We start from the raw sequence: 56963 nt of genomic DNA on the forward strand, positions 1-56963 counted from the left end.
TTTCCCCTTCCCCCCCCCCCTCCCCCCCCCCCTTCCCCCCCCCCCCTCTTTCCCCCCCCCCCCCCCCCCCCCCCCCCCCCCCCCCCCCCCCGCCGAGGCTGGATGGTGCCGGCGAGGCTGGAGGGGAGGCTAGATGGCTTCCTTGCGGGTCAGGAAGTTGAACGAGATCCAGCCCGGCAGCACCGGCAGCCAGAAGGTCATCAGGCGGAACAGCAGCACCGCCGAGATCGCGACCTCCTTCTCCAGCCCCGCCGCGATCAGCCCGAGGGTCAGCGTGGTCTCCACCGCGCCCATACCGCCCGGCGTCGGCGCCGCCGACCCCAGCGCGTTGCCCGCCAGGAACACCACCGCGATGCTCGCGTAGCTGATGGCCTCGCCGCCCCCGAACGCGCGGATCGACGCGTCCAGGCACATCACGAAGCAGCCCGTCAGCAGCAGCATCCCGCCGATGCCGGTCAGCAGCTTCTTCGGCCGCTGGAGCACGTCCAGCATGCGCGGCACCACGCCCGCGAACAGGGCCCGTACCCGCGTCACGATGAACTTCCGCATGAACGGGACCGCCGTCACCACCAGCACCAGCACCGCCACCGTCAGCAGCCCCGCGATCACCGCCCGGGACGGGGTCATCTCCGGGGTCTTCTCGGTGCCGGTCAGGTAACCGAAGGACAGCAGCAGCAGGATGTGGCTGCCCAGCCCGAAGAGCTGCGAGGCGCCCACGCTGGCGACCGCGAGCCCCGGCCGGACACCCGCCCGCTGCAAGAACCGGGTGTTCAGCGCGACACCGCCCACCGCCGCCGGCGCGACCAGCTTCACGAACGACCCGGCCACCTGCGCGACCACGGTCCGCAGGAACGGCACCCGCTCCGGTACGAAGCCCAGCAGGCTCATCGCCGCCGCGACGTACGACAGCGCCGAGAAGGCGAGGGCCGCCCCGACCCAGCCCCACTGCGCCTCGCCGATGATGGTCCCGAAGTCCACGTGGGCGAGCTGCGTGAGCAGGAAGTACGCACCGAACGCACCCGCGATGAACGACACCAGCGTCCGCGGCCGGATCCGCTCCAGCCGGGCCGGCTCCACCGGCGCCTGCGGGCGGATCAGCAGCACCTGCTGGCGGATCTGGCTCAGCAGATCCTCCTCGCGCGCCCCGTCCAGCGCGTCGTCCAGGGCCTTCTTCTCGGCCTTCCGGTCGGCGGCGGCCGAGGCGGAGACCGGGGTGGCGGAGGTCGCGGACTCCGCCTCGCGCGCCGCCTTCGCCGCCCGCGAGGACTCCAGTACGGCTTCCCGCTGCCGCTCGGCCCGCTCCCGGGCCAGCTTGCGCAGCGTCGCCCGGGTGGAACGGCTCAGTGCGATCGGCTGGAGCAGCGGCAGGCAGTCCGCCACCGAGTCAGGGCCGAGCACCGACACCGCCGAGGCCACCGCCCGCTCAGCGCCGACCCGCAGGCCGAGCGTGGTCAGCAACTGTGCGATGTCCATGCGCAGCACCAGGTCGCCGGCCGCGATCTCGCCGCCCCGCAGGTCGGTGAGGATGACATTGCCGGAACGATCCACCACGAGGGCGTCCCCGGTGAGCCTGCGGTGCGCGATCCGTCGCGATTGCAGGGCCCGTACCTGCTCCCACGCGTTGCGGCTCAGCTCGTCGGTGATCTCCTCGTCGGAGAGCGCGTCCAGGGTCCGGCCGCCCAGGTGCTCGTAGACGAGCATCACGGCGTCCGGACCGAGCTCGGAGGTGGCGATCAGCTTCGGCGCGTTGGCCCCGGCCGCGATCGCCGCGTACGCGAGGAGGGCTTCCTGCTCCAGCGCCTGGCGCAGCGACTGCAGGCTGCGCCGGGTCGTGATGCCGCGCAGGGTGAGCCGGCGCCAGACCCGGTAGAAGAAGCCCTGCGCCTGCTGCTCGCGGTCGACGACGGTGACGTCGAGCGGCGGCCCGTCCTCCAGGGTGACGTGGTAGCGGCGGCCCCGGTCGCTCACCTCGGGGGCCTCGGGGCCCTCGGCGGTCTCGGCGCGCATCGCGCTGACCGGCTGGAAGCCGACCCGGCGCAGTCCGGCGAGGAGGTTCTGCCCGGTGGGGCGCACGTTGGGCGAGCCGACCGCGTACAGGGTGCCGTACGCGACGCTCCAGCCGATCAGCACGGTGAGGATGATCGAAAAGGGGGTGGTGTACCCGTTGACCAGCATGGTGAGGGCGTTGAGCAGCAGGACCACCCACAGCGCGACGCGCCAGTGGGGCCTGCGGGTCATGCCGACCGCGGTCATGTACGCGATGACGGGCGCGAGGTAGCCGTGCACCGGGTCGGTGAGGGCCCCGCCGCCCGCCGAACGGGTGAGCGCGTCCTGGATGGTGTCGGGGGCGGCCTGGGAGACCCACAGGTCGGTGGCGAGGGTGACCCCGTGGGCGAGGACGGCGGCGAGCACGCCGTCGGCGATGCGCAGCCCGTCGCGTTTGATCAGCCGCTCGATGGCGAAGGCGACGGGGAGCAGCAGCACCGCGATGCTGGACACGAGCGCGGCGACCGTGATCAGCAGGACCGGGGCCTGGCCGGTGCCCTTGTTGATGTCCTCCTCCAGGCCGACCGTGGTGCCGTGGGCGAAGGCGGCGATGCCGAGCAGGACGGCGATGCCGAGGATGCCGACGAGGAGGCGTACGAGGTCGGAGGGCCGGTGCACGCGGGCGGCGAGCAGCGGTTCGTCGACCTCGACCGGGTCGGTGGCCGAGGGGGTGTGGCCGTGCGGGCTGCCCTCCGCGTCGCTGCCGGTGCCGGTGCCGGTGTTGCCGGGGGTGCCGTCGTCGGGGCGCCGGGTCTGCGGGGGCGTCTCCGGGCGGGGGGCGGGGCGCGGGGTGGGGCCGTCGTCTGGGCGTGCGTCGTCGTCCGCCGCCGCGCCGTCCGGAGGGCTCACACCCTGCTCCTTCGTCGTCACTTCCGTCTCTTCTTGATCACGTATCACCAGTCACCGCCCGGAAGATGGTGGCACGGACCGACGGGCCATCGGGGCAGCAGGGTGCGCGCCGGTCCGGAACCACAACTTCCGCCGGCGCGCGGCCGACGTACTGCACCATGTGCCGAATGAGCGAAGAGCTGCCCGCGTACGCGGAGCGCGTGCTGGAGGTGGTCGAGCGTATTCCGCCCGGCCGGGTGATGACGTACGGGGACGTCGCCGAGTGGCTCGGCGAGGGCGGACCGCGTCAAGTCGGGCGTGTCATGGCCCTGTACGGGGGAGCCGTGCCCTGGTGGCGCGTGGTGCGGGCGGACGGCGTACCGCTGCCCGGCAGCGAGCGGCGCGCCCTGGAGCACTACCGGGCCGAGGCCACGCCGCTGCGCACGACGGCCGGCGGGGGCGGCGAGCCGCGGCTGGACATGCGTCGGGCGCGCTGGGACGGGGACCCCGGACAGGACGGCAGGCGCGACGAGGCTCACACCTGACAGCTTCGGCCATGCGCGGCTTGGACGGGCGATCGAGCGACCGTACGAAGGCCCGTACGGGGTACCCGGGGGGACTGCGCGGCGCCGCCCGGTTGCCGTAGCGTTGCCTCTTCGGCTGCCGGGCGGGCCGTCACGGCAGCACCGGCACACCACGCAGGACACGCAGACCACGCAGGACACGCACGCCACGTCGAACACGCACGCCACGCAGAACACGCACGCCACGCAGAACACGCAGACCTCGCACATGTCGCGGACCCCGCGATACCCGTAGACCCACCAGGACCGGCACCTCACGTGATCACCTCTTCCTCCGACCGCACCGAACGGCGGCGTACGCGGACCCCCGACGCGTACCGCCTCCTGCGCACCGGGCCGGAACGGGTGGATCCCCCTGTGCTGGACGCAGCGCAGCGGGCGGTGGTTGACCACCCCGGCGGACCGCTGCTGGTCCTGGCGGGACCGGGCACCGGGAAGACCACCACACTGATCGAGGCCGTCACCGCCCGGGTGGAAGCGGGGACGGACCCCGCCCGCATCCTCATCCTCACCTTCAGCCGCAAGGCGGCGGTGGAACTGCGCGATCGGACCGCCCTGCGGCTGGGCGGTGCGCGGGCTCCGCAGGCCACCACCTTCCACTCCTTCTGTTACGGCCTGGTCCGCGCCCACCAGGACACCGACCTCTTCGCCGACCCGCTGCGGCTGCTGTCCGGCCCCGAACAGGACGTGATGGTCCGCACCCTCCTGGAGGGCCAGCGCCGGATCCGTTCCATCCGGTGGCCGGACGACCTGCGGGCCGCGCTGACCACGCGCGGGTTCGCGGACGAGGTCCGGGCGGTGCTCGCCCGCGCCCGTGAGCTGGGCCTGGGCCCCTCCGCCCTCTCCTCCTTCGCCGACCGGATCGGCCGCCCGGACTGGAAGGCGGCCGCGGCCTTCCTCTCCGAGTACCTGGACGTCCTGGACATGCAGGGCACGCTGGACTACGCGGAACTCCTGCACCGCGCGGTGCTCCTGGCGGAACGCACGCCGTCCCTCGCCTCCGCCTACGACGCGATCTTCGTGGACGAGTACCAGGACACGGACGCCTCGCAGCTGCGGCTGCTGCGGGCGCTGACCGGCCGGGGCGGCACGCTGGTCGCCTTCGGCGACCCGGACCAGTCGATCTACGCCTTCCGCGGCGCCGACATCAACAACATCCTGGACTTCGAGTCCGCCTTCCCGGGCGCGTCCGTCAAGGCCCTGACCGTCGGCCGGCGCTCCGGCGCGGCCCTGCTGACGGCCACCCGCCTCCTCACCACCCGGATGCCGGTCCCGCGCCTGCCCGCGGCGGCGGTACGCGCCCACCGCGCGCTCCAGCCGACCCGGGAGGGCGGCCGGGTGGAGGTCTTCACGTACCCGACGGCCGGCGCCGAGCTGGACAACATCGCGGACATCCTGCGCCGGGCACACCTGGAGGACGGCGTGCCCTGGCAGGACATGGCCGTCCTGGTCCGCGCCGGCGGCCGCACCCTCCCGGCGATGCGCCGCGCCCTGATCTCGGCGGGAGTCCCGGCCGAGACGGACGGCACGGACATCCCCCTGCGCCACGAACCGGCCGTCGCCCCCCTCCTGACGGCCCTCCGCCTGACGGCCACCTCGGCCGCGGCCGCCGCGTCCGAAGCCGCCCTCCCGGACGCCACCTCCCCCGCCCCGCCCGCCGCCACCACCCCGCCCCCGCCCGCCACCGCGGCCGAGCCGCGCCCGGGGCGGAGCCCCGCCGACCCCGCCGACGCGGCTGACTCCGCCGACCGCGCCTTGCCCGCCACCGCGGGCGAGGCGGGGTCCTCGGGGCCGGGTCCCGAGAACGCCGCCGACGCCGCCGGAGGCGTAGAGGACGCCCTCACCCTCCTCGCCTCGCCCCTCGGCGGGATGGACGCCGCCGACCTGCGGCGCCTCGGCCGGGCCCTGCGCGACGAGGAGCGCGCCGCGGGCGTCAAGGTGCCCGCGCCCTCCGACGTCCTGCTCGCCCGCGCCCTCGCCGAGCCGGAGCGGCTCACCGCCCACGACCCCGCCTACGCCCGCGGAGCGCAGCGCCTCGGCCTGCTCCTGCGCAAGGCCCGCGAGCTGCTCCAGGGCGGCGGCACCGCCGAGGAGGCCCTGTGGATCCTCTGGGACGGCACCCCCTGGCCGCAGCGGCTGGAGCGCAGCGCCCGCCGTGGCGGCGCGGCCGGCCGTAACGCCGACCGTGACCTCGACGCCGTCTGCGCCCTCTTCGACACCGCAGCCCGCGCCGAGGAACGCACCGGCGGCCGCGGCGCGCTCAACTTCCTCGAACAACTGGAAGCGGAGGACATCGCCGCCGACACGTTGACGACCCGCGCCGTCCGCTCCGACGCCGTCCGGCTGATGACCGCCCACCGCTCCAAGGGCCTGGAGTGGTCCCTGGTCGTCGTCGCCGGCGTCCAGGAGGGCCTGTGGCCCGACCTCCGCCGCCGCGGCTCCCTCCTGGAGGCCGACCGCATCGGCCGCGACGGCCTCGCCGAGCCCCTCACCCCCGGCGCCCTGCTCGCCGAGGAACGCCGGCTCTTCTACGTCGCCGCCACCCGCGCCCGTGACCGGCTCGTCGTGACCGCCGTCAAGGCCCCCGCCGACGACGGCGATCAGCCCTCCCGCTTCCTCACCGAGCTCGGCGTGCCCCCGCGCGACATCACCGGCCGCCCCCGCCGCCCCCTCGCCGTCCCGGCGCTCGTCGCCGAGCTGCGCGCCACCACCGTCGACCCCGACGCCTCGCCCGCCCTGCGCGACGCGGCCGCCCGACGCCTCGCCCGCCTCGCCGCGCTCACCGACGACGAGGACCGCCCCCTGGTCCCCGCCGCGCACCCGCAGCGCTGGTGGGGCCTGTACGAGCCCACCCGCAGCAGCGTTCCGCTCCGCGACCGGGACCGGCCCGTCGCCCTCTCCGGCAGCGCGCTGGAACAGCTCGCCAACACCTGCTCCCTCCAGTGGTTCCTCGGCCGCGAGGTCAAGGCAGACACCCCCTCCACCGCCGCCCAGGGCTTCGGCAACGTGGTCCACGTCCTCGCCGACGAGGTCGCCTCCGGCCGCACCCCCGCCGACCTGGCCGTCCTCATGGAACGCCTCGACTCGGTGTGGGACGCCCTCGCCTTCGACGCGCCCTGGAAGTCCCGCCAGGAGAAGGACAACGCCCGCGCCGCCCTCGAACGCTTCCTGCGCTGGCACACCACCGACCGCGGGGGCCGGGCGGCCGTGGCCACGGAGCACGAGTTCGACGTCACGCTCGAAGCGGGCGACGTCGCCGTCCGCATCCGGGGATCCATGGACCGGGTCGAATCGGACCCGCAGGGGCGCGCGTACGTCGTCGACTTCAAGACCGGCAGGTCCGCTCCGACGAAGGACGAGGTCGCCCGCCACCCCCAGCTCGCCGTCTACCAGCTCGCCGTGCGCGAGGGCGCCGTGGACGAGGTCTTCGACGGCCTGCGGCCCGAGCCCGGCGGCGCCGAGCTCGTCCAGCTCCGCCAGGGCGCGCCCAAGAAGGAGGGCGGTGACGAGGTGCCGAGGATCCAGGCCCAGCAGCCGCTCGACGGGGAGTGGGTCGGCGACCTGCTCGCGACCGCCGCCGGCCGGGTGCTGGACGAGCGGTTCGCGCCCGCCGCGGGCAAGCACTGCGACCACTGTTCCTTCCGCAGCTCGTGCAGCGTCCGCCCGGAAGGCCGCCAGACGGTCGAGTGAGCGGGGATGTCGGTCCGGGCGGCTAGCCTTTTCGGGTGCCCGCGCGTCCGTCCGTCCTCACCGATCCCGAGCAGCTCAAAGAGCTCCTCGGGATCCCTTTCACGCCCGAGCAGATGGCCTGCGTCACCGCCCCGCCCGCCCCGCAGGTCGTCGTCGCCGGCGCGGGTTCCGGCAAGACCACCGTCATGGCCGCCCGCGTGGTCTGGCTGGTGGGCACCGGCGCGGTCGCGCCCGAGCAGGTCCTCGGCCTGACCTTCACCAACAAGGCCGCCGGTGAACTGTCCGAGCGCGTACGCAAGGCCCTCGCGCGGGCCGGCATCACCGACCCGGACCCCTCCCCGGCCGAGGCCGGGGCGGCCGGCGGCGAGCCCCGCATCTCGACGTACCACGCCTTCGCCGGCCAGCTCCTGAAGGACCACGGCCTGCGCATCGGCCTGGAGCCCAGCTCCCGCCTCCTCGCCGACGCCACCCGCTTCCAGCTCGCCGCGAAGGTGCTGCGCGAGGCGCCCGGCCCGTACCCCGCGCTCACCAAGTCCGTCCCCGACCTGGTCGGTGACCTCCTCGCGCTCGACGCCGAGCTCTCCGAGCACTTGGTCGAGCCGGAGCGCCTGCGGATCCACGACACCGAGCTGCTGGATGTGCTCGCCGACACCAAGCTCACCAACGAAGACCTGCGCAAGGTCCCGGAGGCCGTCCGCGGCCGCCTCGAACTGCTGGAACTGGTCAGCCGCTACCGCGCCGCCAAACGCTCCCGCGACCTCTTCGACTTCAGCGACCAGATAGCCCTCTCCGCGCACCTCGCCACCACCCGGCCCGAGGTGGGGGCGCTGCTGCGCGAGGAGTACCGGGTGGTCCTGCTCGACGAGTACCAGGACACCTCCGTCGCGCAGCGGATGCTGCTCTCCGGCCTCTTCGGCGCGGGCTCCGGCCACGCCGTCACCGCCGTCGGCGACCCCTGCCAGGCGATCTACGGCTGGCGCGGGGCCTCCGTGGCCAACCTCGACGACTTCCCCGAGCACTTCCCGCACGCCGACGGGAGCCCCGCCACCCGGCTCTCCCTCAGCGAGAACCGGCGCAGCGGCGGCCGCCTGCTGGACCTGGCCAACGGGCTCGCCGCCCCGCTGCGCGCCCTGCACGAGGGCGTGGAGGCGCTGCGCCCCGCGCCGGGGGCCGAGGGCGCGGGCCAGGTCCGCTGCGCCCTGCTGGAGACCCACGCGCAGGAGCTCGACTGGCTCGCCGACTCCGTCGCCCATCTGGTCCGCACCGGGACGGAGCCGCGCGAGATCGCCGTACTGTGCCGGTCCGCGGGGGACTTCGCGCAGATCCAGGCCGTGCTGGTGGACCGGGACGTGCCGGTGGAGGTCGTCGGCCTCTCCGGGCTGCTGCACCTGCCGGAGGTCGCGGACCTCGTGGCCGTCTGCGAGGTCCTCCAGGACCCCGGCGCCAACGCCTCCCTCGTCCGGCTGCTCATCGGCCCGCGCTGGCGGATCGGCGCCCGCGACCTGGCGCTGCTGGGCCGCCGGGCGCGGCTCATGGTGGGGCGGTCGGCGCCGTCCGGCGCGGACCCGGACGAACGGCTGGCGGCGGCCGTGGAGGGCGTGGACCCGGCGGAGATCGTGTCGCTGGCAGACGCCCTGGAGACCTTCCTCGACGGCGCGGGCCAGGCGCCGGACGACCTCCCCTTCTCGGCGGAGGCCCGGATCCGCTTCGCCCACCTCGCGCAGGAGCTGCGCGACCTGCGGCGCTCCCTCGCCGACCCGCTGATGGACGTACTGCACCGGGTGCTGTCCGCCACCGGCCTGGAAGTGGAACTGTCCGCATCCCCGCACGCGCTGGCGGCCCGCCGGCGCGAGACGCTGTCGAACTTCATGGACGTGGCGGCCGGTTTCGCCGCCCTGGACGGCGAGGCGTCCCTGCTGGCGTTCCTGGCCTTCCTGCGTACGGCCGCCCAGTACGAGAAGGGCCTCGACCACGCCCTGCCGGGCGGGGAGAACACGGTCAAGGTGCTCACCGCCCACAAGTCCAAGGGCCTGGAGTGGGACGTGGTGGTCGTCCCGGACCTGTGCGCGGGCTCCTTCCCGAAGGAGAAGGCACCGGAGGCCTGGACCTCGTACGCGAAGGTCCTGCCGTACGCGCTGCGCGGCGACGCCCCCACCCTGCCCGGCGACCCGGCCTGGACCTCGGCGGGCCTGAGGTCCTTCAAGGCCGCCCTCAAGCACCACAAGTCGGTGGAGGAGCTCCGCCTCGGCTACGTGACCTTCACCCGCCCGCGCTCCCTCCTGCTGGCCTCGGGCCACTGGTGGGGCCCGACCCAGAAGAAGCGCCGCGGCCCGTCGCCGTTCCTGCAGGCCCTGTACGAGCACTGCGCGGCCGGTTTCGGGGAGATCGAGGCCTGGGCGGACGAGCCCGACCCCGCCGCCGAGAATCCGGCCCTGTCCGACGGCTCCACCCCCGACCACTCCTGGCCCCTGCCGCTCGACCCGCACTCCCTCACCCTCCGCCGCGCGGCGGCCGCCCTGGTGGAGTCCTACCTCGCGACCCCGCCCCCGGCCCCGCCCCAGGACGACCCCTACCTCTGGCCCCCGCACTGCGAAGAGCCGTCCGAAGCCGACGCCGCCCCCTGGCCGGAGCCCGACCCCTGGACCGCTGCCGACGCAGCCGACCCCGAGGCCGCGGCCCCGACCCGTGCCCCGGGCGGCCCCCCACACACCGACCTCTGGCCGGAGGCCGACCTCTCGGCGCCCGCTGGCGCAGCGAGGCCCAGCCGCCCGCACGCGGCGGAGCCGCACCCCGACGCCGACACAACCGGCCCTGCGGCCGAGGGCCCGACCCCGGCCGGGGGCCGGGGCAGCGCCCCGCACGCGGCGGAGCCGCACCCTGACCTGTGGCCGGAGGCCGAGGGCTGGGCCCCGCACGCGGCGGAGCCGCATGCCGACCTGTGGCCGGAGGCCGGGGCCGCAGGGCCGGCCCCCGTCGGGGTCCGGGGCAGCGCCCCGGTTTCGGGAAGGGGCGGGGCGGGGGAAGGAACCGGCCCGGCCGACCCCGCCGACCCGCACGGTGACGACCTCTGGCCGGAGGCCGACCTCTGGGCTGCTGCCGACGGCAGGCCCGAAGCCCGCACCCGCGACGGCGACGCCCGGCTCACGCCGGAAGAGGCACGGGCCGTCGCCTCCTGGGACCGGGACCTCGACGCCCTCGAGGGCGAGCTCCGCCGTGCCCGCGCGGCCGTCCGCGACGTCGAGCTGCCCGCCGCCCTCACCGCCAGCCAGCTGCTCCGGCTCGCCGCCGACGAGCAGGGCTTCGTACGCGACCTCGCCCGCCCCATGCCCAAGCCCCCCCAGCCCGCCGCCCGCCAGGGCACCCGCTTCCACGCCTGGGTCGAGTCCCGCTTCGACGAGCTCCCGCTCCCCTTCCTCGACGTCCTCGACCCCGTCACCGACCTCCCCGGCGCCGGCTCCGGCCAGGAGATCGCCGACGAGGCCGACCTCGACTCCCTCAAGGCCGCCTTCGAGCGCAGCCCGTACGCCGACCGGCCCCCCCACCGCATGGAGGCCCCGGTCCAGCTCACCCTCGCCGGCCGCGTCATCCGCGGCCGGATCGACGCCGTCTACAAGACCACCACGGACGAGAACGGCGACTCGTACGACTCGTACGAGATCGTCGACTGGAAGACCGGCCGGACCACCGAGGCCGACCCCCTCCAGCTCGCCGTCTACCGGCTGGCCTGGGCGGAAGCCACCGGCACCCCGCTCGCCCGGGTCACCGCCGCCTTCCTGCACGTCCGCAGCGGCCGCGTGATCCGCCCCCGCAACCTCCCCGACCGGGCCCGCCTTGAGCGGATCCTCCAAGGCGAATCGGCCCCGGACGGTGACCATCAGGTGGACAGCTAGGCTCGGGGGCATGAGCGACACCCCGCCGGACAGCGTCGTCCGCACGTACATCGACACCCACCGCGCCGCCTTCCTCGACGACCTCGCCGAGTGGCTCCGCATTCCCTCCGTCTCGGCCCAGCCCGAGCACGCGGGCGACGTACGCCGCAGCGCCGAATGGCTCACCGCGAAGCTCAAGGAGACCGGCTTCCCGGTCGCCGAGGTCTGGGAGACGCACGGCGCCCCCGCCGTCTTCGCGCACTGGCCGAGCGAGGACCCGTACGCCCCCACCGTCCTCGTGTACGGGCACCACGACGTGCAGCCCGCCGCCCTCGCCGACGGCTGGCACACCGACCCGTTCGAGCCGGTGATCCGCGACGGCCGGATGTACGGGCGCGGCGCCGCCGACGACAAGGGGCAGGTGTTCTTCCACACCCTCGGCGTACGGGCCCACCTGGCCGCCACCGGCGCCGCCGCCCCCGCCGTGAACCTCAAGCTCCTCGTCGAGGGCGAGGAGGAGTCCGGCTCCCCGAACTTCCGCGCGCTCGTGGAGGCCCGCGCCGCCGAGCTCGCCGCCGACGTCGTGATCGTCTCCGACACCGGGATGTGGTCCGAGACCACGCCCACCGTCTGCACCGGCATGCGCGGCGTCGCCGACTGCGAGATCGACTTCCACGGCCCGGACCAGGACATCCACTCCGGCGCCTTCGGCGGGGCCGTGCCCAATCCGGTCGCCGTCGCCGCCCGCCTGGTCGCCGCCCTGCACGACGACGAGGGGCGGGTCACGATCCCCGGCTTCTACGACAACATCGCCGAGCTCACCGAGGCGGAGCGCGCGCTCATCGCCGAGCTGCCCTTCGACGAGGACGAGTGGCTGCGTACGGCCAAGTCCCACGCGGCCTCCGGCGAGGCCGGGTATTCCACCCTGGAGCGCGTCTGGGCCCGCCCGACGGCCGAGGTCAACGGCATCGGCGGCGGCTACCAGGGCCCCGGCGGCAAGACCATCGTGCCCGCCTCCGCCCACCTGAAGCTGTCGTTCCGCCTGGTGTCGGGGCAGGACCCGTACGAGGTCGAAGCCGCCGTCAGGGACTGGGTCGCGGCTCGGATCCCGGAGGGGATCCGCCACTCCATCATCTTCGGCGCACCGACCCGCCCGTGCCTGACCCCGCTGGACCACCCGGCCCTGCAGTCCGTCGTACGGGCGATGGGCCGCGCCTTCGGCCAGAAGATCCGCTTCACCCGTGAGGGCGGCTCCGGACCCGCGGCGGACCTCCAGGACGTCCTGGACGCGCCCGTCCTCTTCCTCGGCATCTCGGTACCGTCCGACGGCTGGCACTCGCCGAACGAGAAGGTCGAGCTGGACCTCCTGCTCAAGGGCGTCGAGACGACGGCCTACCTCTGGGGAGACCTGGCCGCCGCCCACCGCACGACCGCCTGACCGCCTGACCGCCAAACCGCCTGACCGCCAGACCGCCTGACCCGACGCACGCACCTGTCGAACCGAGCCTGCCTGTCCCACCCCCGGGGGAGTTGGAAGTACCTGTGAGCATCCATACCGAGCGCCCTCTCTCGCTCGCCGCGCCCAGCGGAATCGACCGTGCAGCGCACCACCGCCTCGACGAGGCCTGGCTCGCCGCCGCCTGGAGCCACCCGACGACCCGCGTCTTCGTCGTCTCCGGCGGCCAGGTCCTGATCGACGACACCCCCGACGGCGGCACCGGCATCGTGATGACTCCGGCCTTCGAGGCCCCGGTCACCGAGACCCACCGCTACTTCCTGGGCACCGACGAGGACGGCGTACGGTACTTCGCGCTCCAGAAGGACGCGCTGCCCGGCCGGATGGACCAGTCGGCCCGCCCGGCCGGCCTGCGCGAGGCCGGACTGCTGCTCTCCCAGCGCGACGCCGGGCTGATGGTGCACGCGGTGGCGCTGGAGAACTGGCAGCGGATGCACCGCTTCTGCTCCCGCTGCGGCGAGCGCACGGTGGTCGCCGCCGCCGGGCACATCCGCCGCTGCCCGGGCTGTGGCGCCGAGCACTACCCGCGCACCGACCCGGCCGTGATCATGCTGGTCACGGACGAGCAGGACCGCGCGCTGCTGGGCCGCCAGGTGCACTGGCCGGAGGGCCGCTTCTCGACCCTCGCCGGGTTCGTGGAGCCGGGCGAGTCGATCGAGCAGTCCGTCGTGCGCGAGGTCTGGGAGGAGGCGGGCGTCAGGGTCGGCGAGGTCGAGTACGTGGCCAGCCAGCCGTGGCCCTTCCCGTACAGCCTGATGCTGGGCTTCACGGCCCGGGCCACCACGTCCGAGATCACGGTGGACGGCGAGGAGATCCAGGAGGCCCGCTGGTTCTCGCGCGAGGAGCTGCGCGCGGCGTTCGAGACGGGCGAGGTGCTGCCGCCGTCGGGGATCTCCATCGCCGCCCGGCTGGTCGAGCGCTGGTACGGCGAGCCGCTGCCGAAGTCGGCGGCGTAACGTTCGTCACACCGGAAAGGCCCCCGCCGAGGCGGGGGCCTTTCCGGTGCTCGACCGGTGCTCGCCCGGCGTTCGCCCGGTGCTCGGTCGTCGGGCTCGCTCAGACGGCGAGGGCCTGCTTGACCTGGGCCAGGCTCGGGTTCGTCATGACCGACTCGCTGCCGCCGACGGACTTCACGAGCACGGTGGGAACGGTCTGGTTGCCGCCGTTGGCCTTCTCCACGAACGCCGCGGACTCCGGGTCGAGCTCGATGTTGATCTCGTTGTACGCGATGCCTTCCCGGTCCAGCTGGGTCTTCAGCCGACGGCAGTAGCCGCACCAGGTCGTGCTGTACATCGTGACGGTGCCCGTGTCCTGCATGCTGCGCTCTCCTTCGTGAAGGCTCGGTGGTCCGAGTACTCGAACGTACGCGACCCCACGGCCATTCCCGTCCCGTACGGGCGTCTGCGCGCAGCCGGTGTGACTGATACGACGGATACGTGCGGCCTGTGGACGGTTTTCCCGCCCGCCCCACGAGACCTGGCAGCATGGCGGGGTGACAGCAGCAACGCACTCCCCATCCTTCTCCGCCGCCGACTCGGCCGACGCGGTGCTCCTGGGCCTGGACCCGGAGCAGCGCGAGGTCGCGACGACCCTGCGGGGGCCGGTGTGCGTGCTGGCGGGTGCCGGTACCGGCAAGACCCGCGCGATCACCCACCGCATCGCCTACGGCGTCCAGTCCGGCCAGCTCATGCCGGCCAGTGTGCTGGCCGTCACCTTCACCAACCGCGCCGCCGGAGAGATGCGCGGCCGCCTGCGCACCCTGGGCGCGGGCGGTGTCCAGGCGCGGACCTTCCACTCCGCCGCGCTGCGCCAGCTCCAGTACTTCTGGCCCAAGGCGGTCGGCGGGGACGTGCCCCGGCTGCTGGAGCGCAAGATCCAGCTCGTCGCCGAGGCCGGCGCGCGCTGCCGCATCCGCCTCGACCGGGGCGAGCTGCGCGATGTCACCGGCGAGATCGAGTGGGCCAAGGTCACCCAGACGGTGCCCGCCGACTATCCGGCGGCCGCCCTCAAGTCGGGCCGCGAGGCACCCCGGGACATGGCCGAGATCGCCCAGATCTACGGGACGTACGAGCAGCTCAAGCGCGACCGCGGCATGATCGACTTCGAGGACGTGCTGCTCCTGACCGTCGGCATCCTCCAGGACCGGCACGACATCGCCGAGCAGATCCGCGCCCAGTACCAGCACTTCGTGGTCGACGAGTACCAGGACGTCAGCCCCCTGCAGCAGCGGCTGCTGGACCTGTGGCTCGGCGAGCGCGACAGCCTCTGCGTCGTCGGCGACGCCAGCCAGACCATCTACTCCTTCACCGGCGCCACCCCCGACCACCTGCTCAACTTCCGCACCCGCTACCCGCAGGCCACCGTGGTCAAGCTGGTCCGCGACTACCGCTCCACGCCCCAGGTGGTCCACCTCGCCAACGGGCTCCTGAACCAGGCCAAGGGACGGGCCGCCGAGCACCGCCTGGAGCTGATCTCCCAGCGCGAGGCCGGCCCCGACCCCGTCTACGCCGAGTACCCGGACGAGCCCGCCGAGGCCGAGGGCGTCGCACGCCGGATCCGGGACCTGATCGCGGCGGGCGTCCCGGCCGGCGAGATCGCCGTGCTCTACCGCATCAACGCCCAGTCCGAGGTCTACGAGCAGGCCCTCGCCGACGCCGGGGTCCCCTACCAGCTGCGCGGAGCCGAGCGGTTCTTCGAGCGCCAAGAGGTCCAGAAGGCGACGCTCGCGCTGCGCGGAGCCGCCCGGTCCGGGGGGAACGACCCGCTGCTCGACGATGTCGTGGAGCTCGGCTCCCAGGTCCGGGCGGTGCTCAGCTCCACCGGCTGGACCACCGAGCCGCCCGCCGGCTCCGGCGCCGTGCGCGACCAGTGGGAATCGCTGGCCGCGCTGGTCCGGCTCGCCGAGGACTTCGCCCGGGCCCGGCCCGGAGCCACCCTGGCGGACCTCACGATCGAGCTGGAGGAGCGCAAGGCGGCCCAGCACGCGCCGACCGTCCAGGGCGTCACCCTGGCCTCGCTCCACGCGGCGAAGGGCCTGGAGTGGGACGCCGTGTTCCTCGTCGGCCTCACCGACGGCATGATGCCGATCACCTACGCCAAGACCGATGAGCAGGTCGAGGAGGAACGGCGGCTGCTCTACGTCGGGGTCACCCGGGCGCGGTTGCACCTGAACCTCTCCTGGGCTCTCTCCCGCGCCCCCGGCGGCCGGGCCTCCCGGCGCCCCAGCCGCTTCCTGAACGGCCTGCGGCCGGGCTCCGGCGTCCCGGGCAGCGGGCCGGGCTCCGCGGCCGACAGGGGGACGCGCAAGCGCGGGCGCCGCGGTCCGGCGCTGTGCCGGGTCTGCGGCAAGACCCTGACCGAGGCGGGCGAGCTGAAGCTGATGCGCTGTGAGGGCTGCCCGTCCGACATGGACGAAGGTCTCTACGAGCGGCTGCGGGAGTGGCGCGCGGCCCGGTCGCAGGAGCAGGGACTGCCCGCATACTGCGTCTTCACGGACAAGACGCTGATGGCGATCGCGGAGGCCGCTCCCGCCGAGGCGGGGGAGCTCTCGATGATCTCCGGAGTGGGCGGCCGCAAGCTCGAGCGGTACGGAGCCGATGTCCTGGCCATCTGCGCAGGTCAGGAGCCCGGGGTCGAGGATTCTGACGACGCGTAGAAACTCGTCGGAAAAATAGTTTGCACATGCCCAGCGAAGACCCATAGGTTCTTAGCAACGGAAACGGTGGCTTCTCCGAAGCCCTGGATCCGTGCTGTACTTATCCGAATACGCATGGGACAGGCCTTCGGGCCGAGTCCCCGAGACGCCGAGAGGAGGCGAGACCAGTGACCAGCTTCATGACCTTCACCAAAATGACCGATCGCTCGGTCGACGCTTCCTGCCTGCTCGGTTCCGTCTCCCTCCTGGGTACCGGTGTGTCCGCGATTTCCGCCGACCGCCCCGCCCTGCTGGCGACCCTTCCGGTCAGCGAGCGCAACGAGCGACCGACCCAGGCACCGGTGGCAGTACTGGCAGCAGAAGCTCGGGCGCATGGCGCCTATGGCTCCGCGGCCGCAGCCGGTGCCGCCAGGGCCGGATTCAAGCACCAGACGAAGCAGACGAAGCAGCAGCACCACCTGATGTGGGCCTTCCGTGGGCTCGAACCCTGGAGTGATCCAGCCTGATCGCATGATCAGGCCGGCGCCTTCAGGGCCGCGGAACCCCACCCGGGATCCGCGGCCCTTCTGTTTGTCCCCGAACGGGGACGACGGAGCGAAGGGGCCTCGGGACTGGCAGAACCAGTCGGTGTGTAAACGCAGCCCAGCCGAAGCCGGCCGACCGGCCGGAACGACTAGCCGACCAAGACGAGGAAGAAACCACCGTGCAACTCGAAGCGCACGCCCCGTCCGTACCGCAGAGCCACACGATCTCCCCGCCCGCAGTCCCGGAGGACCACACCTTGACCCCGCTCACCGCGCTGACCGCGCTCGACGACGCCATCGAGAACCTCGGCGTTCCCGTCCCGTGCCGCACCTTCGACCCCGAGGTCTTCTTCGCCGAGTCCCCGGCCGACGTCGAGTACGCCAAGTCGCTCTGCCGCACCTGCCCGCTGGTCGAGGCCTGCCTCGCCGGGGCGATCGAGCGCCGCGAGCCCTGGGGTGTCTGGGGTGGCGAGCTCTTCGTCCAGGGTGTCGTCGTCGCCCGCAAGCGGCCGCGTGGCCGTCCGCGCAAGAACCCGGTTGTCGCGGCATGACCGCCATCGGAACCATCGACCGCCCCCTGACGCACGACCCCTTGAAGCAGGCCCTCATGACCGCCCACACCACGAGCGAGCAGCCCCACGGCGCCGCCCACGCAGACTTCATCACCGCCGGCGCGATCACCTCGCGTCAGAACAGGACCCGCGAAATGCAACTCATCCAAGAAGCCCTGGCTCGTGCCCATATGGACGAGCGCATGCGTGAGGTGGACGCCGAGCGTCACGCCGTGCGCCTGGTCGCCGCCCGCCGCATGCAGCGGCGAGCCGAGCGCGTCTCCATGCGCGCCCGCCGCGCGCTGGCCATGGCCGTCATGCACTAATCGCTCTCGGAGCCAGAAGAGACAACAGGCGTCGGCCCCCACCACCCGGACACCGGGCGGTGGGGGCCGACGCCTGTCCGCGCTGCGCCACCTCTGTCCGCGCTGCGCCACCTCCCGGCACGCCCGCTCCGGGCACGCGCTCTAGGGTGCTGCGCATGCAGCGTGATACGAGGAGCGAGCCGCTCGCGGTGAGGCCGGTCGAGCTCGCGCACAACCCGTTCAATCCGCGTGACGAGCTCGGTGACATCGAGGAGATGGCCGGGTCACTGAGGACCAAGGGGCAGATCCACCCCGTCACCGTGGTCCGGCGTGCGGCGTTCCTCGCCGTTCACGCCGGGCAGGAACGCGGGCTCGGCAAGGCCGCGTACGTCGTCGTCGACGGGAACCGCAGGCTCGCCGCGGCGCGTGTGGCCGGGCTCGACGAGCTCCGGATCGACGTCCGCGACGAACTGGCCCTGAGCGCCGAGGACATCCTGGAGTCAGCGCTGATTACCAGCATCCACCGGGCGGACCTCGGCCCGCTGGAGGAGGCCACCGCGATCCGGCAACTGGTCCGGGCCCACGGGTCCCAGAAGGAGGTCGCCGACCGGCTCGGCAAGTCCCAGGCTTGGGTCTCGCAACGGCTCGCCCTGCTCAAGCTCGCCGACGACCTCAAGGACAAGGTCCGCAGCGGCGAGCTGCCGGTGAAGGAGGCCCGCCGCATCGGCGGCCTGCCGCCGGAGCAGCAGCGGGCGGAGGCGCAGAAGGTGATGAACCGCACCAAGTCCCCGCGCAGGGCGCCGAATTCGACCGGACCCGACGTGGCCGAGCCGGTTAACCCGGTTAAGCCGGCCGATCCGGTGGATGCGTTCGCCGAGTACGTCGAGCGCACGGTCGACTTCGCCTACGGGATGCGGGACATCGCCGCCGCCTACCGCCAGGCCGCCACCGCCGACCAGGCCGCGGCGGACCGCCTGGTGGCGCGCCTGCGGGAACGCCTGGACCGGGTCACACGACACCTCGCGCCGGCGCCCCCGCGCTGGCTGCCCGATCCGCTCTCCCGGTGGGGCGCCACTCTGTACGCCTTCGCCGGTGCGGTGCTCTGGGAGACCGTCAGCTACGCGGCGCACCACGTCGACGTGACGATCACCCTGGTCTGAGCCGGACCCGCCCGAAGGGGAACGGGCCTTTCCGTCGGTGCGTTGCGCGGGGCTGTCCACCCCGGACGGGGATATCGTCTGGAGGTGGACCAGCCGACTCCCCACCCCGTCCCGTCGGAATCCGAGGCCCAGCCCGTCGTCTGCGCGCGCTGCGGCACACGGTCCCCCAACGGCGCCCCGCCCACCTGGACCTGTTCCGTGGAGAACGGGACCAGACAGTACTTCTGCGTCGACTGCGCGCGCGCCAACCTCCGCGCGATCGAAGGCAGGCTCGACTCCTCCTGGTGGTGACCCCCTTACGGAGTCACTCTGCGGACGCGAACCCGGGCAGCCAGGCGTCCAGTTCGTCCCGCAGGCGCACCGTCGCGCCCAGCTGGCACAGCACCCCGATCGTGCTCAGCGTCACCCGGTGGATCAGCAGGTACGAAGGCGGCAGATTGATCTGTCGGCCCAACTGGTGTGCGGGGGAGCGGGGATCGGCGATCCGCGCCGCCTGGCCGCGCAGCCACGGCCGGGTGAAGGTGAACTCCTCGGCCTCGGCGGGCTCGATGATCGGCTTGAGGTAGTCCAGCACCGCGTCGGGGTCCAGTTCGATGGACTCCTTCACGAACCCCTCGGCGCACAGGTGCCCGTAGACGCCCTCGGCGTCACCGTCCAGCGTCATCCGCAGCGACCTGCCGATGGGCTTGGGCCAGCCACCCGGCAGCCGGTCGACCGTGCCGAAGTCCAGGACGCCCAGCCGCATCCGGCCGTCCGCCCCCTGTATCAGCCGGAAGTTGCCCGGGTGCGGATCCGCGTGCAGCAGACCGGTGCGCGCGGGACCGGAGAAGAGGAACCGGGCCAGCAGCTGCCCGGCGCGGTCGCGCTCCTCCTGGGTGCCGTCGGCTATCACCTCCGACAGCGGGGTCCCCTCCATCCACTCGGTCACCAGCACCTGGTCGCCCTGGTGCACGACATCCGGCACCACCACGTCCGGGTCGCCCTCGAAGGCGTCCGCATGCGTCCGCTGGGCCTCGGCCTCCAGCTCGTAGTCGAGCTCCTCCGAGACCCGGTCGCGCAACTCCTTGATCAGCGGCTTGATCTCCATGCCGGGGATCAGCGGGCCCAGCAGCCCCGCGAACCGGCCCAGCTGCTTCAGGTCCGACAGCAGCGCCTCACCGGCCCCCGGGTACTGGACCTTGACCGCCACCTGCCGGCCGTCGTGCCACACCGCCCGGTGCACCTGCCCGATCGAGGCCGCCGCGGCCGGCTTGTCCTCGAACTCCTCGAACAGCTCCCGCCAGTCCGCGCCGAGACGCTCCGCCAGCACCTGGTGCACGGTCGCCGCGGGCAGGGGCGGGGCGGCCTCCTGGAGCTTGGTCAACGCGGCCCGATAGGGCCCCGCGACCTCCTCCGGCAGGGCCGACTCGAAGACCGACAGGGCCTGCCCGAACTTCATGGCACCGCCCTTCAGCTCTCCGAGCGTGCGGAACAACTGCTCGGCGGTGCGCTGCTGGAGCTCGCGCGCCACGATCTCCGCCGACCTGCCGCCGATCCGCTTGCCCAGCCCCCAGGTGGCCCGACCCGCGATGCCGAGCGGCAGCGCGGCCAGCTTGACGGTACGGGTGACCGCCTTCCGGGGAAGATCAGACATGAGCCCCTCCAATTCCCAGACACCTGCGCCGCAAGCGGCGGATTCAGGAAAGCCCCTCTGGCTCAACAGACCACCCGCATCCTGTCATGGCCCTCCCGGCCGGTCCCCTCCCGCGTCTCCCCTTCCGGCAGGTCCCACGTGCTGGAGCGGCTCCGGGCGCTCCGCGCTCGCGCCGCAGGGGCAGTCCGGGTGGGGGCGGACCGGGGTGGGCTGCCAGTGGAGGGCGGGCAGGGCCGCCTCCCAGCGGGAGGCGGTGGAGGCGGGCAGTTGCCCGTCGAGGAAGGAGAGCGCGTGGGCCGCGGCCAGGCCGGCCACCGCCGTGGACAGGCCCAGGTCGCAAGCGGCGCTCGCGCGGCGGCGGTGGATCGAGCGCCACTGCACCAGCATCCTCGGCCAGGCCGCGTCCCGGTCCACGCGGTCGCGCTCCATGCACCCCGCGCACGCCGTCACGCCCGGCAGCACCAGCGGCCCCACCAGCCCCGTCCCCTCCAGCACCCCCGCGTACAGGTGCGGTACGCCCGTGGCCACCCAGTCGGCCGCGGTGTCCGGATCAGGGGCCCAGGCGTGCAGCCCGTCCCGGGGCGCGACCACCACCAGCGCCAGCCCCGCTTCCCGGCCCTCGCCCTCCCCGGCCCGCGAGGCGCGCCCAGGGGCCGACTCGCGCACCAGCTTCCCCGCGGCCTCGGCCCGCAGCCGGCCCACGCTGCCGGGACCCAGCCCGCCCGGCGCCACGTCCGCCGGCTCCACCCGCCCCCCGTCGAGCACTTCGACCCGGCCGACGCCGGCTCCCGACAGGACCGCGGCGATCACCGAGCCCACCCGGCCGCTCCCGCGCACCCGCACCCGTATCGCCCGGCGCGCGGCAGCCGCCCGTAAGTCCCCGCCCGGCTCCCGGTGGACCAGGGACAGCGACCCCAGATCGGGCCCCAGCCGCTCCAGGACCTCCGGATGCCTGCGCACGGCCTGGGCCCGGGCGCCGCCCGCCGTGGCGTCATCCAGCAGACCGGCCCCCGCCAGCTGCCTGACCAGTTCGTCGGCCCGGCCGTCCGGCAGACCCATCCCCGCGGCTTCGGCCCGCAGCAGTTCCATCCCGCGCGTCCCATCGATCCGGTCGATGAGCGACCCCGTCGCCGTGTCCACGGGCCCGAGCACCACCGCATGGGCGGGTGTCACCCCGAACTGCACCGTCTGCAGATCCCGCCAGGCCCGCGCCAGCGCAGGCTTCACCTTCGGATACATGTCCGATCCCCCTCGATTTCCCGTGCGGACTCGCGCCGCCCGCCGCCTGATCTCCCGCTCCTCCGCAACACTGCCCGTCCGCCCCCACCCGTGCAGGAATTTGTCCACAGGCAAGGCGTATTAGGCATATGAGATGAAGGGAAATGCCGTTCCGGATATCGGCTGCGCATCGCTCGCGTTCGAACCATGGACGGACGGGACTTCGGCCACCGCTACCGGGTACCGTCGTGGCGTGTCCGCCGACCCCCCGCAGCGCGCCGTCGAAGTCCGCCGGAGCGCGCGCCGCCGCAGGACCGTATCCGCCTACCGCGAGGGTGACCGTACGGTCGTCCTCATCCCTGCCCGGATGTCCGAGGCGGAGGAGCGGCGCTGGGTGGGCGTCATGCTCGACAAGCTGGCCGCCCAGGAGAGCAAGCGCACCATCGGCGACGCGGAACTCACCGAGCGCGCCGAACGTCTGTCCGAGCAGTACTTCGGCGGCCGGGCCCGCCCCCGCTCGGTCCGCTGGGTCACCAACCAGAACACCCGCTGGGGCTCCTGCACCCCGGCCGAAGGCAGCATCCGGCTCTCCCACCGCCTCCAGGGGATGCCGGAGTACGTCGTCGACTACGTGCTCCTGCACGAGCTGGCCCACCTCCTCGTACCCGGCCACGGGCCCCGCTTCTGGGAACTGCTGGAGCCGTACCCGCGCACCGAGCGGGCCCGCGGGTACCTGGAGGGAGTGGTGGCGGCCGAACGCCTGCCGAAGGTCCCCGCCGCCCGCGAGGAATGAGCCCGAAGGCCCGCGACCGCCGCCATGTCACACACCGTGATATGTACCGGGTCGGTACCGACTTGGCCGGATGTCGGCAGTTGCCGTTAGCCTGAGCGGCACGTATTCACAGTCGGGATGGGGGACGGTCGTTACGTATGGCCAGGGAATTCCAACGCGGCCACAAGGCCAAGATCAGTGATCTGACGGCGGGCACCGATCTGTACGTGGGCGTCCAGATCGCCGGGCCCGGACTCGCCTTCGACATCAGCTGTTTCGGCCTCGACGCCAATGAGCAGCTGTCGGACGACCGCTACTTCGTCTTCTTCAACCAGCCGAAGTCGCCGGAAGAGTCCATTCAGCAACTCGGTGCGCAGTCCGGTGACACCGAATCCTTCCGGGTGACACTGGACCGCATCCCGGCGTCCATCCACAAGCTGTCCTTCACCGCGACCATCGACGGCGCCGGACAGATGTCGCAGATCGGCCCGGGCTACATCCGGATCGTGGCGGGCGGCGAAGAGGTCGTCCGGTACGCCTTCACCGGCGCGGAGTTCACCACCGAGCGGGCCGTGATGCTCGGCGACTTCTACCTCAAGGACGTATGGCGCTTCGCCGCCGTCGGCCAGGGCTTCGACGGCGGGCTCGACGCGCTGCTGAGGAACTTCGGCGGCGAGGTCGCCGAAGAGGCGCAGCCGCAGGCTCCGGCCCCGGCCGCCGCCTCGCCCGGATTCGCCCCGCCGCCGCAGGCGGCCGCCCCGGCTCCGTCCTTCGGTGCTCCGGCCCCGGCGCAGCAGGCCCCGCAGGCCCCGGCCCCCGCGCCGTCCTTCGGCGCGCCCGCGCCCGCCGCCCCGCAGCCGCAGTACCAGCAGCCCGCGGCCCCCGCTCCGGCGCACGCCGCGCCCACCATGGCCGCGCCGCTCGCCCCGCCGGCCCCCGCGCCGTACGGGCAGCCGCCGCAGCAGCCCTCGTACGGTCAGGTCCCCGGCCAGGTCCCCGGCCAGTACCCGGGCCAGGTCCCGCCGCCCGCTCCGGCGCCCGCCCCCTACGGGCAGCAGCCGGGTTACGGCCAGGTCCCAGGCCAGGTCCCGGGCCAGGTCCCCGGCCAGCAGCCGCCCGCGTACGGTCAGCAGCCCGGCTATACCCCCCAGGCCGCCGCCCCCGTCGCAGCCGGCCTCGCCGCCGCGCTCCAGCCGTACAAGGAAGCCCCCACCGGCTCCCGCTGGACCCCGCAGAACCAGCAACTCATGCGCGTCGACCTCGCGATGGGCGGCCAGGCCGTCCTCGCCCGCCAGGGCAGCATGGTCCTGTACCAGGGCAAGGTCGACTTCAGCTACAAGGGCGCGGGCTTCGCCGGCCGCATCGTCGGCAATGCCACCGGCCAGGAGATGCAGCTCATGCGCTGCACCGGCCGCGGCCAGGTCTTCCTCGCCGAGAACGGCGCCCACCTGCACGCCATCGAGCTCCAGGGCGACGGGATCTGCGTTTCCGCCGAGGCCGTCCTCGCCTTCGACGAGTCGCTCCAGCACGAGGTCCGCCGGATCGAGGGCCACGGCATCCCCGGCGGCGCCCTGTTCACCATGCAGTTCCAGGGCACCGGCACGGTGATCGTCAAGACGCACGGCGTCCCGGTGGTCCTGCCCGTCACCCCGACCACCTTCGCGGACAGCAACGCCATCGTCGCGTGGTCCTCCGCCGCGCAGGTGGTCCTGTCCAGCCAGGTCCGGCTGCGGCGCAACGCCTACCCCGGCCACAGCGGGGAGACCGTGAACCTCCAGTTCCGCGGCGCTCCCGGCAACTTCATCGTCGTCCAGCCGTACGAGGTCTGAGGGAGCCCGACATGAACGCAATGAACCAGCAGCTCGCGGGCTACGCCCCGACCCCCGTCACGGCCCGCATGGAGAACCACGGCCGGGCCATGCTCAAGGTCGCCATGCAGAGCGGCCAGGACCTCTTCGCCCGCACCGGCTCGATGGTCGCCTACGAGGGCTTCGTGCAGTACGAGCCCAACCCGCCGGCCGTCCGCCAGATGGCCGCGCAGTGGGTCACCGGCGAAGGCGCACCGCTGATGAAGTGCACCGGCGACGGCCTGCTCTACCTCGCCGACTACGGCGCCGACGTCGTCGTCATCAACCTCAACAACGACTCGCTCTCCGTCAACGGCACCAACCTGCTCGCCTTCGACGCCCACCTCCAGTGGGGCGTCGAGCGGGTCAAGGGTCTCGCCAAGTTCGCCGGCCAGGGCCTGTTCAACGTGGAGATCGCGGGCACGGGCTGGGTGGCCCTGACCTCCCGCGGCACCCCGATCGTGGTCGACTGCGGCCGCGGCGAGGACGAGACGTACGTCGACCCGGACGCGCTCGTCGCCTGGTCGCCGAATCTCAAGGTCAAGGGCAAGCGCAGCTTCAAGGCCTCGTCGATGATCGGCCGGGGCAGCGGGGAGGCCTACCAGATGGCCTTCTCCGGCCAGGGCATCGTCGTCGTACAGCCCAGCGAGGACAGCACCGACCGGCTCCGGGTCCGGGGCTGAGGGGGAGCGGACACATCATGCAGAGCGCACTTTTCGCCCACGCCGAGGCGCAGTCCCAGGACCGGTACACCGTCCAGAACCCGCAGTTGCTGCGGGTCTCGCTGAGCGGCACCGACGACGTACTCGCCCGCAAGGGCGCGATGGTCGCCTACCAGGGGCTCATCGACTTCGACGGCGAATACCAGAGCACCGGCCAACGCAACGCCCGTCGCCGCACCGGCGAGGGCCTGGACCTCATGCGCTGCTCCGGGCAGGGCACGGTCTATCTGGCCAACCTGGCCCAGTACGTGCACGTGGTGGACGTGGAACAGGAAGGCCTGACTGTCGACAGCAGTTACGTCCTGGCCCTGGACTCCACCCTGCACACCGAGGTCATCGCGGTGGACAGCCAGTACGGAATCTCCGGTTCCGGCAAGTATCAGCTCAACATCACCGGTCGTGGCAAGGTCGCGCTGATGACCTCCGGGCAGCCGCTGATGATGCACGTCACGCCCGACAAGTACGTGAACGTCGACGCGGACGCCATCGTCGCCTGGTCGACCTCGCTCCGTGTGCAGATGCAGGCCCAGACGCACTCCAGCGGAGTGTGGCGGCGGCGCGGCAACACCGGCGAGGGCTGGGAGCTCAGCTTCCTCGGCACCGGCATCGCGCTGGTGCAGCCCAGCGAGGTGCTGCCGCCGCAGAACGCTCAGGTCGGACAGGGCGTCGCGGCGCAGTTCGGCATGGGCCAGCACGGCGCCCACGCGCAGAACCAGAACAACGCCTGGAACTGAGCGGCACCGGCACGGCGAAGGGGCGGCTCCGTCAGGGGCCGCCCCTTCGGCGTCGTACGCGCACCTGCGCTCAGCCGGCGAGCCGTGCCAAGGTCGCTTCCAGCAGCCGTACGACGGAGGTGTCGGCCACCGCCGCCACCTCCTGGTACGGGAACCACCGCAGGTCCAGGGACTCCTCGCTGATCTCCGCCACCGCGCCGGCCGGAGCCAGCGCCGCGTACTGCACGTCCAGGTGCCAGTTGCACGGCGCCGGGATCGGATGCCGGTCCAGGCGCACTGGGCCGCCGGGCAGCACGCTCAGCCCGGACGCGATGCCCGACTCCTCCCGGGCCTCGCGCAGCGCCGCCGCGACGAGGGTGTCGTCGCCGGGCTCGCAGTGCCCGCCCATCTGCAGCCACATGCCCAGCTTCTTGTGCAGGGTCAGCAGGACGCGCCCGCGTGCCGGGTCGATCACCAGCGCACTGGCGGTCACGTGCCCGGCCCCGCAGGGCTTGTAGACCCCGTCCGGATGGGCGGCGAGGTGCCCCAGGTAGACGTCGCGCAGCTCGGACTGGTCCTCGTAGCCCTTCAGGACGAGGACCGCGTCGTCGTACAGGCTCACTTCTTCTCTTCGCCCCCGCCGTCTCCCTGACCGCCCTGACCGCCCTGATCGCGCTGGTCACGCTTCTCGGCGGCCTCGCCGAGCATCTTGTCGATCTCGGAGAAGTCCAGCTGCTCGCGGTGCACGAAGCCGTCCGGGTCGTCCAGGTCGGAGGCCGTCGGCAGCATGTCCGGGTGCTCCCACAGCCCGTCGCGGCCGTCCACACCCCGCGCGTCGGTGAGCGAGGCCCACAGGCGTGAGGCGTCGCGCAGCCGGCGCGGGCGCAGCTCCAGGCCGATCAGCGTGGCGAAGGTCTGCTCCGCCGGGCCGCCCGAGGCGCGCCGCCGCCGCATCGTCTCGCGCATCGCGTCCGCCGAGGTCAGCCGGGGCTTGGCAGCCTCGTGCACCACGGCGTCGACCCAGCCCTCGACCAGCGCGAGCGCGGTCTCCAGGCGGGCCAGGGCGGCCTTCTGCTCGGGGGTGTCCTGCGGCTGGAACATGCCGCCCTGCAGCGCTTCCTGCAACTGCTCCGGATTCGACGGGTCCAGCTGGCCGACCACGTCCTCCAGCTTCGAGGTGTCGACCTTGATGCCGCGGGCGTAGCCCTCCACCGTGCCGAACAGGTGCGAGCGCAGCCACGGCACGTGCGCGAAGAGCCGGGCGTGGGCCGCCTCGCGCAGCGCCAGGTACAGCCGCACCTCGTCGGAGGGGACGCCCAGGTCCTTGCCGAAGCCCTCGATGTTCAGCGGCAGGAGCGCGGCCTTGCCGGCCGGGCCCAGCGGCAGCCCGATGTCGGTGGAGCCGACGACCTCGCCCGCGAGCACGCCCACGGCCTGGCCGATCTGCTGACCGAACATGGCCCCGCCCATGGAGCGCATCATGCCGAGCAGCGGGCCCGCCATGGCCTGCATCTCCTCGGGCAGGACGCTGCCCATGGCCGCGCCGACCCGCTCGGCGACCGGGTCCACGAGCTCCCTCCACACCGGAAGGGTCGCCTCGACCCACTCGGCGCGGCTCCACGCCACGGCCGTGGTGGCACCCGAGGGCAGTGACGTCACGCCGTCCAGCCAGTGGTCGGCGAGCCGCACGGCCTCCTCGACGGCGGACTTCTCGGCGATGCCGACGCTCGCGTCCTTCACGCCGTCCGACGTGCCTTGCGCGACGGTCTGGCGGGCGATGTCCTTGGCCATGTCCCAGTTCACGGGACCGCCCTCGTAACTGAGCATCTGACCGAGCTGCTGGAAGGCCGCACCGAGGTCGTTGGGGTTCATCGAACCGAACATCGCGGCGAACGGATTGTCCGCGCCGCCGAGGCCGCCCGCGCTGCCCGGCAGGCCCATGCCGGGGAACCCGAAGGGATTCGCGGGGCCGCCCTGGCCGCCCTGGTCGCCCTTCTTCTTGCCTTCGTCGCCGTTGTCCGGCTCCTCCGGCGGAAGGCCGAATCCGAATGGGGTGTCGCTCACGGGTTTCCTCGGCTCGTAGGGCCGCCGGCGGGAGCCGACGGGCAATGGTCCGACAACACCACCCAGCGTAGACACCAGAGCCGCATACGGGCTCGGTGCTCCGCCGGCTCCTGGGCTGCGGCAGGATGGACATCACCTGGTGGGTACGCGTCACGGCGCGTCCCTACTGAAGACAACCGCTGGAGACGCCCGGTGAGTTCCCCAGATCCGCACGCTTTGGACAAGCACAGCTCGGACAAGCACAGCTCGGACGAGCACGGTGACAGCGCCCCCGGCGTTCGCCAGCCGCGAAACACGGCCGGCCACCTGCGACGCAGCCCCGTGATCGCCGTGACCGGCGCCGCGTCGGGTGTCGGCGCCGCCCTGGTCAGCCGCCTGGCCGCCTCCGACGAGGTCAAGCAGGTCGTCGCCATCGACGAGCGACGGGGCGACTGCGCGACCGCGCAGTGGCACATCCTGGACGTACGGGACCCCGCGATCGCGGAGAAGTTGCGCGGCGCGGACGTCGTGGTCCACCTCGCCCTGGACCTCGATCTGGAGACGGACCCGGCCGCCCGTACGGCGTACAACGTGCGCGGGACGCAGACCGTCCTCACGGCGGCCGCCGCGGCCGGCGTGCACCGGGTCGTGCTCTGCACTTCGGCGATGGTCTACGGGGCCCTGCCGGACAACGACATCCCGCTGTCGGAGGACTCCGAGCTGCGGGCCACCGCCGAGGCGACCGGCGTCGGCGACCTGCTGGAGATCGAGCGCCTCGGCCGCCGGGCGCCCCGCGCCCACCCCGGCCTGAACGTCACCGTCATCCGCCCGGCGGTCCTGGTCGGCGGTACGGACACCGCCCTGACCCGGTACTTCGAGTCCCCGCGCCTGCTCGTGGTGGCGGGTTCCCGCCCGACGTGGCAGTTCTGCCATGTGGAGGACCTGGTCAGCGCCCTGGAGTACGCGGCCCTGGAAAAGGTCGAGGGCGAGCTGGCCGTGGGCTGCGAGGGGTGGCTGGAGCAGGAGGAGGTCGAGGAGCTGAGCGGTATCCGCCGGATGGAGCTCCCCTCGGCGGTCGCGCTGGGCGCGGCGGCCCGGCTGCACCGGATCGGCCTGACGCCCTCCCCGGCGGGCGACCTCGCGTACACGATGCACCCGTGGGTGGTCAGCGTGAGCGGGCTGCACGCGGCGGGCTGGCGGCCGCGCTGGACCAACGAGGAGGTGCTCGCCGAGCTCCTCCAGGAGGTCGCGGGCCGCCACACGGTCGCGGGCCGCCGGCTGGGTCGCAAGGACGCCGCGACGGCCGCGGGGGCGGCGGGCGCGACGGTGGCCCTGCTGGGCGCCGCCGCCGCGGTCCGCCGGGCGCGGAAGCGGCGCGGGATCTGACCGCCCGCCTGCGGCGCCGCTGCGCAAGCGGCCCCGGGCTGCGCCCGGGCTTCCGGGGCTCCGCCCCCGACCCCGCGCCTCAAACGCCGGCGGGGCTGGATTTGCCGGCGGGCAGGATCGGCCCGGGTTCTGTAGGAGGCTCCCAAGGGGGTGGGGCCGGCCCGGGTGAATCTGCTATTTCGCCATGTCAGTGGCTAGGGCACGATGGACGGTATGGCACCGCACTTCGATCACCCCGGCGAGCAGGCCGCTCAGGACCCGATCCGGCTGCTCGAGATCCGTGACACCCCGCTCTCGATCGACGAGGTCTTCCAGGCCGTCGGCGACGACGCGACCGGCGGGACGACGCTCTTCGTCGGCACGGTGCGCAACCACGACAGCGGGGCGGACGTCGATTCGCTCGGCTACTCCTGCCACCCGACGGCCGAGGCCGAGATGCGACGGGTCGCCGAGCGCGTCGTGGCGAAGTACCCGGTCCGCGCCCTGGCCGCCGTGCACCGCGTGGGCGACCTCGCCGTCGGCGACCTGGCGGTCGTCGTCGCCGTCTCCTGCCCGCACCGCGGCGAGGCCTTCGATGCCTGCCGGATGCTGATCGACGACCTCAAGCACGAGGTCCCGATCTGGAAGCACCAGACCTTCGCCGACGGCACGGAGGAATGGGTCGGGGCCTGCTGAACCCCCCGGTCGGGGAGCGGCCCCCGGATGGGGGTAACCTCGCACCCGTTCGGCCGCGCAACACGCCCTCGATTTGCGTAACCCCCCCACGGGCACGAGCGTTGAAGCCACCAACGATGCGTAATCCGGGGTAGGGAGGCACGCCCATGGCGTCTCTGGCGTGGTTGCTGATTCCGCTGTTCGCGGCGATCGGAGCGGGCATATGGGGGAGCTGGGCGGCACGCGACCGCACCCAAGGTGACATATCCGAGCTCGCCGGATACGCGCGCTTCCGTGAAGCCATGAGCAGTGCTGATCAGGTCAGGGTGCAGGTGAAGGCAGAGGCTCACTCCGGTTCCGACGCCGTCTGACGCCTCGCGTCGCGTCGGTCCCGTCCCGCCGTCCCGCCCTCGTCCCCGTTCCGCCCGTGAGATTCCCCTGAGAGTTCCGCCCGGGGTCCCGTACGGACCGGCCCCGGGGGCCGCCGGTCAAGGCCGTCCCGTACTGTCGGAACCATGCCACGCCGCACTGCGACGATGCTCGCTTCCACCCTGGTGCTGTTCGCGCTGCTCTGCGCAGGGGTGTTCATCAGGGTCCCGTACTCGGAGATGAGTCCCGGCCCGACCGTGAACACGCTCGGGGATTCGCGTGGCGAGCCCGTTCTCAGCATCACGGGTCGCAAGACGTACCCGACCAGCGGTCACCTCAACATGACGACGGTCCGCGTCACGGGCGCGGACTACGACATGAACCTGCTGGAAGCGGTGTACGGGTGGCTGGCCGGCGACAACATCGTCGTCCCGCACGAGAACCTCTACCCGAACGGCAAGACGGACGCGGAGTCCACCCAGGAGAACGCCGAGGAGTTCAGCCACTCGCAGCAGAGCGCCAAGGTGGCGGCCCTGAAGCAGCTCGGCATCCCGGTCAGTGCCCGGGTGATCGTCTCCTCCGTCGTCAAGGCGAGCCCCGCCGAAGGCCGGCTGCACGCCGGTGACGTGATCAAGGCCGTGGACGGCACCCCCGTCACCGCCCCCGAGGACGTCGCCAAGCTCGTCACCAAGCACAAGCCCGGCGAGACGGTCGAGTTCACCGTCGTGCCCGCCGCGGAGGCGGCCGAGGCGGCGAAGGCGAACCGCGAGCCCACCGGTGCGACGAAGGTGTCGATCACCGCGGGCAAGGCGGAGGGCGACGGACACGCGATCGTCGGCATCCGGGCGGGCACCGACTACACCTTCCCCTTCACGATCGACATCAAGCTCGCCGACGTCGGCGGCCCGAGCGCCGGTCTGATGTTCGCCCTCGGCATCGTCGACAAGCTCACCCCGCAGGACCTGACCGGCGGGAAGTTCGTCGCGGGCACCGGCACCATCGACGAAGCGGGCAAGGTCGGCCCGATCGGCGGCATCCAGATGAAGACCATCGGAGCGCGCCAGGCCGGCGCCCAGTACTTCCTGACGCCCGCCGACAACTGCGCTGCCGCGTCCGTCGACGTGCCCGCCGGGCTGACCCTGGTGAAGGTATCCACCATCGAAGACGCCACGAAGTCACTGGAGAAGATCAGCAAGGGGGACACGGCCGGGCTGCCGCAGTGCGGCGCCAAGCCCTGACCGGTCCGCCCAGCAAAGCGGCCTGAAGCCGCCTGAAGCAGCCTGAAACGGCCCGGAGCGCCCCGAAGCGGCCTACGAGAAGGTCGCGGCCAGCGCCTCCGCCAGCCCGGGCACCAGGTTCCCGCCGGTCAGGACCTCGGTCGAGGAGTCCTTCTCGCGCAGCCGTACGGCCGACTCGCGCGAGCCGTCGCGCAGTACGGCCACGGTCAGGCGCACCTCCTGCCGCTCCGGGTGTCCCGCGACCCACTTCGCCAGCTGCTTGTCGCTCAGCCCCTCCGGTACGGAGGCCTCCGCGGACGGCGGCAGCATCAGCCGCTCCACCGTCAGCGCACAGCCGACGACGGCGTCGGGCCAGGCGATGGTGCCCAGGAACTTGTCGAGAGGGGTCCCGGCCGGGACCTCGTCCTGCTCGATGGGGGTGAGGGAGCTCTTGCCGGCGTCGTCCTGGTCGAGGCCGAGCTGGGAGGCGAGGCGCGGCTCCTGCTTCTTGAGCCGGGCGGTGTCGACGAGCGCGAAGAGCCGCGCGGGCTTGTCCCAGCCGAGGCCGGCCGCGTACTCGTCGATCTCGAGGCAGGCACGGGTCAGCGGGCTGGCCGCCATGGGAGTGCCGGGGGAAGGTGAAAGGTTGGACATGGGAAACATCCTGCCTCCTTTCCGCCGGATACCGGGAACTGACTAAAGCCTCAGTAAGTTGCATGAGTGGGCTCTACGATCGGGGGCCCGTTCATTACCAGACTCAGCGACTTTCGAGGTGCGCACCTTGGCTTTCCAGATGCCGGACCGCGGCGGAGGCCCTTCCGGGCCACGGATGAGAGTCGGCCGCCCGTCCCGGCGAGCCCGCACTCTCCTCATGACCTTGGGCGTGCTGGCCGTCCTGGCCATGCTCTTCATCATGTTCGCGGGGTTCTGGACGGACTGGCTCTGGTTCCGCTCCGTGAAGTACTCCACCGTCTTCACCACCACCCTGTGGACCAAGATCGGCCTCTTCGCCGTCTTCGGCCTGCTGATGGCCGGTGCCGTCGGCTTCAACATCTGGCTGGCGTACCGGCTGCGGCCGCCGCTCAGCGCGATGTCGATGGAGCAGCAGAGCCTCGACCGCTACCGGATGAGCATCGCCCCGTACAAGAAGTGGCTGCTCCTGGGCATCGCCGTGCTCGTCGGCCTGATCGCGGGCGCCTCGGCGGCCGGCCAGTGGAAGACCTGGCTCATGTACGTGAACGGGGTGACCTTCGGTACGAAGGACCCGCAGTTCCACATGGACGTGTCCTTCTACACCTTCGACCTGCCCTGGTACCGCTTCCTGCTCGGCTTCGGCTTCGCCGCCGTCGTGCTGTCGGTGATCGCCGCGGCCGTCGTGCACTACCTGTACGGCGGACTGCGCGTGACGAGCCCGGGCGCCCGGGCCACCGCCGCCGCGACCGGCCACCTGTCGGTGCTGCTCGGCCTCTTCGTCACGCTCAAGGCGCTCGCGTACTGGCTCGACCGGTACGGCCTGGCCGTGAAGTCCAGTGACTTCAAGGCCGCGGACAACTGGACGGGCCTGCGGTACGTCGACGCGAACGCCTACCTGCCGGCGAAGACCATCCTCGTCGCCATCGCCGCGATCTGCGCCGTGCTCTTCTTCGCGACGCTGTGGCGCCGCACCTGGCAGCTGCCGGTCATCGGCTTCGGTCTGATGGTGCTCTCGGCGATCCTGATCGGCGGGCTCTACCCGGCGATCGTGCAGAAGTTCCAGGTCCAGCCGAACGAGCAGGCCAAGGAATCCCCGTACGTCCAGAAGAACATCAAGGCCACGCGCGACGCCTACGGGATCGCCGGCTCCCAGGTCACGGACTACGCGGGCGTGCCGAATCCGAAGACGGACAAGACGGTCCTGCGCCAGCAGGCCGACACGACCGCCAGCGTCCGGATCCTCGACCCGAACATCGTCTCGCCCGCCTTCCAGCAGCTCCAGCAGGTCAAGGGCTACTACGCCTTCCCGTCCACGCTCGCCGTGGACCGGTACAGCGGCCAGGACACGGTCATCGGGCTGCGCGAGCTGAACATCGGCGGCATCCCGAAGAACAATTGGATCAACGACCACTTCAAGTACACGCACGGCTACGGCGTGGTCGCGGCCAAGGGCACCACCGTCGGCGACCAGGGCGCCCCGGACTTCACCCAGTCCGACCTCCCCTCCAAGGGCATGTTCGGCACGGACTTCGAGCAGCGCATCTACTACGGCGAGCAGACGAAGCAGTACTCGATCGTCGGCGGGCCGCAGAAGGAGCTCGACTACTCCGACGACAAGGGCGAGAAGGAGACCAGCTACAAGGGCGACTCCGGCGTCAACCTCGACAACCCGGTCAACCGGGCCGCCTACGCGCTCACCTTCAGCGAGCCGCAGATCCTCTACTCGGGGGCCATCGGCGAGGGTTCGCGGATCCTCTACAACCGCACGCCGAAGGACCGCGTCGAGGCCGTCGCCCCGTGGCTGACCATCGACGGCGCGCCCTACCCGGCCGTCATCGGCAAGCGGGTCGTCTGGATCGTCGACGCGTACACGACCACCAACGGCTACCCGTACGCCTCGCGCACCACGCTGGGCCAGAGCACCGCGGACTCGCTGACCAACAGCCAGCGCGCGGTGGTGGCGCAGGAGAACCAGGTCAACTACATCCGCAACTCGGTGAAGGCCACCGTCGACGCGTATGACGGCACGGTCACCCTGTACCAGTGGGACGCCGAGGACCCGGTCCTGAAGACCTGGATGAAGGCGTTCCCGGGCACGGTGAAGTCCAAGAGCGAGATCTCCAAGCCGCTCATGGACCACCTGCGCTACCCGCAGGACCTCTTCAAGGTCCAGCGCGAGCTGCTGACCCGCTACCACGTCACCGACCCGCAGACCTTCCTCAGCGGCAGTGAGGCGTGGGCGGTCCCGGACGACCCGACGACCAAGGCGGGCACGGCGGTTCCGCCGTACTACCTGTCGATGAAGATGCCGGGCCAGAAGGAGAAGGACCAGGTCTTCTCGCTCACCTCGACGTTCACGCCGAACGGGCGGCCCAACCTGAGTGCCTTCATGGCGGTCAACGCGGACCCTGGCTCCCCGGACTACGGCAAGATCAGAGTCCTGAAGATGCCGACCAGCAAGCCGCCGGACGGCCCGAGCCAGGTGCAGAGCAAGTTCCAGTCCGAACCGAAGATCGCCGAGTCCATCCGCCTGCTGCGCGGTGGTGACTCGGAGATCGAGTACGGGAACCTGCTCGCGGTCCCGCTCGACGACGGGATGCTCTACGTCGAGCCGGTGTACGTCCGGAGCTCCGGTCTCAAGTACCCGCTGCTGCGCAAGGTGCTGGTGACCTACGGAGGCCAGACCGCCTTCGAGGACACGCTGGAGAAGGCGCTGAACGTGGTCTTCGGGGCGGAGGCCCCGACCACGCCGGTGCCCCCGACCCAGCCGCCGGGCGACGGCACCACCCCGCCGCCCACCGCCCAGGACCCGACGGTCAGGGCGGCCCTCGCCGACGCGCAGAAGGCCGTCGAGGATGCCGAGAAGGCCAGGCAGGCCGGCGACTGGGCGGCCTTCGGCAAGGCCCAGGAGGAGATCAAGGCGGCGCTGAAGCGGGCGATCGACGCGGAGGCGAAGCTGACCGCTCCCCAGCCGGGCGGCTGACGATCATGGGTAAAGGCTCCGTCCCGCGTCGTGATACTGTGGTTTCACCGACGCGGGGTGGAGCAGCTCGGTAGCTCGCTGGGCTCATAACCCAGAGGTCGCAGGTTCAAATCCTGTCCCCGCTACTGAAGATGAAGGCCCGGATCCATGGGATCCGGGCCTTCGTCATGCCCGGGACGGACACGAGGTAGCTGGGGCGGGTGAGTTGTCGGTGGAGCGTGTTTGACTTACCCCACTGTGGGCATGTCGACAAAACGCTGTAGTGACCTCACTGACTGCGACATACCAGGTGTACGCGGGTAGCAGGTGATGCGACGATGGGATTTATGGGGGACAGGTCAACTCTGCTGGAGACAGGGCGGTTTGTGAGGGCGGAGGCGGAATCGGGCACGGAGGCCAAGGGGGCGGCGCCGGTCGCCGCCGCGCAGACCGCATTGACCGATGCGGACTTCTTGGACAAGCACAGCACGGAGGACGTGTTCGCCGAGACCGACGCGGCGAGCGACGCCGAGCTGGAAGCCCGGCACCGGGTGGCCGCCGACAAGGGCGACCCGGGCGCCATGAGCGTGCTCGGCGCGCTGCTGCTGCGCCGCGGTGACCTGGACGGGGCCGAGCCGTACCTGCGGGGGGCCACCGCCGAGGGGGACCGCGCCGCCGCGAACAACCTCGGCGTGCTGCTGCACCAGCGGGGCTACCCCGAGGACGCCGCGGGCTGGTGGCGGGTCGCCGCCGTCGCCGGATCGGCGCCGGCCGCGCACGCCCTGGGCCGGCACTTCCGTGAGCGCGGGGACGAGCCCGCCGCCGAGTACTGGCTGCGGCAGGCGGCGGAGTCCGGCCACGCGCTGGGTGCGTACGGGCTGGCCGACCTGCTGGAGCACCGCGGGGACAAGGGTGTGGAGCGGTGGTTCCGCGCTGCCGCCGAACAGGGGCACCGCGAAGCCGCGTACCGGCTGGCGAGGCACCTGCGCAAGGGCGATCCCGCCGAAGCGGAGCAGTGGTACCGGCAGGCCGCGGCGCGCGGGCACCGCCGCGCCGCACTGCACCTGGGCGCGCTGCTGGAGGCGCGCGGGGAGCTCAAGGAGGCCGGGCGCTGGTACCTGACCTCCGCCAAGCAGGGGGAGGCGCGCGCCGCGTGCGCCCTCGGCTTCCTGCTGCGCGACGCCGGCGACGAGGACAGCGCGGCCGCGTGGTGGCACCGGGCCGCACAGGACGGCGACGGCAACGCCGCGAACGCGCTGGGCGCGCTGCACGCCGCGCGCGGCGAGACCCAGACCGCGGAGCGCTGGTACCGGACCGCCATGGACGCGGGCGATCAAAACGGGGCGTACAACCTTGCTCTGCTGTGCGTCGCACAGGATCGGACCGCGCAGGCCGAGCAGTGGTACCGCCGGGCGGCCTACGCCGGGCACCGCGAGGCGGCCAACGCGCTGGCCATCATGCTGCTGCAGGTCGGGGACGCGGCGGGAGCGGAGCCGTGGTTCTCGAAGGCGGCGGAGGCGGGCAGCGTGGACGCCGCGTTCAACCTCGGGATCCTGTTCGCCAGCCGGGACGAGGACCGCACGGCGCTGAAGTGGTACGAGCGGGCCGCGTCGGCCGGCCACACCGATGCGGCGCTCCAGGTCGGGATCGCGCTGGTGCGGGACGGTGAGGAGCGGGCGGCCGAGCGGCACCTGCGCTGCGCGGCGGGCGGCGGCAGCGCGGAGGCGGCCTTCCGGCTGGCCGCGCTGCTCGAGTCGCTGGCTCCGCCCCCGGAGCCGGTGGCCCTGGGCGAGCCGGTGGGCAGCGCCCCGCGCACCGAGAGCGAGGAGTGGTACGAGCGGGCCGCCGAGCTGGGGCACCGCCGGGCCCAGGTGCGGGTCGGCATGCTGGCAGCCGCCCGCGGTGACCTGGCGGTCGCCGCTCGGTGGTACCGGGAGGCGGCCGAGGCCGGGTCCCGGAACGGAGCGTTCAACCTGGGGCTGCTGCTGGCCCGCGAGGGGAGCGAGCCGGAGGCCGCGCTGTGGTGGACCCGGGCGGCGGTGGCGGGGCACGGGCGTGCCGCGCTGCGGCTGGGGCTGCTGGCGGCTCGCCACGGGGACCTGGCGGAGGGGCAGAAGTGGTGCGTGCGGGCCATGGAGCTGGGGCCGGCGGAGGTTTCGGAGCGGGCGGGCAGGCTGCGCGAAGCGCTGGCGGAGGAGCTGTCGGCGTGACCCTGGCCGGAGGCTCTGCGGTGCCGGGTGCGTGCGGCGCCGATGCCGGGTGCGGCGCCGTTGCCGGGGGCGCTGCCCCCGGACCCCCGCGCCTCAAACGCCGGCGGGGCTGAAAGAGCGCCTCAAGCGCCGGCGGGGCTGGATGGTCCCGGCGGGGCTGGATGTGCCGGTTAACCGATTTGCATCTGCCGGGGGGTCTCACGTAACGTTGGGTTTACCGACGCGGGGTGGAGCAGCTCGGTAGCTCGCTGGGCTCATAACCCAGAGGTCGCAGGTTCAAATCCTGTCCCCGCTACTGAAGACTCAGGGCCCGGATCCCATGGATCCGGGCCCTGAGTCGTTTTCGTATGCCAAGGGCCCGAACCCCGTGGGGTCGGGCCCTCGCGCTGTGGCTCAGGCGCCCGCGCAGTTCGGGCAGACGCCGCGGTACGTCACTTCCACCGCCGACACGACGAAGCCGAAGCGCTCCGTGTCCGGCAGGTCGGCCAGCGGGTTGCCCGCCGGGTGGACGTCGCGGATCGCTCCGCACTGGGCGCAGACCAGGTGCTGGTGGGGCCGGTGGGCGTTCGGGTCGTACCGCTTGGCGCGGCGGTCCGTGGAGACTTCCAGGACTTCGCCCAGGGTGACGAGCTCGCCCAGCGTGTTGTAGACGGTCGCGCGGGAGATCTCGGGCAGTTTCGCCACGGCGCGCGCGTGTACCTCGTCGGCCGTCAGGTGCACGTGGTCACCGTCGAGCACCTCGGCCACGACACGCCGCTGCGCCGTCATGCGCCAGCCGCGTCCGCGAAGTCGTTCCAGCAGGTCACTCATGGACACCAGCCTAACAGCGAGGCGATCCGGTGTAACTCCCGAACCGGTGCGGACTTGGATGCTTGCTTGACTTAGACAAAGTCCATTGTAGGATCGGTTACGGCAAACGCCAAGGACAGGACATGCAGGTATGACGCAGGAGGCGCACGTGACGCAGGGACCGCTCACCACGGAGGCTGGGGCTCCGGTCGCCGACAACCAGAACAGCGAGACGGCTGGCGTCGGCGGTCCCGTTCTGGTCCAGGACCAGCTGCTGCTCGAAAAGCTCGCGCGCTTCAACCGCGAGCGCATCCCGGAGCGCGTGGTGCACGCCCGCGGCGCCGGAGCGTACGGCACCTTCACGCTGACCCGTGACGTCTCGCAGTGGACCCGGGCCGCGTTCCTTTCCGAGGTCGGCAAGCAGACCGAAACGTTCCTGCGCTTCTCCACCGTCGCTGGCAACCTCGGTTCCGCCGACTCGGTGCGCGACCCCCGCGGCTGGGCGCTGAAGTTCTACACCGAAGAGGGCAACTACGACCTCGTCGGCAACAACACCCCGGTGTTCTTCATCAAGGACGCCATCAAGTTCCCCGACTTCATCCACACCCAGAAGCGCGACCCGTACACGGGCTCGCAGGAGGCGGACAACGTCTGGGACTTCTGGGGTCTGTCGCCCGAGTCCACCCACCAGGTGACCTGGCTGTTCGGTGACCGAGGCATCCCGGCGTCCTACCGCCACATGAACGGCTACGGCTCGCACACGTTCCAGTGGAACAACGAGGCCGGCGAGGTCTTCTGGGTCAAGTACCACTTCAAGACCGACCAGGGCATCAAGAACCTCACGCAGGCCGAGGCCAACAAGCTCGCCGGTGAGGACCCCGACTCCCACCAGCGCGACCTGCGCGAGGCCATCGAGCGCGGCGACTTCCCGTCCTGGACCGTGCAGGTCCAGATCATGCCGGCGGCCGAGGCGGCCGACTACCGCTTCAACCCGTTCGACCTCACCAAGGTGTGGCCGCACGAGGACTACCCGCCGATCGAGATCGGCAAGCTGGAGCTCAACCGCAACCCGGAGAACGTCTTCGCCGAGGTCGAGCAGTCGATCTTCTCCCCGGCGCACTTCGTCCCCGGCATCGGTCCCTCCCCGGACAAGATGCTCCAGGGCCGCCTCTTCGGCTACGGCGACGCCCACCGCTACCGCGTCGGCATCAACGCCGACCACCTGCCGGTCAACCGCCCGCACGCCACCGAGGCGCGCACCAACTCCCGCGACGGCTACCTGTACGACGGCCGTCACAAGGGCGCGAAGAACTACGAGCCCAACAGCTTCGGCGGCCCGCACCAGACCGACCGTCCGCTGTGGCAGCCCGTCGCGCTGACCGGCGCCACCGGCAACCACGCCGCGCCGGTCCACCGCGAGGACAACGACTTCGTCCAGGCGGGCAACCTCTACCGCCTGTACTCCGAGGACGAGAAGTCCCGTCTGATCGAGAACCTGTCCGGCTTCATCGCCAAGGTCTCCCGTGACGACATCGTCGAGCGTGCGATCAACAACTTCCGCCAGGCGGACGGTGACTTCGGCAAGCGGCTGGAAGCCGCGGTCCAGGCCCTTCGCGGCTGAACAGACCGCTTGTCGTAGCAGGACGCCGGGCCGGAACCCTCCTCGGAGGCTTCCGGCCCGGCGTCGTTTGCGATCGGTGGCGCCTACGCGGAGACCGTGCGCCGCGCCGGCACCCAGCAGCGGATGACGTCGCGGACGGACACGATGCCCACCGGGCCGCCGTGCTCCAGCACGATCAGATGCCGGAAGCCGCCGTGGACCATCGCCTCGGCGGCGTCCTGCACGGTGGCGTCGGGGGTGCAGAACACGACGTTGTTGGTGGTGTGCTCGCCCACGGACTCCTGGTCGGGATCGTGGCCCGCGCCGATCGAGTTGAGGATGTCGCGCTCGGTCAGGATGCCGATTCCGCTGTGGTCGGGGTCGAGGACGACGGCCGCGCCGACGCGTCGGCCGGACATCAGGCAGGCCGCCTGCCGGAGGGTGTGTGCGGGTCCGAGGGTGAGTATCACGGTGCTCATGGCGTCACGGACGAGCATGTAGAGAGCCACCTCCTGGGTGAGTCCCTCCGCTCGGGTGTGGTGCGCCCGGAGGATCCTAGAGAAAGGATTCACAAGCGCACAAGCGGAGGATTCTCAGATTCCCACGGACACGCACCGCCAACAAGGGCGCACGCGCGGCGAGATGCTCAGGCGCGCGGGCGCAGCAGCTCCAGCATCTCCTCGTGGAGCAGACCGTTCGAGGCCGCCGCGTTCCCGCCGTGCACGCCGTCCACCCCGTCCAGGCTGGTGAAGCGGCCGCCGGCCTCCTGGACGACCACCGCGATGGCCGCCATGTCCCACAGGTTCAGCTCCGGCTCGGCGCACAGGTCCAGCGAGCCCTCGGCGACCATCATGTACGGCCAGAAGTCCCCGTAGCCGCGGGTACGCCAGCACGCGCGGGTCAGGTCCAGGAACCCGGCGAGCCGGCCCTGCTCCTCCCAGCCGCTCAGCGAGGAGTACGCGAACGAGGCGTCGCCCAGATCGCTCACCTGGGACACGCCGATCGGGGTGGGCTCGCCGAGCGCGCCGCCCGCGTACGCGCCCCCGCCCTGCGACGCCCACCAGCGGCGGCCCAGCGCCGGCGCGGAGACCACGCCCACCACCGGGCGGAAGACGCCGTCGGCGCCCTCGGCCATCAGGGAGATCAGCGTCGCCCAGACGGGGACCCCGCGCACGTAGTTCTTCGTACCGTCGATCGGGTCCACGACCCAGCGGCGCGGACCGCTGCCCTTCAGGCCGTATTCCTCGCCCAGGATCGCGTCCTCGGGCCGCGCGGCCGCGATGCCGGCCCGGATGACCTCCTCGGCGGCCTTGTCCGCCTCGCTCACCGGGGTCATGTCCGGCTTCGTCTCGACCTTCAGGTCGAGCGCACGGAACCGCTCCATCGTGGTGGCGTCCGCCGCGTCGGCGAGCTCCAGGGCAAGGCGCAGGTCATCGTCATACTCGGGCATGCCCGAACAGTATCGAGACTCCCGCACCCCGACCAACGAGGTCCACAGTGCGGCCGGACCTCCCCTTGACAGGGGACGCGCCCTTGACAGGATCTGTCGACCCGTCAACTCTGGCCGCAGAGCCAGACGGGGAGGCGAAGATGCCGGCAGCCCGGGAGTCCTTGCTGGAGGCGGCGGGAGCGGCGCTCTCGGCGCGCCCCTGGCCGTCCGTGCGGATGGTCGACGTGGCCGCCGCCGCCGGGGTGTCCCGGCAGACCCTCTACAACGAGTTCGGCGGCAAGGCGGGCCTGGGCCGCGCCCTGGTCCGGCGGGAGGCCGACCGGTACCTCGACGGAGTGGACCGGGCCCTGGCCACCCCGGCCCGGCCCCCCGAGCGGCTCGCCGCGGTCGCCGAGTGGACCGTACGGGCGGCCCGCGCCCGTCCCCTCGTACGGGCCCTGCTCACCGGCAGCTGGGACGCGGGCCTGCCGACCGCGGGCGGCAGGGCGCCCGGGCCCGGTGAGCTGGCCCGGGCCGTCCGGGACCGGGCGGCCGCCGCGCTCACACCGGGGGAGGATCCGCAGCGGTGCGAGCTCGCCGTACGCCTCGCCCTCTCCTACGTGATCGCCCCCGGGGAGGAGCCGGGCGCGGACGAGCTGCTGCGACTGCTCAGGCCGCTCAGTGCCCCGACCCGGACAGCTGGAGCCCGATGACCCCCAGGATGACCAGGGAGATCGAGATGAGCTTGAGGGTGGAGACCAGGTCACCGAGGAAGACCATGCCGTAGATCGCCGTCCCGGCCGCCCCGATGCCCGTCCACACCGCGTACGCCGGGCCCACGTCCAGCTTCTTGAGCGCCAGCGTCAGCAGACCGAAGCTGCCGAGCGCGAAGATCGCGAAGGCGACGGTCGGCCACAGCCGGGTGAATCCGTGGGAAAGCTTCAGGCAGACCGCGAAACCGGTCTCCAGGAGTCCCGCGACCACGACCAGCAGCCACGCCATGTCGAATGCCTCCCCGCCTCACGTGACGTCGCGTCACTTGGTGGGATTATGCATTTACCAGCCACCGCCGGTGGCAAACCCCGCCGGGCGACCGGGCGCGGATCAGTCGCCTTCGCGACGCTCCCGCGTTTCCAGCAGCCGCCGCAGCGAATACAGCCGCGCCGGGTCCGCGTGGCCGTCTTCCACCCACTTGTCGAGGGCGCAGTCCGGCTCGTCGTGGCTGCACGCGCGCGGGCACTCCTCCGTACCCGGCACCAGGTCCGGGAAAGCCAGGATCACCCGGGAGGGGTCCACGTGGTGCAGGCCGAAGGAACGCACGCCCGGGGTGTCGATGACCCAGCCCTCCATCCCGGGCAGCGGCAGCGCCAGCGCCGAGGTGGTGGTGTGCCGGCCGCGCCCGGTGACCGCGTTGACCACCCCGGTCGCCCGCTTGCGGTCCGGCGCCACCAGGGAGTTGACCAGGGTGGTCTTGCCGACGCCCGAGTGCCCCACGAAGGCGGTGATCCGGCCCTCCAGGCGCTCGCGCACCTTGGCGGCCGCGTCGCCGGTCGCGAGCTCCTCGCGATTGGTCACCACGTAGTTCAGGCCGAGCGTCGAGTAGATCTCCAGGATCTTGTCCGCGGAGGTCAGGTCGGACTTGGTGAGCACCAGCAGCGGCTCCAGCCCGGCGTCGTACGCCGCCACCAGGCAGCGGTCGATCATCCGGGGCCGCGGCTCCGGGTCGGCCAGGGCCGTGACGATGGCCAGCTGGTCGGCGTTGGCGACCACCACCCGCTCGTACGGGTCGTCGTCGTCGGCGGTGCGCCGCAGGACGGACTTGCGCTCCTCGATCCGCACGATCCGGGCCAGGGTGTCCTTCTTGCCGGACAGGTCACCGACGATCCAGACCCGGTCACCGACCACCGCCGCCTTGCGGCCCAGCTCCCTGGACTTCATCGCAAGGATGGTGCGGTCCTCGACCAGGCAGGTCAGCCGACCGCGGTCGACCGTCAGGACGAAGCCTTCGGAGGCGTCCTCGTGCTTGGGGCGGATGCTCGTCCGCGGCCGGTTGCCCTTGGGGTTGGGGCGCTGGCGGATGTCGTCCTCGTCGGTGTGCTTGCCGTACCTGCGCATGACGGTCCCTACGCTCCCGCACCCGCTCCGGACGCCCCGGGGCCACCGCCATCGCCCGCATCACCGGCATCACGGGCATCCCCCGCATCACCGGCGAGCATGTCCGTCCACATCGCCGGGAAGTCCGGCAGGGTCTTCGCGGTCGTCGCCACGTTCTCGATCCGTACCCCCTCCACCGCCAGGCCGATCACCGCGCCCGCGGTGGCCATCCGGTGGTCGTCGTACGTGTGGAACACGCCGCCGTGCATCCGGCGCGGCCGGATGCGCAGGCCGTCCTCGGTCTCGGTGACGTCGCCGCCGAGCGCGTTGATCTCCTTGGTCAGCGCCGCCAGCCGGTCCGTCTCGTGCAGCCGCAGGTGGGCGACCCCGCGCAGCACCGACTCGGAGTCGGCCAGGGCCGCCACCGCCGCGATGCCCGGGGTGAGCTCGCCGACCTCGCCCAGGTCCACGTCGATGCCGTGGATCTTGCCCGTCCCGGTGAAGACCAGGCCCGCGTCGGTCAGCTCGCAGGAACCGCCCATCTCCGTGAAGATCCGGCGCAGGGCGTCACCGGGCTGCGTGGTGCGGCGCGGCCAGTCCGGGATGGTGACCGTGCCGCCGGTGATGAGGGCAGCCGCCAGGAAGGGCTGCGCGTTGGAGAGGTCCGGCTCCACCACCATGTCGCGGCCCAGCAGTGCGCCGGGGGCCACCCGCCACACGTTCTTCTCGCCGCCGGCCTCGGGGGTGTCGACCTGGGCGCCCGCCGCGCGCAGCATCTCCACGGTCATCCGGATGTGCGGCATCGACGGCAGGTTGGTGCCCACGTGCCGGACCTCGACGCCCTGGTTGAAGCGCGGGGCGGAGAGCAGCAGCGCGGAGACGAACTGCGAGGAGTTGGTGGCGTCGATCTCGACCGTGCCGCCCTCCAGGGCCCCGCCGCCCTGGACGGTCATGGGCAGGGCGCCCCGGCCGTCGTCGTCGATCCGGGCGCCGAGGGTGCGCAGGGCGCTGATGACCTGGCCGAGCGGTCGCTCGTAGGAGCGCGGGTCGCCGTCGAAGCGGATGTCGCCGTCGGCGAGGGTGGCGACCGGCGGCAGGAAGCGCATGACCGTACCCGCGTTGCCGACGTCCACGGTCGTCGGGCCGTGCAGGGCCGCCGGGATGATCCGCCAGGCCTCGCCGCCCACCGCGGCGCTGGTGGAACGGGCGGAGCTGGACGAGACGGTCTCCTCGATGCCGACGCCCATCGCGCGCAGCGCGTCGGACATCAGCTGGGAGTCGCGCGAGCGCAGCGGCCGGCGCACCCAGCCGGGCTCGGCGGCGAGCGCGGCCAGCACGAGGGCCCGGTTGGTGACCGACTTGGACCCGGGCACGGTGACGGTGGCGTGGACGGCTGCGTCGGCAATCGGGGCGGGCCAGAGGGCGGGGAGCGCGGGGGTCTCGGTCATGGCCACCACTTTAGTGGCTTCCTCCGGCGCCAGATCTTGATCGCCGCCCGGTCTCAGAGGGCGGTCACAGGCCGAGCAGCCAGCGGCCGCCGCCGACCAGCGAGCACAGCGCGACGACGTGGAAGAAGAGCAGCCACACCACGGGATGCAAGTGCGTGAGCCGTCCCAGCTGGTCGGCATCGGAATCCGGCGCCCTGCCGTTCCTGCGCTTGGCCCCCAGCTCGAACACCGGACGGACCCCGCCGAGCACCAGGAACCACACCACCAGGTACGCGAAGGCGGCCTGCACCTCGGCCGGGGTCAGCCAGGACACCAGCAGGAACGTCCCGCCGGTCAGCACCACCGTCAGCGCCCCGTACGCGTTCCGGATCATCACCAGCATCACCAGCAGCAGGGCGGTGGCCGCCCACAGCAGCAGCGTGATCCGGTGCGCGGACAGCAGCGCCGCCCCGCCGAGCCCGAGCAGCGAGGGCGCCGTGTACCCGCCGGCGGCCGTCACGATCATGCCGAGCCCGGTCGGCCGGCCCCGGCTGACGGTGACCCCGCTCGTGTCGGAGTGCAGGCGTATTCCGCTCAGCCGCCGCCCGGTCAGCAGCGCCAGCAGGCCGTGCCCGCCCTCGTGGGCGATGGTGATGGCGTTGCGCGTCAGCCGCCACAGCGGGCGGGGTCCTACGGCGGCCAGCGCGACCAGGCCGGTCACGATCACCAGCCACGGTTCGGGCGGGGTCTGTATGCCCGTGAGCCGGTCCCACAGGCCGGCCGTGGTGCTGCTGTCCATGAGGTGGCGGACTCCTTGCGGTGGTCATCGGGTGGCATGGCAGTGTGACAGCCATGTGCGGACGGTATGCGGCGAGTCGTAGGCCCGAGGACCTCGTGGAGGCCTTCGGCATCGAGAGGTGGGAGCCGGAGGAGGCCCTGGCCCCCGACTGGAACGTGGCGCCGACGAAGGAGGTCCACGTGGTCCTCGACCGTCCCCTGAAAGACGCCTCGCACCCCCGTCCGGTTCGCCAGCTGCGGGTCCTGAAGTGGGGGCTGGTCCCCTCCTGGGCGCAGAACCCCGACGGAGCCGCCCGGATGATCAACGCCCGGTCGGAGACCCTGCACGAGAAGCCGTCCTTCCGCCGCCCCTTCGCGCAGCGCCGCTGCATCATCCCCGCCGACGGCTACTACGAGTGGGTCACCGCCCACGACGAGCGGCAGCTGGAGGTGGAGGGGAAGCGGAAACGGGCCCGCAAGCAGCCCTACTTCGTGCTCCCCGCCGACGGCTCCGTCTTCGCCATGGCCGGGATATACGAGTTCTGGCGCGACCGGACCCTGCCCGACGAGCACCCGCTCGCCTGGTGGGTCACCTGCTCGGTCATCACCACGGAGGCCGAGACCGGACCCCTGGGCGTGGCCCCGGCCGAGGGGCCGCGCTCGCTCTCCGACATCCACCCGCGGATGCCGCTGATGCTGACCCCGGACCGCTGGGACGCCTGGCTGGATCCCGCGAACACCGACACCGAGGGCTCGCTGCGGGAACTGCTGACCCCGCCGCCGGGCGGGCTGATGCGGGCCCACCCGGTGTCCACCGCCGTGAGCAACGTCCGGAACAACGGACCGGAGCTGCTGGAGGAACTCGCCGCGCCGGAGGAAGGCACCCTCTTCTAGGCCCTGTCCGGGGCCCGGCGGGCAGGATGGGGCGCATGAGCACCCGTACCGAGAGCGTCGACACCCCGGCGGGCGAGGCCCGCGTCACCTGGCACACCGCCCGAAAGGCGAAGCTCGTGCTCGCCGTGAGCCACGGCGCCGGCGGCGGCATCGAGGCCCGGGACCTCCAGGCGCTGGCCGCCGCCCTGCCCGCCCGCGGGATCACGGTGGCCCTGGTCGAACAGCCCTGGCGGGTCGCGGGGAAGAAGGTCGCCGCCGCCCCCAAGGTGCTGGACGAGGGATGGCGCGGGCTGTGGCCGGCGCTCGCCCGGGCCGGGCTGCCGGTGGTCGCGGGCGGGCGCAGCGCCGGGGCCCGGGTGGCCTGCCGGACCGCCGCCGAGCTGGGCGCCGCCGGGGTGCTGGCGCTGGCGTTCCCGCTGCACCCGCCGGGCCGGCCGGAGAAGTCCCGCGCCGAGGAGCTCACCGGGGCCGGCCGGCCCACCCTCGTGGTCCAGGGCGGCCGGGACCCCTTCGGGCGGCCCGAGGAGTTCCCGCCGCCGGCCGCGGACACCCCGTACGAGCTCGTGGAGGTGCCCTACGGCGATCACGGCTTCGCGGTGCCGAAGAAGGCGGGGACCACCCAGGAAGAGGCCCTCGCGACGATCACCGAAGCGGTGGGGGAGTGGCTCGCGCGGCTCCCCCGGTGATCACGGCCGGCCGCGACACGACGCACCGCGGCGGGCCCGCGCGCAGGTGACGAGGATCACGCCGCGGCGCGCCGGCCCGGCGAAGGGCCGAAACCCGTGCCCGCCGGGGAATGCGCCGCCCGGGCCTTCTGTTGTCCCGGATGTCGGTACGTACGGGAAATCGTCGGAGGAGTGGGAGCGCATGACCCAGGTCATCAGCCAGAACCGTCCGCAGGCCGCTGACCTGGACTGGACGGTTCTGCCCGGGCCCAAGCGCAGCCCGCTTCGGGCGGCGCAGAGCCGGGATGGTCGACTATTCTCCGATTCGAGCGGATCCGCTTTCGGAGCCGCCACGCAGTCGGAGGAGGTGGGTCCTGTCGCTGGGACCGACGAAGGCCACGCGGAGGAGACGACCCCGGAGCGCAACGCGCGCTTCGAGCGGGACGCCCTCGGCTACCTCGACCAGATGTACTCGGCCGCGCTGCGCATGACGCGCAACCCGGCCGACGCCGAGGACCTGGTCCAGGAGACGTACGCGAAGGCATACGCGTCCTTCCACCAGTTCCGCGAGGGCACCAACCTGAAGGCGTGGCTGTACCGCATCCTGACCAACACGTTCATCAACTCCTACCGCAAGAAGCAGCGCGAGCCCCAGCGCAGCGCCGCGGAGGAGATCGAGGACTGGCAGCTGGCGCGCGCCGAGTCGCACATGTCGACCGGACTGCGCTCCGCCGAATCGCAGGCGCTCGACCACCTGCCCGATTCGGATGTGAAGGAAGCCCTTCAGGCCATTCCGGAGGAGTTCCGCATCGCGGTCTACCTTGCCGACGTAGAAGGGTTTGCGTACAAGGAGATCGCGGACATCATGGGTACACCCATCGGTACGGTCATGTCGCGACTGCACCGTGGCCGCCGTCAACTCCGCGGAATGCTGGAGGACTATGCCCGTGAGCGCGGACTGGTTCCCGCGGGCGCGGGAGAGTCGAACGACCGGAAAGGCTCGGACTCATGAGTTGCGGAGAGCCGCACGAGACAGAGTGCTCTGAGGTCCTGGACCACCTGTACGAGTTCCTCGACCATGAGATGCCCGACAGCGACTGCACGAAGTTCGAGACGCACTTCGGCGAGTGCAATCCCTGTCTGGAGAAGTACGGCCTGGAGCAGGCCGTGAAGAAGCTGGTGAAGCGCTGCTGCGGGTCGGACGACGTGCCGACCGACCTGCGGTCGAAGGTGATGGGCCGGATCGAGCTGATCCGGTCGGGCCAGGCCGTGCCCGATCACGACGTCACCGCCGACAACCCGGCCCCGGGCTGACCGGGTCGGCGCAGTATTGAACAGCCGCCCCCGGAAGGGCACTTCGTTCACCCGAATGTGCTAATCCGGGGGCGCCCGCATGGCGCAATACGAAAATGTGGCCCACCTCGCTCGGGGCCCCACTTATTCTCCCCCTTCGGTACTGGTTTGATTCGGTGCCTGGCTTGAAGGCCACTGGGGAGGAGAGCGCCATGCGGGTCCTTCCGCCGGGGGCGCGCGGATACGTCCTGTGCGCCGTCCTCGCGGCCATCGCGTGCGTCGCCCCGGCCCTCACGGATTCCGGCACGCCCTGGGCGGCCGTGACCCTGCTGGCCGCGCTCTACCTCGGCTGCGAACTCGTGAAGATCTGCCCGCTGCCCGGCAGCCGGGTACCCGAGGGCATCGGCTCCTTCTTCCCCGTGGTGCTCGCCGCCGTCTTCCTGCTGCCGCCCGCCGCCGCCGCGCTCGTGGCGCTGCCCGGGGGACTCGCGGGGACGGTGGTCCAGCGGCCCGCGTGGGTGCGCCGGGTGTGGCACTGCGCGCAGCAGTCCATAGCCGCCTGGGTCGCGGGGCGGGCGTACGGGCTGCTGCGCGGCCCGGCCTCCCTCGGCGGGGGGCCTTCCGGAGGGTCCGGGCCTCCCGTGGCCGACTTCCCCTACGTGATGCTTCCCGCGGCGGCCGCGGCCGTCGCCTTCTGCCTGGTGCTCACCGCCCTCGACGGGGGCATCCTGGCCACCGCCGAACGCCGGCCGGCCGCCACCGCCTGGCGCGGACTGGTCACCCGGTCCCTGGTCCCGCACTGCGTCCACGGCCTCGCCGGTCTGATGATGGCCGTCATGTGGCGCAGCCCTTACGGGCTCCCGGCCGCACTGCTCGTGCTGCTGCCGATCTACATCTCCTGCTGGGTCTTCGCCCAGTACCACCGCGAGCGCGCCGCCCACCGGGCCACCATCCGCGCGCTCGTCCAGGCCGTCGACATCAAGGACCGCTACACGCGCGGTCACAGCGAACGGGTCGGCCAGGCCTCCGCGATGATCGCCCGCGAGCTGGGCATGGCCGAGGACCGGCTGGAAGTGGTGCGCATCGCCGGGATCCTGCACGACGTCGGCAAACTCGGCGTCCCGACCCGGCTGCTGCGCAAGGACGGGCCGCTCACCCCGGAGGAGCGCCGGATCATCGAGCTGCACCCCGAGTACGGCCACGAGATGGTGCGCGGCATCGGCTTCCTGGGGGAGGCCCGGTCGGCGATCCTGCACCACCACGAGCGGGTCGACGGCTCCGGCTATCCGTACGGGCTGACCGGTGAGCAGATCCCCGTGCTGGCCCGGGTGGTGGCGGTGGCCGACGCCTTCGACGCGATGACCTCGACCCGCTCGTACAGCCGGGCCCGGCCGGTGCCGACGGCGCTCGCCGAGCTGGAGCGGTGCGCGGGGGCCCAGTTCGATCCGGCGATGGTACGGGCCCTGGCGGGCGCCATCGGGCGCTGCGGCTGGCACCCGGTGGTCACCGCGGACGAGGACCGGATCGCCGGCGCCGCCGGTGCCGCTCCCGCTCGGGGTGGGCCGGAGGCGTCGCCGCTGTCCGCGCTGCCTGCTCAGGGCTCGCGCCCAGGGGCCGTCCTCCCGGCCGAGGGCCGCGAAACCACCGACGCCGCCGGCGTCGGCCCGGCCGAAAGGGTTCGAGGCCGGGGCGTGAGCGGGCTCGCGCAAGGGACCGGCCCCCGCGGGCCCGGTCGCGGCACGGACGGTGCGGAGGCGGGCGGATGAGGGCCCCGGCCGTGTGGACGGTGCGGGGGGCCGCGGCCGTGCTCACCCTCGCCGGACTCGGCCACACCCTGTGGAACGGCGTCGTCGAACCCGGCGCCGCCCTCGCCTTCGGCACCCTGATCGCCGTCGGCGAACTCGCCCGGCGGGACCCGCGCACGGGCCACCCGGTCGAGGGCGTCGACCGCCGGCCCGCGCCGCTCGGCTCCGCCGGAGCCCTCGCCTACGCCCTGCTCGGCCAGAACGCCGGCCAGCCCACCCACCACGGGGTGCTCCAGATCGTCGCCGTCGTCGTCGCGGCCGCGCTGGCCGGGATCGTCCCGCACGTCGCCCGCGGCCGCGGCCCCGCCCTCGACCACCTGTCCCGGCGGGTGCTGACCGTCGCCTTCGCCGCCGTCTGCTTCCAGCCGCTCTACAACTCCGGCCGGCTGGAGGAGCGGGTGGGCCAGGGCCCGTACCTCGTCCTCTTCCTGCTCTTCCTCCTCGGCCTCACCGCCCTGTGCGACGCCGTGCTCGCCGCGGCCCTGGCGGGGGCCCGGACCGGCTGGCCGTACGGACCCCTGCTGCGCGACGAGCTGCGCGGCCGGCTCGGCATCGGCTCGGCGATCTGCGCCACCGGGGTCGTGATGGCGCTCGGGGCGGCCGTCGCGGGCCTGTGGGCCATACCCGTCTTCAGCGTGCCCCTGCTGCTGACCCAGCTGTCCTTCCACCGGATCACCGCGATCCGCACCACCTACCGCCAGACCATCACCTCCCTGGCCCGCGCCACCGAGATCGCCGGTTACACCCGGCCGGGCCACTCCCGCCGGGTCGCCGCCCTGAGCTGCGCCGTGGGCCGGGAACTGGGCCTGTCGGAGCGCGAGCTCACGGTGCTGGAGTACGCCGCCCTCATGCACGACATCGGGCAGCTCTCCCTCGTGGACCCGGTCCCGGACGGGGCCACCGCCGAGCTGCCCGCGGCGCAGGCCCGCCGGATCGCCGAACTGGGCGGGGAGGTGGCCCGGCAGACCGGGGTGCCCGCCGAGGTCGCCGTGGTGGTGGAGCGGCAGGCGGACCCGTACCGGGAGCAGCCCGCCCTGGCCCGCATCGTGCGTACGGTGAACGCGTACGACGACCTGGTGGGCGGGAGCCGTCACCCGGGCGGCTCACTGGCCGCCCTCGAACAGCTCCGCCTGGGTACCGGGCAGGACTACCAGCCGGAGGTCGTGGAGTGCCTGGCGAGGGTTCTGGCCAGGGGTGGGCGTGACAGAGTTGTTCCCGTCCCACGTGGGTAACCCATGGGTAATGAGCGGCCGTCCGAGTGGGCATGGTTGGATGCCAGTAAGAGTGACCGTGAGAGTGTCCGCAAGGCTGCACCGTAGGACCGGCAGGCGGGAATCGTGAGGATCTTCGGGAAGGTACGGCATCGGCCCTCCGCCTCGTGGCGGCAGGCCACCGACCGCGCGTTCACGCTGATCGGTGACGGGCGGTACGAGGACGCGGGCGCGCTCCTGACCAGAGCCGCCGACCTGGAGCCCTGGCTGTCCGAGTCCTGGTTCAACCTGGCCCTGCTGCACAAGTTCCGGCACGACTGGGAGCAGGCGCGGGCCGCCGGACTGCGCGCCGTCGCCCTGCTGGACCGCGAGACCGGCGCCCCGGACTGGTGGAACGTCGGGATCGCCGCGACCGCGCTGCAGGACTGGCCGCTGGCCCGGCGGGCCTGGCAGGCGTACGGGTTGAAGGTGCCCGGAGACCCCCACGGCGCGGGCGCCAACGGGAAGGGCAGCGGCGAACCGGTCGGCATGGAGCTCGGCAGCGCCGCCGTGCGGCTCTCGCCGGAGGGCGAGGCCGAGGTGGTCTGGGGCCGGCGGCTGGATCCGGCCAGGCTGGAGGTCCTGTCGATCCCGCTGCCCTCCTCGGGGCGGCGCTGGGGCGAGGTCGTGCTCCACGACGGGGTCCCGCACGGCGAGCGGGTGACCGCGGCCGGCCCCTCGTACCCGGTCTTCGACGAGATCGAGCTGTGGGCGCCGTCGCCGGTGCCGACCTGGGTGGTGCTGCTGGAGGCGGCCACCGAGGCGGACCGCGACGCGCTGGAGCAGCTGGCCTCGGACGCGGGCTTCGCCGCCGAGGACTGGTCCTCGTCGGTGCGGCTGCTGTGCCGGACCTGCTCGGAGAGCGAGATGCCGAGCGACGAGGGCGACGGCGAGCACCTGGATCCGCACGACCACAGCGAGCCGGGGCACCCCGGACCGCTGGGGCACCGTACGGCGGGCTCCGGATCCCTGTGGGTCCCCGAGCGCGAATGCGGTATCGCGGCGCCGGCCGGGCTGGTGCGCGGACTGCTCGACGGCTGGGTCGCGGACAGCCCCGGAACCCGTGAGTGGCGGGATCTCGAAGAAGTCTGCTGAGCCGGGGCCGTAGGCTGTACGGGCACATCGGTGGCCACAGGCGACCATCGGTGACCGGTACTGACGGAAGGCGTACGGCGGAGATGTCGCAGCAGGAGAACGAGTTTGTCGGCGTTGCCGAGGTCGTCAACGACGGGTACGTCGTCGACACGGAGGACTGCGCGGAGCGCGAGCTCGCCCACCGTGAGCGCGGCACCGCCCGCCCGATCACCGTCGTCGGCAACCCGGTCCTGCACCGCGAGTGCAAGGACGTCACCGAGTTCGGCGACGAGCTGGCGCAGCTGATCGACGACATGTTCGCCAGCCAGAAGGCCGCCGAGGGCGTGGGTCTGGCCGCGAACCAGATCGGCGTGGACGCCAAGGTCTTCGTCTACGACTGCCCGGACGACGACGGCAACCGCCACACCGGTGTCGTGGTCAACCCGAAGCTCGTCGAGCTGCCGGCGGGCGCGCGGGTGCTGGACGACTCGAACGAGGGCTGCCTGTCGGTCCCGACGGCGTACGCCTCGCTGGCCCGCCCGGACTACGCCGAGGTCGAGGGCCAGGACGCGCAGGGCAACCCGATCAAGGTGCGCGGCACCGGCTACTTCGCCCGCTGCCTCCAGCACGAGACCGACCACCTGTACGGCTACCTCTACATCGACCGGCTCTCGAAGCGGGACCGCAAGGACGCCCTGCGCCAGATGGCGGAGGGCACCCCGCGCTACGAGACCGTCCCGAACGACTAGTCTCCCGCTGGGCCTAGGCGGCCTGCGGGCCCCGGAAGGTACGCCGGAAGGTGTTCGGCGTGGTGCCCAGGGTCCGCAGGAAGTGGTGGCGCAGGGCGGCCGCGTTGCCGAAGCCGCAGCGGCCGGCGATCGCGTCCACCGTCTCGTCGGTGGACTCCAGGAGCTCCTGCGCCAGCAGCACCCGCTGGCGCAGCACCCACTGGTACGGGGTGGTGCCGGTCTCCTGGAGGAAGCGGCGGGCGAAGGTGCGCGGGGACATGTGCGCGCGCTCCGCGAGCTGCTCGACGGTGATCTCCTCCTCCAGGTGGCGGCCCATCCACCCGATCACGTCGCCCACCGTGTCGCAGGCCGTGCGCGGCAGCGGCCGCTGGATGTACTGGGCCTGCCCGCCGTCCCGGTGCGGCGGTACGACCATCCGCCGCGCGATGTTGTTGGCCACCTCGGCCCCGTGTTCCTGGCGGACCACGTGCAGGCAGGCGTCGATGCCGGAGGCGGTACCGGCCGAGGTGATCACCGTGCCCTCGTCGACGTAGAGCACGTCCGGGTCGACCAGCGCCCGCGGGAAGCGCTGCGCCAGGGCCGGGGCGTGCATCCAGTGCGTGGTGCAGCGCCGGCCGTCCAGCAGCCCCGCCGCGCCGAGCACGTAGGCCCCGCTGCAGACGCTGAGCACGCGCGCGCCCCGGTCCACGCCGCGGCGCAGCGCTGCCAGGAGGGGTTCCGGGTACGTGCGCTCGGCCGCGTTGCGAAAGGCGGGTACGCAGATCAGTTCGGCGCTCTCCAGCCGCTCCAGCCCGTGGGCGGGCGCGAACGCGAAACCGGTGCCGGCCATGGTCAGCGGGCCCTCCTCCGCCGCGCACACGGCGAAGTCGTACACCGGCAGCCCGTGGTCGCTGCGGTCGATTCCGAAGACTTCGCAGAAGATCCCGAACTCGAAGGGGGCGACTTCGTCGAGGAGGGCCACGGCCACGTTGTTCAGCATGACCCCAGTGTGGCAGTAATTCGCTCTTCTATGACAGTCCTGCCACTGTTCGATCTTCGCGGTTCTGGCGAGAGTGGAGCCATGAACACGTTCCTGAGTTACCTCGCCGTCCTTGCCATCGCCATGGTGCTGCTCGCCCCGAGCCTGTACGGGGCCCTGCGCGACCGGCGGATCGACCGGCGGCTGCGAGCCGTCGAGACCCGGCTCGTGTGGCTGCCGCGCCAGAAGGTGGGCGGCCTGCCGCCCACCGCCCGTCGGCCCCGCACCCGGCACACCGCGATGCACTGGGGCCCCGTCGCCCACTGAGCTCGGGCAACCGGGCGACCGGGCGACCGGGCAGTTGGGCAGCCGGGCAACCAGGCGCCGGAAACGCGAGAAGCCGGGACGCGGTGGTGTACCGCATCCCGGCTTCGCGGCGCTACCGCGTGCCGACCGGGGAACCTAGAAGTCCTCGTCCAGGTCGACCGTGCCCTCGACCGCGACCTGGTAGGCCGATGGACGGCGCTCGAAGAAGTTGGTCAGCTCCTGGACCCCCTGAAGCTCCATGAAGGAGAACGGGTTCTGCGAGCCGTAGACCGGCGGGAAGCCCAGACGGACCAGGCGCTGGTCCGCGACGCACTCCAGGTACTCGCGCATCGACTCGGTGTTCATGCCCGGCAGGCCGTCACCGCACAGGTCGCGGCCGAACTGCAACTCCGCCTCCACGGCCTCCTTCAGCATGTCGGTGACCTGCTGCTGGAGGGCGTCGTCGAAGAGCTCCGGCTCCTCCTTGCGGACCGTGTCCACGACCTCGAAGGCGAAGTTCATGTGCATGGTCTCGTCGCGGAAGACCCAGTTGGTGCCCGTGGCCAGACCGTGCAGCAGGCCGCGGGAGCGGAACCAGTACACGTACGCGAAGGCCCCGTAGAAGAACAGGCCCTCGATGCACGCGGCGAAGCAGATCAGGTTCAGAAGGAAGCGGCGGCGGTCGGCGGCCGTCTCCAGCCGGTCGATCTTCTCGACCGAGTCCATCCACTTGAAGCAGAACTGCGCCTTCTCGCGGATGGAGGGGATCTCCTCGACCGCGTCGAAGGCGGCCGCGCGGTCGTCCGGGTCGGGCAGGTAGGTGTCGAGCAGCGTCAGATAGAACTGGACGTGCACGGCCTCCTCGAACAGCTGGCGCGACAGGTACAGGCGCGCCTCCGGGGAGTTGATGTGCTTGTAGAGCGTCAGCACCAGGTTGTTGGAGACGATCGAGTCGCCCGTCGCGAAGAACGCGACCAGGCGGCCGATCATGTGCTGCTCGGAGGGGGTCAGCTTCGCCAGGTCGGCGACGTCCGAGTGGAGGTCGACCTCCTCCACCGTCCAGGTGTTCTTGATCGCGTCCCGGTAGCGCTCGTAGAAGTCCGGGTAGCGCATGGGACGCAGGGTCAGCTCGAAGCCCGGGTCGAGAAGGTTCTTGTCGGTTGAACTCATTACTGGCACGCCTCGCAGGACTCGGGGTTCTCAAGGGAGCAGGCGAGCGCCTCCGCGTCGGCGACGGCCTGCGGAAGCGCCGCCGGGGTGGCGGCCTGCGCGGCGCGGGCGATCTTCGTCGCCGGGCGCGAGCGCAGGTAGTAGGTGGTCTTCAGGCCCTGCTTCCAGGCGTACGCGTACATCGAGCTGAGCTTGCCGATGGTGGGCGTCTCCAGGAACAGGTTCAGCGACTGCGACTGGTCGAGGAACGGCGTACGGGCCGCCGCCATGTCGATCAGACCGCGCTGCGGGATCTCCCACGCCGTGCGGTACAGCTCGCGGACCTCGGCCGGGATCCAGCCGAAGCCCTGGACCGAGCCGGAGGAGTCGCGCAGCGCCTCGCGGGTCTGGGCGTCCCACACGCCGAGCTTCTTCAGCTCGTCCACCAGGTAGGCGTTCACCTGGAGGAACTCACCGCTCAGCGTCTCGCGCTTGAAGAGGTTGGAGACCTGCGGCTCGATGCACTCGTACACGCCGGCGATCGAGGCGATCGTGGCCGTCGGGGCGATGGCGAGGAGCAGCGAGTTGCGCATGCCGCTCTCGGCGACGCGGGCGCGCAGCGCGTCCCAGCGCTCCGGCCAGTTCAGCTCCACGTCGTAGTGGTCCGGGTGCAGGACGCCGCGCGCGGTGCGGGTCTGCTCCCAGGCCGGCAGCGGGCCGCTGCGCTCGGCGAGGTCGCACGAGGCCTCGTACGCGGCCAGCATGATGCGTTCGGAGAGCTTGGTGGACAGGGCCTTCGCCTCGGGGGAGTCGAAGGGCAGCTTCAGCTTGAAGAAGACGTCCTGCAGGCCCATCGCGCCCAGACCCACCGGGCGCCAGCGGGCGTTGGAACGGCCGGCCTGCTCGGTCGGGTAGAAGTTGATGTCCACCACGCGGTCGAGGAAGGTCACGGCGGTGCGGACGGTCTCGTCGATCCGCTCCCAGTCGATCTCGCCCTCCACGACGAAGGCGCCCAGGTTGACCGAGCCGAGGTTGCAGACGGCCGTCTCGCCGTCGTTGGTGACCTCGATGATCTCGGTGCACAGGTTCGAGGAGTGCACGACCGTACCCGGCTCGGCGGTCTGGTTCGCCGTGCGGTTGGAGGCGTCCTTGAAGGTCATCCAGCCCTGGCCGGTCTGCGCGAGGGTGCGCATCATCCGGCCGTACAGGTCGCGGGCGGGCATGGTCTTGCGGGCAAGGCCGTCCGCCTCGGCCTTGCGGTAGGCGGCGTCGAACGCGTCGCCCCACAGGTCGACCAGCTCCGGCACGTCGGCCGGGGAGAACAGCGACCAGTCGGCGTCGGCGTTCACGCGGCGCATGAACTCGTCCGGGACCCAGTGCGCCAGGTTCAGGTTGTGCGTACGGCGCTGGTCCTCACCGGTGTTGTCGCGCAGCTCCAGGAACTCCTCGATGTCCGCGTGCCAGGTCTCCAGGTAGACGGCGGCGGCGCCCTTGCGGCGGCCGCCCTGGTTCACGGCGGCGACGGAGGCGTCCAGCG

49 protein-coding genes and 2 tRNA genes (1 of these 51 cut by a window edge) are annotated in these 56963 nt (G+C 72.3%); 34 read left to right on the plus strand and 17 right to left on the minus strand.

The annotated features are described in order from the left end of the window. Nucleotides 1–129: 129 nt before the first annotated feature. The gene (locus tag ACZ4TV_RS08960; RefSeq protein WP_468132290.1) at nt 130–2943 is read right to left on the minus strand and encodes a lysylphosphatidylglycerol synthase transmembrane domain-containing protein; all 2814 of its coding nucleotides are present in this window, start codon (nt 2941–2943) and stop codon (nt 130–132) included. A gap of 119 nt (nt 2944–3062) precedes the next feature. On the opposite strand from ACZ4TV_RS08960, the gene ACZ4TV_RS08965 reads away from it, so the two are divergent. The 5 genes from ACZ4TV_RS08965 (at nt 3063) to nudC (ending at nt 13489) form a co-directional block, all read left to right on the plus strand. Beyond that, nucleotides 3063–3419 carry an MGMT family protein gene (locus tag ACZ4TV_RS08965; RefSeq protein WP_468132292.1) on the plus strand — a complete coding sequence of 119 codons (357 nt, stop codon included), beginning with the start codon at nt 3063–3065 and terminating at the stop codon, nt 3417–3419. A gap of 300 nt (nt 3420–3719) precedes the next feature. After that, nucleotides 3720–7148: an ATP-dependent helicase gene (locus ACZ4TV_RS08970; protein ID WP_468132836.1), complete on the plus strand. Its 3429-nt coding sequence runs from the start codon at nt 3720–3722 to the stop codon at nt 7146–7148. A gap of 35 nt (nt 7149–7183) precedes the next feature. Then, nucleotides 7184–11038, plus strand: coding sequence for a UvrD-helicase domain-containing protein (locus tag ACZ4TV_RS08975; protein ID WP_468132294.1), 3855 nt, complete (start codon nt 7184–7186; stop codon nt 11036–11038). A 10-nt stretch (nt 11039–11048) separates the two neighbouring features. Then, nucleotides 11049–12455, plus strand: coding sequence for a dipeptidase (locus ACZ4TV_RS08980; RefSeq protein WP_468132296.1), 1407 nt, complete (start codon nt 11049–11051; stop codon nt 12453–12455). Nucleotides 12456–12547: 92 nt separating this feature from the next. Next, entirely contained in the window at nt 12548–13489 is a 942-nt protein-coding gene (gene nudC, locus ACZ4TV_RS08985) for an NAD(+) diphosphatase (RefSeq protein ID WP_468132298.1), read from the plus strand. 100 nt (nt 13490–13589) lie between these two features. On the opposite strand, the gene ACZ4TV_RS08990 is transcribed toward nudC, so the two are convergent. Continuing rightward, entirely contained in the window at nt 13590–13850 is a 261-nt protein-coding gene (locus ACZ4TV_RS08990; RefSeq protein WP_468132300.1) for a mycoredoxin, read from the minus strand. A gap of 175 nt (nt 13851–14025) precedes the next feature. On the opposite strand from ACZ4TV_RS08990, the gene ACZ4TV_RS08995 reads away from it, so the two are divergent. From ACZ4TV_RS08995 to ACZ4TV_RS09020, 6 genes are all read left to right on the plus strand, one after another. Continuing rightward, complete coding sequence (locus ACZ4TV_RS08995; protein WP_468132302.1) at nt 14026–16188, plus strand: ATP-dependent DNA helicase UvrD2; 2163 nt, start codon at nt 14026–14028, stop codon at nt 16186–16188. A gap of 167 nt (nt 16189–16355) precedes the next feature. After that, the gene (locus ACZ4TV_RS09000) at nt 16356–16694 is read left to right on the plus strand and encodes a hypothetical protein (RefSeq protein WP_468132304.1); all 339 of its coding nucleotides are present in this window, start codon (nt 16356–16358) and stop codon (nt 16692–16694) included. A 197-nt stretch (nt 16695–16891) separates the two neighbouring features. Beyond that, complete coding sequence (locus tag ACZ4TV_RS09005; RefSeq protein ID WP_468132306.1) at nt 16892–17263, plus strand: WhiB family transcriptional regulator; 372 nt, start codon at nt 16892–16894, stop codon at nt 17261–17263. Beyond that, nucleotides 17260–17589: a hypothetical protein gene (locus tag ACZ4TV_RS09010; protein ID WP_468132308.1), complete on the plus strand. Its 330-nt coding sequence runs from the start codon at nt 17260–17262 to the stop codon at nt 17587–17589. The genes ACZ4TV_RS09005 and ACZ4TV_RS09010 overlap by 4 nt, the downstream gene beginning before the upstream one ends. A gap of 155 nt (nt 17590–17744) precedes the next feature. Then, entirely contained in the window at nt 17745–18728 is a 984-nt protein-coding gene (locus ACZ4TV_RS09015) for a ParB/RepB/Spo0J family partition protein (protein WP_468132310.1), read from the plus strand. Between the two features lie 84 nt (nt 18729–18812). After that, nucleotides 18813–19019, plus strand: a complete 207-nt coding sequence (locus tag ACZ4TV_RS09020; RefSeq protein ID WP_468132312.1) for a hypothetical protein — start codon at nt 18813–18815, stop codon at nt 19017–19019. Nucleotides 19020–19032: 13 nt separating this feature from the next. Here the strand turns inward: ACZ4TV_RS09020 and ACZ4TV_RS09025 are convergent, their stop codons facing one another. Both ACZ4TV_RS09025 and ACZ4TV_RS09030 read right to left on the minus strand, forming a co-directional pair. Then, nucleotides 19033–20361 carry an ABC1 kinase family protein gene (locus ACZ4TV_RS09025; protein WP_468132314.1) on the minus strand — a complete coding sequence of 443 codons (1329 nt, stop codon included), beginning with the start codon at nt 20359–20361 and terminating at the stop codon, nt 19033–19035. Nucleotides 20362–20445: 84 nt separating this feature from the next. Beyond that, complete coding sequence (locus ACZ4TV_RS09030; protein WP_468132316.1) at nt 20446–21600, minus strand: ThiF family adenylyltransferase; 1155 nt, start codon at nt 21598–21600, stop codon at nt 20446–20448. Nucleotides 21601–21733: 133 nt separating this feature from the next. On the opposite strand from ACZ4TV_RS09030, the gene ACZ4TV_RS09035 reads away from it, so the two are divergent. The 4 genes from ACZ4TV_RS09035 (at nt 21734) to ACZ4TV_RS09050 (ending at nt 25654) form a co-directional block, all read left to right on the plus strand. Then, entirely contained in the window at nt 21734–22372 is a 639-nt protein-coding gene (locus ACZ4TV_RS09035) for a M48 metallopeptidase family protein (protein WP_468132318.1), read from the plus strand. Nucleotides 22373–22509: 137 nt separating this feature from the next. Next, nucleotides 22510–24180: a TerD family protein gene (locus ACZ4TV_RS09040; protein ID WP_468132320.1), complete on the plus strand. Its 1671-nt coding sequence runs from the start codon at nt 22510–22512 to the stop codon at nt 24178–24180. A 20-nt stretch (nt 24181–24200) separates the two neighbouring features. Then, a complete protein-coding gene (locus ACZ4TV_RS09045) occupies nt 24201–24881 on the plus strand; it encodes an AIM24 family protein (protein ID WP_468132838.1) in 681 nt (226 codons plus the stop codon). A gap of 17 nt (nt 24882–24898) precedes the next feature. Then, nucleotides 24899–25654, plus strand: coding sequence for an AIM24 family protein (locus ACZ4TV_RS09050; protein ID WP_468132322.1), 756 nt, complete (start codon nt 24899–24901; stop codon nt 25652–25654). 70 nt (nt 25655–25724) lie between these two features. Here the strand turns inward: ACZ4TV_RS09050 and ACZ4TV_RS09055 are convergent, their stop codons facing one another. Both ACZ4TV_RS09055 and ACZ4TV_RS09060 read right to left on the minus strand, forming a co-directional pair. Beyond that, nucleotides 25725–26255, minus strand: coding sequence for an NUDIX hydrolase (locus ACZ4TV_RS09055; RefSeq protein ID WP_468132324.1), 531 nt, complete (start codon nt 26253–26255; stop codon nt 25725–25727). Then, nucleotides 26252–27697: a zinc-dependent metalloprotease gene (locus tag ACZ4TV_RS09060; protein WP_468132326.1), complete on the minus strand. Its 1446-nt coding sequence runs from the start codon at nt 27695–27697 to the stop codon at nt 26252–26254. The genes ACZ4TV_RS09055 and ACZ4TV_RS09060 overlap by 4 nt, the downstream gene beginning before the upstream one ends. Before the next feature lie 306 nt (nt 27698–28003). Here ACZ4TV_RS09060 and ACZ4TV_RS09065 point away from each other — a divergent pair, with 306 nt between their 5' ends. The 4 genes from ACZ4TV_RS09065 (at nt 28004) to ACZ4TV_RS09080 (ending at nt 31323) form a co-directional block, all read left to right on the plus strand. Then, entirely contained in the window at nt 28004–29062 is a 1059-nt protein-coding gene (locus tag ACZ4TV_RS09065) for an SDR family oxidoreductase (protein WP_468132840.1), read from the plus strand. 213 nt (nt 29063–29275) lie between these two features. Beyond that, a complete protein-coding gene (locus ACZ4TV_RS09070; RefSeq protein WP_468132328.1) occupies nt 29276–29737 on the plus strand; it encodes a molybdenum cofactor biosynthesis protein MoaE in 462 nt (153 codons plus the stop codon). A gap of 146 nt (nt 29738–29883) precedes the next feature. After that, nucleotides 29884–30087, plus strand: a complete 204-nt coding sequence (locus ACZ4TV_RS09075; protein WP_468132330.1) for a hypothetical protein — start codon at nt 29884–29886, stop codon at nt 30085–30087. Nucleotides 30088–30231: 144 nt separating this feature from the next. Then, nucleotides 30232–31323, plus strand: a complete 1092-nt coding sequence (locus ACZ4TV_RS09080) for a YlbL family protein (protein WP_468132332.1) — start codon at nt 30232–30234, stop codon at nt 31321–31323. Between the two features lie 72 nt (nt 31324–31395). On the opposite strand, the gene ACZ4TV_RS09085 is transcribed toward ACZ4TV_RS09080, so the two are convergent. Then, nucleotides 31396–31956, minus strand: coding sequence for a PPA1309 family protein (locus ACZ4TV_RS09085; protein WP_468132334.1), 561 nt, complete (start codon nt 31954–31956; stop codon nt 31396–31398). Nucleotides 31957–32074: 118 nt separating this feature from the next. Here ACZ4TV_RS09085 and ACZ4TV_RS09090 point away from each other — a divergent pair, with 118 nt between their 5' ends. From ACZ4TV_RS09090 to ACZ4TV_RS09105, 4 genes are all read left to right on the plus strand, one after another. Beyond that, nucleotides 32075–34978 carry a UPF0182 family membrane protein gene (locus ACZ4TV_RS09090; protein WP_468132336.1) on the plus strand — a complete coding sequence of 968 codons (2904 nt, stop codon included), beginning with the start codon at nt 32075–32077 and terminating at the stop codon, nt 34976–34978. A gap of 51 nt (nt 34979–35029) precedes the next feature. Beyond that, nucleotides 35030–35103 (plus strand) — tRNA-Met (locus ACZ4TV_RS09095). Nucleotides 35104–35304: 201 nt separating this feature from the next. Beyond that, nucleotides 35305–37167: a tetratricopeptide repeat protein gene (locus ACZ4TV_RS09100; protein WP_468132338.1), complete on the plus strand. Its 1863-nt coding sequence runs from the start codon at nt 35305–35307 to the stop codon at nt 37165–37167. 221 nt (nt 37168–37388) lie between these two features. Continuing rightward, nucleotides 37389–37462: transfer RNA gene (locus ACZ4TV_RS09105), tRNA-Met, on the plus strand. Between the two features lie 98 nt (nt 37463–37560). Here ACZ4TV_RS09105 and ACZ4TV_RS09110 read toward each other — a convergent pair. Continuing rightward, nucleotides 37561–37977 carry a Fur family transcriptional regulator gene (locus ACZ4TV_RS09110; protein ID WP_069921860.1) on the minus strand — a complete coding sequence of 139 codons (417 nt, stop codon included), beginning with the start codon at nt 37975–37977 and terminating at the stop codon, nt 37561–37563. A gap of 130 nt (nt 37978–38107) precedes the next feature. On the opposite strand from ACZ4TV_RS09110, the gene ACZ4TV_RS09115 reads away from it, so the two are divergent. Then, nucleotides 38108–39577, plus strand: coding sequence for a catalase (locus ACZ4TV_RS09115; protein WP_468132341.1), 1470 nt, complete (start codon nt 38108–38110; stop codon nt 39575–39577). 83 nt (nt 39578–39660) lie between these two features. On the opposite strand, the gene ACZ4TV_RS09120 is transcribed toward ACZ4TV_RS09115, so the two are convergent. Next, nucleotides 39661–40053, minus strand: coding sequence for a CBS domain-containing protein (locus tag ACZ4TV_RS09120; RefSeq protein ID WP_468132343.1), 393 nt, complete (start codon nt 40051–40053; stop codon nt 39661–39663). Between the two features lie 149 nt (nt 40054–40202). Beyond that, nucleotides 40203–41006 (minus strand): histidinol-phosphatase, encoded by an 804-nt coding sequence (gene hisN, locus ACZ4TV_RS09125; protein WP_468132345.1) that lies wholly within the window; start codon nt 41004–41006, stop codon nt 40203–40205. 140 nt (nt 41007–41146) lie between these two features. On the opposite strand from hisN, the gene ACZ4TV_RS09130 reads away from it, so the two are divergent. Next, the gene (locus ACZ4TV_RS09130) at nt 41147–41698 is read left to right on the plus strand and encodes a TetR/AcrR family transcriptional regulator (protein ID WP_468132347.1); all 552 of its coding nucleotides are present in this window, start codon (nt 41147–41149) and stop codon (nt 41696–41698) included. Here the strand turns inward: ACZ4TV_RS09130 and ACZ4TV_RS09135 are convergent. From ACZ4TV_RS09135 to ACZ4TV_RS09150, 4 genes are all read right to left on the minus strand, one after another. Continuing rightward, the gene (locus tag ACZ4TV_RS09135; protein WP_468132349.1) at nt 41664–41987 is read right to left on the minus strand and encodes a DMT family transporter; all 324 of its coding nucleotides are present in this window, start codon (nt 41985–41987) and stop codon (nt 41664–41666) included. The genes ACZ4TV_RS09130 and ACZ4TV_RS09135 overlap by 35 nt on opposite strands. A gap of 102 nt (nt 41988–42089) precedes the next feature. Beyond that, a complete protein-coding gene (rsgA, locus tag ACZ4TV_RS09140; protein ID WP_468132350.1) occupies nt 42090–43100 on the minus strand; it encodes a ribosome small subunit-dependent GTPase A in 1011 nt (336 codons plus the stop codon). An 8-nt stretch (nt 43101–43108) separates the two neighbouring features. Beyond that, the gene (gene aroA, locus ACZ4TV_RS09145; RefSeq protein WP_468132352.1) at nt 43109–44527 is read right to left on the minus strand and encodes a 3-phosphoshikimate 1-carboxyvinyltransferase; all 1419 of its coding nucleotides are present in this window, start codon (nt 44525–44527) and stop codon (nt 43109–43111) included. 64 nt (nt 44528–44591) lie between these two features. Next, nucleotides 44592–45305, minus strand: a complete 714-nt coding sequence (locus tag ACZ4TV_RS09150; protein ID WP_468132354.1) for a M50 family metallopeptidase — start codon at nt 45303–45305, stop codon at nt 44592–44594. Nucleotides 45306–45358: 53 nt separating this feature from the next. On the opposite strand from ACZ4TV_RS09150, the gene ACZ4TV_RS09155 reads away from it, so the two are divergent. The 8 genes from ACZ4TV_RS09155 to def all read left to right on the plus strand — a co-directional run bounded on the left by ACZ4TV_RS09155 (nt 45359) and on the right by def (nt 53013). After that, nucleotides 45359–46177: an SOS response-associated peptidase gene (locus ACZ4TV_RS09155; protein WP_468132356.1), complete on the plus strand. Its 819-nt coding sequence runs from the start codon at nt 45359–45361 to the stop codon at nt 46175–46177. A gap of 35 nt (nt 46178–46212) precedes the next feature. After that, nucleotides 46213–46863: an alpha/beta hydrolase family protein gene (locus tag ACZ4TV_RS09160; RefSeq protein ID WP_468132358.1), complete on the plus strand. Its 651-nt coding sequence runs from the start codon at nt 46213–46215 to the stop codon at nt 46861–46863. Between the two features lie 346 nt (nt 46864–47209). Then, nucleotides 47210–47854, plus strand: a complete 645-nt coding sequence (locus ACZ4TV_RS09165) for a sigma-70 family RNA polymerase sigma factor (RefSeq protein WP_326593567.1) — start codon at nt 47210–47212, stop codon at nt 47852–47854. Beyond that, on the plus strand, nt 47851–48156 hold the full coding sequence (gene rsrA / locus ACZ4TV_RS09170) for a mycothiol system anti-sigma-R factor (RefSeq protein ID WP_030658812.1): 306 nt from the start codon (nt 47851–47853) through the stop codon (nt 48154–48156). Before ACZ4TV_RS09165 ends, rsrA begins: the two co-directional genes overlap by 4 nt. Nucleotides 48157–48347: 191 nt before the next feature. Beyond that, complete coding sequence (locus ACZ4TV_RS09175; protein WP_468132360.1) at nt 48348–49901, plus strand: HD-GYP domain-containing protein; 1554 nt, start codon at nt 48348–48350, stop codon at nt 49899–49901. Then, nucleotides 49898–51172, plus strand: a complete 1275-nt coding sequence (locus ACZ4TV_RS09180) for an HD-GYP domain-containing protein (RefSeq protein ID WP_468132362.1) — start codon at nt 49898–49900, stop codon at nt 51170–51172. Before ACZ4TV_RS09175 ends, ACZ4TV_RS09180 begins: the two co-directional genes overlap by 4 nt. 105 nt (nt 51173–51277) lie before the next feature. Further along, nucleotides 51278–52285: a tetratricopeptide repeat protein gene (locus tag ACZ4TV_RS09185; RefSeq protein WP_468132364.1), complete on the plus strand. Its 1008-nt coding sequence runs from the start codon at nt 51278–51280 to the stop codon at nt 52283–52285. An 83-nt stretch (nt 52286–52368) separates the two neighbouring features. After that, a complete protein-coding gene (gene def / locus ACZ4TV_RS09190; RefSeq protein WP_468132842.1) occupies nt 52369–53013 on the plus strand; it encodes a peptide deformylase in 645 nt (214 codons plus the stop codon). A 13-nt stretch (nt 53014–53026) separates the two neighbouring features. On the opposite strand, the gene ACZ4TV_RS09195 is transcribed toward def, so the two are convergent. Then, the gene (locus ACZ4TV_RS09195; RefSeq protein WP_468132366.1) at nt 53027–53992 is read right to left on the minus strand and encodes a helix-turn-helix domain-containing protein; all 966 of its coding nucleotides are present in this window, start codon (nt 53990–53992) and stop codon (nt 53027–53029) included. A gap of 81 nt (nt 53993–54073) precedes the next feature. On the opposite strand from ACZ4TV_RS09195, the gene ACZ4TV_RS09200 reads away from it, so the two are divergent. Next, entirely contained in the window at nt 54074–54298 is a 225-nt protein-coding gene (locus ACZ4TV_RS09200) for a hypothetical protein (RefSeq protein ID WP_468132368.1), read from the plus strand. 135 nt (nt 54299–54433) lie between these two features. Here ACZ4TV_RS09200 and ACZ4TV_RS09205 read toward each other — a convergent pair whose 3' ends face one another. After that, on the minus strand, nt 54434–55447 hold the full coding sequence (locus tag ACZ4TV_RS09205; RefSeq protein ID WP_468132370.1) for a ribonucleotide-diphosphate reductase subunit beta: 1014 nt from the start codon (nt 55445–55447) through the stop codon (nt 54434–54436). Continuing rightward, a protein-coding gene (locus ACZ4TV_RS09210) for a ribonucleoside-diphosphate reductase subunit alpha (protein WP_468132372.1) crosses the window boundary here: on the minus strand, nt 55447–56963 show its 3' portion. The gene runs 862 nt beyond the window's last position; 1517 of the gene's 2379 nt are visible here — the last part of the coding sequence; its start codon lies off the right edge, out of view — the gene reads right to left on this strand; the stop codon is at nt 55447–55449. The genes ACZ4TV_RS09205 and ACZ4TV_RS09210 overlap by 1 nt, the downstream gene beginning before the upstream one ends.

Source organism: Streptomyces sp. NPDC028910, assembly GCF_055564955.1.

Excerpts from the sequence above, each read along its gene's own strand:
- rsgA (WP_468132350.1), bottom strand. The coding sequence starts at position 43,100 with ATGCGCAGGTACGGCAAGCACACCGACGAGGACGACATCCGCCAGCGC.
- ACZ4TV_RS09120 (WP_468132343.1), bottom strand. The coding sequence starts at position 40,053 with ATGCTCGTCCGTGACGCCATGAGCACCGTGATACTCACCCTCGGACCC.
- ACZ4TV_RS09115 (WP_468132341.1), top strand. The coding sequence starts at position 38,108 with ATGACGCAGGAGGCGCACGTGACGCAGGGACCGCTCACCACGGAGGCT.
- ACZ4TV_RS08980 (WP_468132296.1), top strand. The coding sequence starts at position 11,049 with ATGAGCGACACCCCGCCGGACAGCGTCGTCCGCACGTACATCGACACC.
- ACZ4TV_RS08990 (WP_468132300.1), bottom strand. The coding sequence starts at position 13,850 with ATGCAGGACACGGGCACCGTCACGATGTACAGCACGACCTGGTGCGGC.
- ACZ4TV_RS09010 (WP_468132308.1), top strand. The coding sequence starts at position 17,260 with ATGACCGCCATCGGAACCATCGACCGCCCCCTGACGCACGACCCCTTG.
- ACZ4TV_RS09040 (WP_468132320.1), top strand. The coding sequence starts at position 22,510 with ATGGCCAGGGAATTCCAACGCGGCCACAAGGCCAAGATCAGTGATCTG.
- ACZ4TV_RS09155 (WP_468132356.1), top strand. The coding sequence starts at position 45,359 with ATGTGCGGACGGTATGCGGCGAGTCGTAGGCCCGAGGACCTCGTGGAG.
- ACZ4TV_RS08965 (WP_468132292.1), top strand. The coding sequence starts at position 3,063 with ATGAGCGAAGAGCTGCCCGCGTACGCGGAGCGCGTGCTGGAGGTGGTC.
- ACZ4TV_RS09070 (WP_468132328.1), top strand. The coding sequence starts at position 29,276 with ATGGCACCGCACTTCGATCACCCCGGCGAGCAGGCCGCTCAGGACCCG.
- ACZ4TV_RS09195 (WP_468132366.1), bottom strand. The coding sequence starts at position 53,992 with ATGCTGAACAACGTGGCCGTGGCCCTCCTCGACGAAGTCGCCCCCTTC.
- aroA (WP_468132352.1), bottom strand. The coding sequence starts at position 44,527 with ATGACCGAGACCCCCGCGCTCCCCGCCCTCTGGCCCGCCCCGATTGCC.
- ACZ4TV_RS09175 (WP_468132360.1), top strand. The coding sequence starts at position 48,348 with ATGCGGGTCCTTCCGCCGGGGGCGCGCGGATACGTCCTGTGCGCCGTC.
- ACZ4TV_RS09050 (WP_468132322.1), top strand. The coding sequence starts at position 24,899 with ATGCAGAGCGCACTTTTCGCCCACGCCGAGGCGCAGTCCCAGGACCGG.
- ACZ4TV_RS09045 (WP_468132838.1), top strand. The coding sequence starts at position 24,201 with ATGAACCAGCAGCTCGCGGGCTACGCCCCGACCCCCGTCACGGCCCGC.
- ACZ4TV_RS09205 (WP_468132370.1), bottom strand. The coding sequence starts at position 55,447 with ATGAGTTCAACCGACAAGAACCTTCTCGACCCGGGCTTCGAGCTGACC.
- ACZ4TV_RS09075 (WP_468132330.1), top strand. The coding sequence starts at position 29,884 with ATGGCGTCTCTGGCGTGGTTGCTGATTCCGCTGTTCGCGGCGATCGGA.
- ACZ4TV_RS09025 (WP_468132314.1), bottom strand. The coding sequence starts at position 20,361 with ATGTCTGATCTTCCCCGGAAGGCGGTCACCCGTACCGTCAAGCTGGCC.
- ACZ4TV_RS09130 (WP_468132347.1), top strand. The coding sequence starts at position 41,147 with ATGCCGGCAGCCCGGGAGTCCTTGCTGGAGGCGGCGGGAGCGGCGCTC.
- ACZ4TV_RS09080 (WP_468132332.1), top strand. The coding sequence starts at position 30,232 with ATGCCACGCCGCACTGCGACGATGCTCGCTTCCACCCTGGTGCTGTTC.
- hisN (WP_468132345.1), bottom strand. The coding sequence starts at position 41,006 with ATGCCCGAGTATGACGATGACCTGCGCCTTGCCCTGGAGCTCGCCGAC.
- ACZ4TV_RS09180 (WP_468132362.1), top strand. The coding sequence starts at position 49,898 with ATGAGGGCCCCGGCCGTGTGGACGGTGCGGGGGGCCGCGGCCGTGCTC.
- rsrA (WP_030658812.1), top strand. The coding sequence starts at position 47,851 with ATGAGTTGCGGAGAGCCGCACGAGACAGAGTGCTCTGAGGTCCTGGAC.
- ACZ4TV_RS09085 (WP_468132334.1), bottom strand. The coding sequence starts at position 31,956 with ATGTCCAACCTTTCACCTTCCCCCGGCACTCCCATGGCGGCCAGCCCG.
- ACZ4TV_RS09160 (WP_468132358.1), top strand. The coding sequence starts at position 46,213 with ATGAGCACCCGTACCGAGAGCGTCGACACCCCGGCGGGCGAGGCCCGC.
- ACZ4TV_RS09110 (WP_069921860.1), bottom strand. The coding sequence starts at position 37,977 with ATGAGTGACCTGCTGGAACGACTTCGCGGACGCGGCTGGCGCATGACG.
- ACZ4TV_RS09200 (WP_468132368.1), top strand. The coding sequence starts at position 54,074 with ATGAACACGTTCCTGAGTTACCTCGCCGTCCTTGCCATCGCCATGGTG.
- ACZ4TV_RS09100 (WP_468132338.1), top strand. The coding sequence starts at position 35,305 with ATGGGGGACAGGTCAACTCTGCTGGAGACAGGGCGGTTTGTGAGGGCG.
- ACZ4TV_RS09030 (WP_468132316.1), bottom strand. The coding sequence starts at position 21,600 with ATGTATCCGAAGGTGAAGCCTGCGCTGGCGCGGGCCTGGCGGGATCTG.
- def (WP_468132842.1), top strand. The coding sequence starts at position 52,369 with ATGTCGCAGCAGGAGAACGAGTTTGTCGGCGTTGCCGAGGTCGTCAAC.
- ACZ4TV_RS09135 (WP_468132349.1), bottom strand. The coding sequence starts at position 41,987 with ATGGCGTGGCTGCTGGTCGTGGTCGCGGGACTCCTGGAGACCGGTTTC.
- ACZ4TV_RS09035 (WP_468132318.1), top strand. The coding sequence starts at position 21,734 with ATGAAGGGAAATGCCGTTCCGGATATCGGCTGCGCATCGCTCGCGTTC.
- ACZ4TV_RS09015 (WP_468132310.1), top strand. The coding sequence starts at position 17,745 with ATGCAGCGTGATACGAGGAGCGAGCCGCTCGCGGTGAGGCCGGTCGAG.
- ACZ4TV_RS09150 (WP_468132354.1), bottom strand. The coding sequence starts at position 45,305 with ATGGACAGCAGCACCACGGCCGGCCTGTGGGACCGGCTCACGGGCATA.